47 protein-coding genes and 1 tRNA gene (2 of these 48 cut by a window edge) are annotated in these 57671 nt (G+C 49.3%); 27 read left to right on the plus strand and 21 right to left on the minus strand.

Annotated features, from left to right (window positions below):
• Positions 1–2084, plus strand: partial view of an alpha-mannosidase gene (locus AWQ22_RS06425; RefSeq protein ID WP_065710536.1) — the 3' portion only. 1054 nt of this gene lie to the left of the window's left edge; 2084 of the gene's 3138 nt are visible here — the last part of the coding sequence; its start codon lies off the left edge, out of view; the stop codon is at positions 2082–2084.
• 1 nt (position 2085) lies between these two features.
• Here the strand turns inward: AWQ22_RS06425 and AWQ22_RS06430 are convergent, their stop codons facing one another.
• Entirely contained in the window at positions 2086–2658 is a 573-nt protein-coding gene (locus tag AWQ22_RS06430; RefSeq protein WP_065710537.1) for a hypothetical protein, read from the minus strand.
• A 101-nt stretch (positions 2659–2759) separates the two neighbouring features.
• Between AWQ22_RS06430 and thiL the strand changes: the two genes are divergently transcribed.
• Together thiL and AWQ22_RS06440 are read left to right on the plus strand one after the other, a co-directional pair.
• Complete coding sequence (gene thiL / locus AWQ22_RS06435; protein ID WP_084448968.1) at positions 2760–3752, plus strand: thiamine-phosphate kinase; 993 nt, start codon at positions 2760–2762, stop codon at positions 3750–3752.
• Positions 3753–3823: 71 nt separating this feature from the next.
• Positions 3824–4645 carry a carbohydrate ABC transporter permease gene (locus AWQ22_RS06440; RefSeq protein WP_065710538.1) on the plus strand — a complete coding sequence of 274 codons (822 nt, stop codon included), beginning with the start codon at positions 3824–3826 and terminating at the stop codon, positions 4643–4645.
• Here the strand turns inward: AWQ22_RS06440 and AWQ22_RS06445 are convergent.
• Entirely contained in the window at positions 4635–5588 is a 954-nt protein-coding gene (locus AWQ22_RS06445) for a DNA polymerase III subunit delta' (RefSeq protein WP_065710539.1), read from the minus strand. The genes AWQ22_RS06440 and AWQ22_RS06445 overlap by 11 nt on opposite strands.
• Before the next feature lie 67 nt (positions 5589–5655).
• Between AWQ22_RS06445 and AWQ22_RS06450 the strand changes: the two genes are divergently transcribed.
• From AWQ22_RS06450 to AWQ22_RS06465, 4 genes are all read left to right on the plus strand, one after another.
• Entirely contained in the window at positions 5656–6003 is a 348-nt protein-coding gene (locus tag AWQ22_RS06450; protein WP_012306878.1) for a hypothetical protein, read from the plus strand.
• Between the two features lie 122 nt (positions 6004–6125).
• Positions 6126–6461, plus strand: a complete 336-nt coding sequence (psb28, locus tag AWQ22_RS06455; RefSeq protein ID WP_012306879.1) for a photosystem II reaction center protein Psb28 — start codon at positions 6126–6128, stop codon at positions 6459–6461.
• A gap of 346 nt (positions 6462–6807) precedes the next feature.
• Positions 6808–9624, plus strand: a complete 2817-nt coding sequence (secA, locus tag AWQ22_RS06460; protein ID WP_012306880.1) for a preprotein translocase subunit SecA — start codon at positions 6808–6810, stop codon at positions 9622–9624.
• A gap of 88 nt (positions 9625–9712) precedes the next feature.
• Positions 9713–10024 carry a hypothetical protein gene (locus AWQ22_RS06465; protein ID WP_030006482.1) on the plus strand — a complete coding sequence of 104 codons (312 nt, stop codon included), beginning with the start codon at positions 9713–9715 and terminating at the stop codon, positions 10022–10024.
• 20 nt (positions 10025–10044) lie between these two features.
• On the opposite strand, the gene AWQ22_RS06470 is transcribed toward AWQ22_RS06465, so the two are convergent.
• Positions 10045–13737: a response regulator gene (locus AWQ22_RS06470; protein ID WP_065710540.1), complete on the minus strand. Its 3693-nt coding sequence runs from the start codon at positions 13735–13737 to the stop codon at positions 10045–10047.
• 551 nt (positions 13738–14288) lie between these two features.
• Between AWQ22_RS06470 and AWQ22_RS06475 the strand changes: the two genes are divergently transcribed.
• Complete coding sequence (locus AWQ22_RS06475) at positions 14289–15476, plus strand: serine hydrolase (protein WP_232321517.1); 1188 nt, start codon at positions 14289–14291, stop codon at positions 15474–15476.
• On the opposite strand, the gene dnaN is transcribed toward AWQ22_RS06475, so the two are convergent.
• Positions 15473–16657, minus strand: coding sequence for a DNA polymerase III subunit beta (gene dnaN, locus AWQ22_RS06480; RefSeq protein WP_030006485.1), 1185 nt, complete (start codon positions 16655–16657; stop codon positions 15473–15475). The genes AWQ22_RS06475 and dnaN overlap by 4 nt on opposite strands.
• Positions 16658–17002: 345 nt before the next feature.
• On the opposite strand from dnaN, the gene AWQ22_RS06485 reads away from it, so the two are divergent.
• The 3 genes from AWQ22_RS06485 (at position 17003) to AWQ22_RS06495 (ending at position 18187) form a co-directional block, all read left to right on the plus strand.
• A complete protein-coding gene (locus AWQ22_RS06485; RefSeq protein ID WP_012306885.1) occupies positions 17003–17224 on the plus strand; it encodes a Calvin cycle protein CP12 in 222 nt (73 codons plus the stop codon).
• A gap of 198 nt (positions 17225–17422) precedes the next feature.
• Positions 17423–18016, plus strand: coding sequence for a DUF3177 family protein (locus tag AWQ22_RS06490; RefSeq protein WP_030006486.1), 594 nt, complete (start codon positions 17423–17425; stop codon positions 18014–18016).
• A 98-nt stretch (positions 18017–18114) separates the two neighbouring features.
• Positions 18115–18187 (plus strand) — tRNA-Phe (locus tag AWQ22_RS06495).
• 211 nt (positions 18188–18398) lie between these two features.
• Here the strand turns inward: AWQ22_RS06495 and AWQ22_RS06500 are convergent.
• The gene (locus tag AWQ22_RS06500) at positions 18399–20213 is read right to left on the minus strand and encodes an aspartate kinase (RefSeq protein WP_065710541.1); all 1815 of its coding nucleotides are present in this window, start codon (positions 20211–20213) and stop codon (positions 18399–18401) included.
• A gap of 594 nt (positions 20214–20807) precedes the next feature.
• Between AWQ22_RS06500 and AWQ22_RS06505 the strand changes: the two genes are divergently transcribed.
• A complete protein-coding gene (locus AWQ22_RS06505) occupies positions 20808–21242 on the plus strand; it encodes an RNA-binding protein (protein WP_065710542.1) in 435 nt (144 codons plus the stop codon).
• A 116-nt stretch (positions 21243–21358) separates the two neighbouring features.
• Positions 21359–22060: a ribose-5-phosphate isomerase RpiA gene (rpiA, locus tag AWQ22_RS06510; protein ID WP_065710543.1), complete on the plus strand. Its 702-nt coding sequence runs from the start codon at positions 21359–21361 to the stop codon at positions 22058–22060.
• Between the two features lie 58 nt (positions 22061–22118).
• Here rpiA and ruvA read toward each other — a convergent pair whose 3' ends face one another.
• A complete protein-coding gene (ruvA, locus tag AWQ22_RS06515) occupies positions 22119–22748 on the minus strand; it encodes a Holliday junction branch migration protein RuvA (protein WP_065710544.1) in 630 nt (209 codons plus the stop codon).
• Positions 22749–22893: 145 nt separating this feature from the next.
• Between ruvA and dnaB the strand changes: the two genes are divergently transcribed.
• Together dnaB and AWQ22_RS06525 are read left to right on the plus strand one after the other, a co-directional pair.
• Complete coding sequence (gene dnaB, locus AWQ22_RS06520) at positions 22894–24270, plus strand: replicative DNA helicase (RefSeq protein WP_065710545.1); 1377 nt, start codon at positions 22894–22896, stop codon at positions 24268–24270.
• Between the two features lie 371 nt (positions 24271–24641).
• Positions 24642–25082, plus strand: coding sequence for a hypothetical protein (locus tag AWQ22_RS06525; protein ID WP_232321519.1), 441 nt, complete (start codon positions 24642–24644; stop codon positions 25080–25082).
• A 162-nt stretch (positions 25083–25244) separates the two neighbouring features.
• Here AWQ22_RS06525 and AWQ22_RS06530 read toward each other — a convergent pair whose 3' ends face one another.
• The 3 genes from AWQ22_RS06530 to AWQ22_RS06540 form a co-directional block, all read right to left on the minus strand.
• The gene (locus AWQ22_RS06530) at positions 25245–27071 is read right to left on the minus strand and encodes a ribonuclease J (protein ID WP_012306893.1); all 1827 of its coding nucleotides are present in this window, start codon (positions 27069–27071) and stop codon (positions 25245–25247) included.
• A gap of 182 nt (positions 27072–27253) precedes the next feature.
• Positions 27254–28144 (minus strand): 4-hydroxy-tetrahydrodipicolinate synthase, encoded by an 891-nt coding sequence (gene dapA, locus AWQ22_RS06535; protein ID WP_030006494.1) that lies wholly within the window; start codon positions 28142–28144, stop codon positions 27254–27256.
• 36 nt (positions 28145–28180) lie between these two features.
• On the minus strand, positions 28181–29224 hold the full coding sequence (locus tag AWQ22_RS06540) for an aspartate-semialdehyde dehydrogenase (RefSeq protein ID WP_012306895.1): 1044 nt from the start codon (positions 29222–29224) through the stop codon (positions 28181–28183).
• Between the two features lie 413 nt (positions 29225–29637).
• On the opposite strand from AWQ22_RS06540, the gene tig reads away from it, so the two are divergent.
• Positions 29638–31002, plus strand: coding sequence for a trigger factor (gene tig, locus AWQ22_RS06545; RefSeq protein WP_065710547.1), 1365 nt, complete (start codon positions 29638–29640; stop codon positions 31000–31002).
• 105 nt (positions 31003–31107) lie between these two features.
• Here the strand turns inward: tig and map are convergent, their stop codons facing one another.
• Entirely contained in the window at positions 31108–31878 is a 771-nt protein-coding gene (map, locus tag AWQ22_RS06550) for a type I methionyl aminopeptidase (RefSeq protein ID WP_065710548.1), read from the minus strand.
• A 327-nt stretch (positions 31879–32205) separates the two neighbouring features.
• On the opposite strand from map, the gene ilvC reads away from it, so the two are divergent.
• Positions 32206–33201, plus strand: a complete 996-nt coding sequence (gene ilvC / locus AWQ22_RS06555; protein WP_012306898.1) for a ketol-acid reductoisomerase — start codon at positions 32206–32208, stop codon at positions 33199–33201.
• Positions 33202–33285: 84 nt separating this feature from the next.
• Here the strand turns inward: ilvC and AWQ22_RS06560 are convergent, their stop codons facing one another.
• Positions 33286–34110 (minus strand): bifunctional 2-polyprenyl-6-hydroxyphenol methylase/3-demethylubiquinol 3-O-methyltransferase UbiG, encoded by an 825-nt coding sequence (locus AWQ22_RS06560; RefSeq protein ID WP_065710549.1) that lies wholly within the window; start codon positions 34108–34110, stop codon positions 33286–33288.
• 188 nt (positions 34111–34298) lie between these two features.
• On the opposite strand from AWQ22_RS06560, the gene polA reads away from it, so the two are divergent.
• The gene (gene polA / locus AWQ22_RS06565) at positions 34299–37220 is read left to right on the plus strand and encodes a DNA polymerase I (protein ID WP_065710550.1); all 2922 of its coding nucleotides are present in this window, start codon (positions 34299–34301) and stop codon (positions 37218–37220) included.
• Between the two features lie 2 nt (positions 37221–37222).
• Positions 37223–38410: an 8-amino-7-oxononanoate synthase gene (bioF, locus tag AWQ22_RS06570; protein ID WP_065710551.1), complete on the plus strand. Its 1188-nt coding sequence runs from the start codon at positions 37223–37225 to the stop codon at positions 38408–38410.
• Here bioF and AWQ22_RS06575 read toward each other — a convergent pair.
• Together AWQ22_RS06575 and AWQ22_RS06580 are read right to left on the minus strand one after the other, a co-directional pair.
• The gene (locus AWQ22_RS06575; protein WP_065710552.1) at positions 38407–39246 is read right to left on the minus strand and encodes a hypothetical protein; all 840 of its coding nucleotides are present in this window, start codon (positions 39244–39246) and stop codon (positions 38407–38409) included. The genes bioF and AWQ22_RS06575 overlap by 4 nt on opposite strands.
• A 102-nt stretch (positions 39247–39348) precedes the next feature.
• A complete protein-coding gene (locus tag AWQ22_RS06580; RefSeq protein WP_157094591.1) occupies positions 39349–40572 on the minus strand; it encodes a hypothetical protein in 1224 nt (407 codons plus the stop codon).
• Between the two features lie 52 nt (positions 40573–40624).
• Between AWQ22_RS06580 and AWQ22_RS06585 the strand changes: the two genes are divergently transcribed.
• Positions 40625–41065, plus strand: a complete 441-nt coding sequence (locus AWQ22_RS06585; RefSeq protein ID WP_065710554.1) for a thioesterase family protein — start codon at positions 40625–40627, stop codon at positions 41063–41065.
• A 123-nt stretch (positions 41066–41188) separates the two neighbouring features.
• On the plus strand, positions 41189–41527 hold the full coding sequence (locus tag AWQ22_RS06590; protein ID WP_012306905.1) for a P-II family nitrogen regulator: 339 nt from the start codon (positions 41189–41191) through the stop codon (positions 41525–41527).
• Positions 41528–41611: 84 nt separating this feature from the next.
• On the opposite strand, the gene AWQ22_RS06595 is transcribed toward AWQ22_RS06590, so the two are convergent.
• The 3 genes from AWQ22_RS06595 to AWQ22_RS06605 all read right to left on the minus strand — a co-directional run bounded on the left by AWQ22_RS06595 (position 41612) and on the right by AWQ22_RS06605 (position 46073).
• Positions 41612–42076 (minus strand): plastocyanin/azurin family copper-binding protein, encoded by a 465-nt coding sequence (locus tag AWQ22_RS06595; RefSeq protein WP_065710555.1) that lies wholly within the window; start codon positions 42074–42076, stop codon positions 41612–41614.
• Positions 42077–42124: 48 nt separating this feature from the next.
• A complete protein-coding gene (mfd, locus tag AWQ22_RS06600; RefSeq protein WP_065710556.1) occupies positions 42125–45613 on the minus strand; it encodes a transcription-repair coupling factor in 3489 nt (1162 codons plus the stop codon).
• 130 nt (positions 45614–45743) lie between these two features.
• A complete protein-coding gene (locus tag AWQ22_RS06605; RefSeq protein WP_062433658.1) occupies positions 45744–46073 on the minus strand; it encodes an STAS domain-containing protein in 330 nt (109 codons plus the stop codon).
• A 351-nt stretch (positions 46074–46424) separates the two neighbouring features.
• Here AWQ22_RS06605 and AWQ22_RS06610 point away from each other — a divergent pair, with 351 nt between their 5' ends.
• Positions 46425–47516, plus strand: a complete 1092-nt coding sequence (locus tag AWQ22_RS06610; RefSeq protein WP_065710557.1) for a saccharopine dehydrogenase family protein — start codon at positions 46425–46427, stop codon at positions 47514–47516.
• A 43-nt stretch (positions 47517–47559) separates the two neighbouring features.
• On the opposite strand, the gene AWQ22_RS06615 is transcribed toward AWQ22_RS06610, so the two are convergent.
• From AWQ22_RS06615 to AWQ22_RS06625, 3 genes are all read right to left on the minus strand, one after another.
• A complete protein-coding gene (locus AWQ22_RS06615) occupies positions 47560–48285 on the minus strand; it encodes an alpha/beta fold hydrolase (RefSeq protein ID WP_065710558.1) in 726 nt (241 codons plus the stop codon).
• A gap of 140 nt (positions 48286–48425) precedes the next feature.
• The gene (gene fldA / locus AWQ22_RS06620) at positions 48426–48938 is read right to left on the minus strand and encodes a flavodoxin FldA (protein ID WP_062433665.1); all 513 of its coding nucleotides are present in this window, start codon (positions 48936–48938) and stop codon (positions 48426–48428) included.
• A gap of 167 nt (positions 48939–49105) precedes the next feature.
• The gene (locus AWQ22_RS06625) at positions 49106–50134 is read right to left on the minus strand and encodes a chlorophyll a/b binding light-harvesting protein (RefSeq protein ID WP_030006509.1); all 1029 of its coding nucleotides are present in this window, start codon (positions 50132–50134) and stop codon (positions 49106–49108) included.
• A gap of 401 nt (positions 50135–50535) precedes the next feature.
• On the opposite strand from AWQ22_RS06625, the gene xth reads away from it, so the two are divergent.
• A complete protein-coding gene (gene xth, locus AWQ22_RS06630; RefSeq protein ID WP_065710559.1) occupies positions 50536–51318 on the plus strand; it encodes an exodeoxyribonuclease III in 783 nt (260 codons plus the stop codon).
• Positions 51319–51322: 4 nt separating this feature from the next.
• Positions 51323–52180, plus strand: a complete 858-nt coding sequence (folP, locus tag AWQ22_RS06635) for a dihydropteroate synthase (protein WP_065710560.1) — start codon at positions 51323–51325, stop codon at positions 52178–52180.
• On the opposite strand, the gene AWQ22_RS06640 is transcribed toward folP, so the two are convergent.
• Positions 52158–53594, minus strand: coding sequence for an NAD(P)/FAD-dependent oxidoreductase (locus AWQ22_RS06640; RefSeq protein ID WP_065710561.1), 1437 nt, complete (start codon positions 53592–53594; stop codon positions 52158–52160). The two genes, folP and AWQ22_RS06640, sit on opposite strands and share 23 nt — an antisense overlap.
• A gap of 215 nt (positions 53595–53809) precedes the next feature.
• Here AWQ22_RS06640 and AWQ22_RS06645 point away from each other — a divergent pair, with 215 nt between their 5' ends.
• A complete protein-coding gene (locus AWQ22_RS06645; protein WP_065710562.1) occupies positions 53810–54574 on the plus strand; it encodes a dienelactone hydrolase family protein in 765 nt (254 codons plus the stop codon).
• Positions 54575–54796: 222 nt separating this feature from the next.
• A complete protein-coding gene (locus AWQ22_RS06650) occupies positions 54797–55390 on the plus strand; it encodes a hypothetical protein (protein WP_065710563.1) in 594 nt (197 codons plus the stop codon).
• Positions 55391–55404: 14 nt separating this feature from the next.
• Here AWQ22_RS06650 and AWQ22_RS06655 read toward each other — a convergent pair whose 3' ends face one another.
• The gene (locus AWQ22_RS06655) at positions 55405–56334 is read right to left on the minus strand and encodes an FTR1 family protein (RefSeq protein ID WP_065710564.1); all 930 of its coding nucleotides are present in this window, start codon (positions 56332–56334) and stop codon (positions 55405–55407) included.
• A gap of 445 nt (positions 56335–56779) precedes the next feature.
• Here AWQ22_RS06655 and AWQ22_RS06660 point away from each other — a divergent pair, with 445 nt between their 5' ends.
• Positions 56780–57671 carry the 5' portion of an NB-ARC domain-containing protein gene (locus tag AWQ22_RS06660; RefSeq protein WP_030006515.1) on the plus strand. Its footprint extends 737 nt past the window's final position, so 892 of the gene's 1629 nt are visible here — the first part of the coding sequence; its start codon is at positions 56780–56782; the stop codon falls past the right edge of the window.

Genomic DNA, 57671 nt, shown 5'->3' on the forward strand with positions numbered 1-57671 from the left:
TACCGGATTCCTTTGGGTTTCCCAATCAATTTCCTCAACTGGCCCAGCATTGCGATATTAAAGCGTTTGGCACTGGAAAACTCCACTGGAATGATACGGCTCCTTTTCCCCATGGTTTATTTTGGTGGCGATCGCCCGATGGCACGGAACTATTAACCTTCATGACGCCTCCCAATGTCACCGGAATTATGGATACCAATCCGCTGACGATGGCCACTTATGCCCAAAAATGGGAAGCACAAACCCATTTAAAAGATATTTTTTGGTTGCCGGGCGTGGGTGATCATGGCGGTGGCCCCACAAAGGATATGTTACAGGTGGCCCGCAAGTGGCAACAGTCGCCATTTTTTCCTAAATTAGAATTTTCCACCGCAGAAAGTTACCTCAATCATGTTAAAGAAACCCCCAATTTACCAGTTTGGCAGGATGAACTTTATTTAGAATTGCATCGTGGTTACTATAGCGTGCACCGGGATCAAAAAATTTTTAATAATCACTGTGAAACTCTACTACGCCAGGTCGAAATTTGGTCGGCGATCGCCAACAATTTACCTCACACAGATCCCTTTAGATCAGAAATATCTCACAACCAATTAAAAGACCTCTGGAAAAAAGTTTTATTTAACCAATTTCACGATATTTTGCCTGGTACTTCGATTCCTGAAGTCTTTACAGAAGCCAACCAACAATGGCAGGAAGTGATTAATACTGGGGAAGCGATGTTGTCCCAAAGTTTTAAGGCGATCGCCTCGCAAATCACCTATGATTGCCCCTTAGAAAAAGCGGCTAAACCACTACTTTTATTTAATGACTTCAACTGGGAGCGTACAGAGGTTGTTAGTTTAAGTATTCCAGATTTAGTGACGGTTTACGACTGGAACGGCCACAAAGTCGAGCCACAAATTATTGTTGAAGATTTACAGGCAGATCACAACGACAAAAAATATTTATCTTTTCTCGCAACAGTGCCATCCGTCGGTTATTCCCTCTACTGGTTGTGTCCCGATTCGCAAGCACCAACCCAAAGAGAAAACGATTTACAGAATGAACCAGACTTTATTTTAGAGAATGATTTTCTTCGTATTGAAATCGACTCAGAAACGGGAAATATAGCTCAATGTTTTGACAAAATAAATGAAAAAAATATCTTTTTTGATGCGGGCAATCAACTGCAAGTCTTTGAAGATAAAGGCCAATACTGGGACGCCTGGGATATTGCCCCTGATTATGAAAGCAAACCTCTCCATTCCCCTGAAGTAGTTTCAATTCGCTGGCGAGAAAAAAATGCTGTGCGTTCAATTATCCGCGTAAAAAAGCAATTAAATCAATCCACTTTTAGCCAGGACTATCAACTCGATTGCCAGGGAAAAATGCTTAAAATTCATAGCACTGTGGATTGGCAAGAAGAACAAGTGGTTTTAAAAGTTGCGTTCCCCTTTGCCATTAACGGGGCTACTTGCACCTATGAAACTCCCTGTGGTGCCATTGAACGAAAACCAGAAATTGATCCCGCAAAATGGGAAGTGCCAGCCTTACGCTGGGCTGATTTTCATAATGAGAAGTATGGCGTCAGTATTCTCACCAAAAATCACCATGGCTACGATGCAAAATCCAGTCAATTGCGCCTAACGTTACTCAAAAGTCCCCTTTGGCCTGACCCTCAAGCCGATCGAGGTAGGCATTATTTAGCCTACGCCCTATATCCCCATAGTGGCCCATGGCAAAGGGCGAGAACCGTTAATTTAGCACGGAATTTCAATTCACCTTTACGGGCAGTGGTTCCTGACATTATTGCCAACCAGAACTGTTTACAACCCCACCATTCTTTTTTGACATTAGGCTCAGATAATTTGATTTTATTGGCATTGAAACAGGCGGAATCAAATCAAGATTATATTCTCCGTTTCTATGAAGCTTGTGGCCAAACAACCAAATTAAATTATAGTAATACTTTGGGGTTAACCATCACAGAGCAAGTAAATGGTTTAGAAGATACGATTTCACAAACAATTGACATCCCGATTCAACCTTGGAGAGTCCAAAGTTATCGCTTAGAAAAACATCAAAACGCGAAAGACACCTAGTTCAAAGCTCGATTGTTTCATACATTTTGCTATTTTCTTCGACGCCACGGTATTGCCAGGCGACAGATTCGGGATCTTTGGCCTTCGACCACTGGGCAAAATGTTGGCCCCCTTTTTGATTGTGGCGACTCAGGGTCGAGGGATTGGAGCGGAGGCGGCGGGCTAGATCAGCTTGTTTCAGGACAAGAGGACTTTTTTTTTCGGGGCTGGGTTGGATTTCGGTGGTTTGGGCCGGGCTGTTTAATTCGGACTTGAGCAGGGCGATCGCCTGTTGAATTTCCGTTTGTACCCATTCCTGGGTTGGTACATTACTGGGGAGGGTTTTAGAGACAATGGCCTGGAGTTCATCTTTGTCTAAAACAGGGGTAGGGGTGTTGCCATTGAGGTCAGCACTAAAAAAGATCCGCAGCACTTCGATAATGCCTGTGCCCAGGGCGGGCTTCTCTTTGCCGCTTTTTTTGCCTTGGCGGGACAGACCATTTTCCAAACAAAAAGCGGTCAGACGTGCTTCAATTTCTTCGGGGAGATAGGCGGTGACGGCTTTATTTTTGGTACCCATGTTGTCATAGTCCATTACTCTTTCCTCGATTTTACAGAACAAGTAATGGATTTAGTCAATTACTATACTTTTTCGAGGTGTAAACGGTTCATGATGAAGGGCTTGGCTAAAGAACCATGGCAGAAATGAAATGTCTCAAGGATTTTGGGGAAGCAGAGATTCTCCAGCGGTTGCAGCGGTTTTGTCCGGCAGAAATTATCGGCGATGATGGAGCGGTTTTAGGGTTTCCCCCTGGTCAGAATTTGGTCGTGACGACGGATGTGCTGGTGGATGGGGTGCACTTTGGCGATCGCACGATGCCTCCAGAGAAAGTGGGCTGGCGCGCAGTGGCGGCGAATTTATCGGATCTAGCGGCAATGGGGGCCACGCCAATCGGCATTACTGTGGGTTTATCTCTGCCGCCGGAAACACTAATCTTTTGGCTTGATCAGCTCTATCAAGGACTGGCCGCCTGTTTGGGTCGTTATGGTACGCCTCTGGTCGGTGGAGATTTGACGCGATCGCCCATCAAAACCATTGGCATTACGGCCTTTGGGGTCGTGTCGCCGCACCGCGCAATTCAACGTAGTACCGCAAAAGTGGGCGATGTGATTCTTGTCACGGGTTACCACGGGGATTCCCGTGCGGGTCTGGAATTGCTGCTCCATAATGATTCTCGCGCCCAAACTTTATCGACAGGCGATCGCCAAGCTTTGATCCGCGCTCACCAAACGCCCAAACCCCGCCTGGATGTGCTGGCGTATTTAAACCCCTCAGATTCGCCCCCAGCGGGGATGGATAGTAGCGATGGCTTAGCCGATGCCGTGCTGCAAATTTGTCAATGCAGTGGTGTCGGTGCCGTAGTGGAAGCAGAGAAAATTCCCCTGTCCCCGGCCCTCCGGCGTTATCAAAATCCAGAAACGGCTTTGCGGTGGGCTTTGTATGGTGGCGAGGATTTTGAACTGGTGCTTTGTCTCCCCCCGACGGCGGCGGAACAGCTCCTGGCCAAGCTTTCAGGTCAAGGGGCGATTATCGGCCAGATTACCGCCGAGCAAACGGTGGCGATCGCCAATGGTGCAGGCCAAACCATGCCATTAAGCCAAACCCAAACCTTTCAGCACTTTGCCTAACGTTTTCCTTGCCGAGATCCCCAGCCGAATGTGACAAAATAAGGCTGCAATCTTCTCCATGTCGGCCCTCCATGAATCGCCTGAAAACCGCTGCCACTTATCTCCTTCTGGGGGCGATCGCCCTAGTGATGCTTTTTCCCCTGCTCTGGTTGTTGAGCACTGCCCTCAAATCCCCCACCGAAAACGTCTTTAGCTTTCCACCCCAACTCATTCCCCAAGCGCCGACCCTGAATAATTTCATCACAGTCTGGCAACAACATCCCTTTGGCCGCTACCTCTTCAATAGCACCCTCGTTGCAGTCCTCACCGTGGGCTTCAATCTTCTGTTTTGCGCCTTGGCAGCCTATCCCCTAGCACGTCTGGACTTCCGGGGCCGGGATGCTATTTTTGCCACCATCGTCTCGACGATCATGATCCCCTTTCAGATCGTGATGATTCCCCTGTATGTCCTGACCGTGCAGCTTGGTCTGCGTAATACTTACTTGGGGATTATTTTTCCCAGTCTGGCCTCTGCCTTTGGGATTTTTTTGCTGCGACAGGCGTTTCAAGGGGTGCCCAAAGAATTAGAAGAAGCGGGCCGCATTGATGGCTGTTCGGAACTGGGCATTTGGTGGCACATTATGGTGCCTGCCGTGCGTCCGGCTTTGATTACCCTGGCAATTTTTGTCTTTATCGGTGCCTGGAGCGATTTCCTCTGGCCGCTGATCGTCATTGACCGTCCGGAATTTTATACTTTGCCCCTGGGGGTGGCGACCTTGGCGGGCCAGTTTTCCCTCGATTGGCGCTTGATCGCGGCGGGTTCGATTATCTCTATCCTGCCGGTGATGATCCTGTTTGTTTTCCTCCAGCGTTACATCATCCCCAGTGACAGCAGCAGTGGTGTTAAGGGTTAGCTTGGCAAAATTCTAAGAAAAAAGTTTCCCACACGAGACGGGGCTGAACATAATTACGGAGGTATTTTCGGGTGGTTTCGAGGCGCTGGATCAGTTGATCATTGTGAAACCGTTGCCAGTACTGATATTGGAGGTAGTCAATGAGTTGCAATTGCACTTCTATGTCAAGGGCATTGTGAATTTCCTTCGCGAGGCTAAAAGCGCCAAGGGGGTTTTGGGGGAGTTGCTGGAGGCTTTGTAATAAATCTTGGGGGACATTACTCAGTAGCTCGTAAATTTGAATTGCGGCACCGGGACTCCCCTGGGCGATCGCCAAAATCGTTTCATCGGCCAAAATGTGTCGATAACCTTGGGCCGTTAAAATTTGCGCCACATCGTCCTGGGAAAGGCGATAAAAGGGGATCTTTTGGCAGCGGGAAACGAGGGTCGGCAACAAACTATCGCCGCTGGGGGCTAACAAAATTAACGTCGCGTTGCCGGGTTCCTCTAGGGTTTTTAAAAGAGCATTAGCCGGAGCCTCTGCCATGGTCTGGGCCGCCTCGATCACCACCACACAACGAGGAGCTTCCAGGGCAGGACGACTGAGAAATTCCCCCAATTGGCGGATCTGTTCAATGCGAATCTGGGGCGGTGCCTTCCGTTTTAAGCCAGCTTCCTGGGCCTGGGCTGGGGTGTAGAGTTTGCCTTGGTGCTGGTAGGTGGGTTCTACCCACAGCAAATCGGGGTGATTATTTTTTAGGAGCTTATAACGAATCAGACGTTGGGCTGCTTCTGGTACTTCCTGGGTCATAAGGGCCGTCGTAAAACCCCTGGCTGTCAAACTGCGACCAATGCCCTCTGGCCCCGCAAATAGGTAGGCAGGAGCCAGACGATCCTGGGCGATCGCCTGACGCAAGAGTGAGACGGCTTGGGGTTGACCAAGAACCTGATCGAGAGAAATCATTCGGTTAGGGGCCTCCCGTTCGGTAATATAAAAAAGAATGCTTCAGCATGGTTGAAAGATATTTTTTATGGCGCGTTATACTTGCTCCTACTTCGTTGGACTCTCCGAACCAGAGATGCTCGCTTCCCTCAGGGATATCATCCAGGAATGCGACCTCAACCTCACCTATGAGACGGGAGGTTACATCATGGCCAAAGAAAAACCCGGCAACGTCTCTTTCACCAAACTTGTGGAGCTTGAAGTCTTATTTGACCGCAACAAAGTTCAAGATGGCAAACTGCAAGTGGATTTTGTGGCGAAAAACCAAGAACTCCCCCTCCATACCGATAACCATTGTCGGTCGATCTTTGAACAGATTTTGAAAACCGTGAACGCCCAACAGCCCTGGGAATTAGAAACAAATAACCTCGATTAATCCCTGATTTTCCCCCAGGCTTTTGTCAAAAAAGTCCCGCTTTTCCCGACCCAGGCCATCAACAAACCGATGGGAGTATGAGAAGATAGGGGCACAAATATATGAAGAAAAATTAAATTATTATGGCCGTTATTCAGTTTTCCCAAGGCGTTAATGAACCCGAAGTTCCCGGTATCCGCTTAACCCGTTCCCCCGATGGTAGTACCGGCACCGCTGTATTTTCCTTTGAAGATCCCGCCGCCCTCGCCCAAGAAAGTACCGATGAAATTACGGGTATGTACCTCATCGACGAAGAAGGCGAAATTGTCACCCGCGAAGTCAAAGCAAAATTTTATGATGGGAAACCACGCATTATTGAAGCGCGCTTGGTGATGCGCTCGACCGCTGAATGGGATCGTTTTATGCGGTTTATGGAACGTTATGCGGCGGAAAACGGCCTCGAATTCACTAAAGCTTAGGCCCGGCCAAACGTCTCTCCGTCCTTGGTATTCGGTTGCCTGCTCCAGGAATATTGCCTGTCACGGTTGCGCAAATTATGATGCGTCAGATTGTGGCTTGCTTTGGTATTCACGAGCCAAATGCCAGGGGCGATCGCCTTTTGATCGCCGATAGAATTCTATGGCCTGGCGTATTTTCCCCACTCTCTCACCGAAAACGGGAGTGATAACATAATTAAAAAAAGTTATTAAATTAATATTTGCGATCGCCCAACGCCAAAACCCAAAATTGGGAAAATAGCGTTCAGTTAGTGCCAGCGCAATGCATATTTTTCTCCCCTAATCCTCCGTTTGTAATCAAAATCCTATGTTTAAAAAGCTATTTGGTGACCCCAACGCCCGCAAACTCAAAAGGTTTCAGCCCCTCGTCGCTGAGATCAACCTGCTCGCAGAGGATTTTGCCAACCTTACAGACGAAGCCTTAGCCCAGAAAACCGTAGAATTTCGCGCCAAGCTCGACAAAGCCAATAGCGACGAAGAAACCGAAGAAATTTTAGACGAAATCCTCCCCGAAGCCTTTGCCGTTGTTCGCGAAGCCGCTTGGCGAGTACTCCAGATGCGCCACTACGATGTCCAGCTTTTGGGGGGGATCGTGCTCCACAAAGGGCAAATCGCCGAGATGAGGACTGGGGAAGGAAAAACCCTCGTTGCCACCCTGCCCGCCTATCTCAACGGTCTCACGGGGAAAGGGGTTCATGTGGTCACCGTGAACGATTACCTCGCCCGCCGGGACGCCGAATGGATGGGGCAGGTACACCGTTTCTTGGGCCTTACTGTGGGGCTAATCCAGTCCAGCATGGGGCCAGCCGAAAAGATTGAAAACTACCGCTGCGATATTACCTACACCACCAACTCTGAATTAGGGTTTGATTATTTGCGGGACAATATGGCCACCACAATCCAAGAGGTCGTGCAGCGTCCCTTTAACTACTGCATCATTGACGAAGTCGATTCGATCCTCGTTGATGAGGCCAGAACGCCTCTGATTATTTCTGGTCAAATCGAACGCCCCACTGAAAAATACCTCCAAGCGGCGGAAATTGCGAAACAGTTGGTGCCCCAAGTCGAAGAAGACGGCCCCGGTGACTACGAAGTCGATGAAAAAGCGCGCAACGTTTTGATGACCGACGAAGGGTTTGCCAAAGCAGAACAATTGCTAGGAGTGACGGATTTATACGACGAGCAAAATCCTTGGGCCCACTATATTTTCAATGCCGTTAAAGCCAAGGAACTATTTAAGAAAGATGTGAACTACATCGTACGCGGCGATGAGGTAGTAATCGTCGATGAATTTACGGGCCGGATTATGCCAGGACGACGCTGGAGCGACGGCCTCCACCAGGCGATCGAAGCCCAAGAAGGGGTCACGATCCAAAAAGAAACCCAGACCCTCGCCAATATTACCTACCAAAACTTTTTCTTGCTCTATCCCAAACTTTCTGGGATGACGGGGACAGCCAAAACCGAAGAAACAGAATTTGAAAAGGTCTATAACCTTGAGGTGACGATCATCCCCACTAATCGTCCCACCAAGCGGCAAGATCTGGCGGATGTGGTTTACAAAAATGAGAAAGCGAAGTGGCGGGCCGTTGCCGAAGAATGTGCCCAGATGCACGAAACAGGTCGGCCGGTGCTAGTCGGGACCACCAGTGTAGAAAAGTCAGAGATTATTTCAGCCTATCTCCATGAGTTGGGTATTCCCCATAATCTCTTGAATGCGCGACCTGAAAATGTCGAGAAGGAATCGGAAATTGTCGCCCAGGCGGGTCGTAAAGGGGCTGTGACGATCGCCACAAATATGGCGGGTCGTGGTACAGATATCATCCTCGGCGGGAACTCGGAATATATGGCTCGCCTGAAGATGCGCGAATATTTTATGCCCCAGATCGTTAAACCAGAGGATGAGGGCAATTTTGCGATCGCCGGTAGTGGTAAAAACAGCGGCGGCCAGGGTTTTGATACCAACAATAAACAGAAGAAAAAAACCTGGAAAACCACCCTCGACATTTATCCAACGGAACTGCCCACAGACCTAGAACAGCAGCTTAAGGAAGCGGTAAAATTCGCGGTTGATCAATATGGCAACCAAAGTTTGACGGAACTAGAGGCCGAAGAAAAGTTGGCGATCGCCTCGGAAAATGCCCCCACCGCCGATCCTGTGGTGCAAAAATTGCGGACGGTATACCATGCCATCGAAAAAACCTACCATGACCTCACCAGCGTGGAGCATGACGAGGTGATTCAAAATGGCGGTCTTCACGTCATTGGGACGGAACGCCACGAATCCCGCCGGATCGATAACCAACTGCGGGGCCGGGCCGGTCGTCAAGGGGACCCCGGTTCAACGCGATTTTTCCTCAGTCTCGAAGATAACCTCCTGCGAATTTTCGGGGGCGATCGCGTCGCTGGTTTGATGAATGCCTTCCGGGTTGAAGAAGACATGCCCATCGAATCAAAAATGCTTACCAACTCCCTCGAAGGTGCCCAGAAGAAAGTCGAAACCTTCTACTACGACGCCCGGAAACAGGTATTTGAATACGACGAAGTAATGAACAATCAACGGCGGGCCATTTATGCTGAACGCCGTCGGGTCTTAGAGGGGCAAGATCTCAAAGAGCAGGTCATCCAATACGCCGAAAAGACCATGAGCGAAATTGTCGAGGCCTACGTTAACCCCGAACTGCCCCCCGAAGAGTGGAAACTCGATAAGCTCCTCGATAAAGCGAAGGAATTTATCTACCTCCTCGAAGATCTAGAACCCAAGGATATTGAGGATATGACCGTTCCAGAAATTAAAACCTTCCTCCATGAAGAAGTGCGTAAAGCCTACGACCTCAAGGAAGCCCAGGTGGAGAAAAGTCAACCCGGTTTGATGCGCCAGGCAGAACGGTTCTTTATCCTCCAGCAGATCGATACCCTCTGGCGGGAACACCTCCAGGCCATTGATGCCCTACGGGAATCTGTCGGTTTACGGGGCTATGGTCAAAAAGATCCTTTGATTGAATACAAACAAGAGGGTTACGAAATGTTCCTGGAAATGATGATCGACATCCGCCGGAATGTGGTTTACTCCCTGTTCCAATTCCAGCCCCAACGGCAACCCCAACAACCCCAAGCGGTATAAATATCTCTTTAAATACCGAATGGCTCCCCCTCCTTGGGGGATTTTTTGTTTTATGTTTTTCTTTGGATCAATTTAAGTATGGGCAGCAATGTTGGAGTTTTCACAATTTGAGGCGGGCTATATTATTTCCCAAAAAGACCTGGAGCAGGCAGTGGGCTATCGGCAACGGGATCAGCCAGAGGCCTTTGATTATTTTTTAGCGGATGTCTATGGCCTTGTGTTGCAAGCTCTGGAGGAATGTTTACCCCATTTAAAGGTTTATCCGGCGTTAAATTTCCATGGGTTGATTATCCTGGATCCGACCCAGATGACCCCAGAGGAAACGAAGCTCTACCATAGCCGCCGCGATCGCCTTTTGAGAAAGCAAGCCGAGCAAGATATTCGCCGCTCAGAACTCTGAGATCAAGGGTTGTTCGGCCATCAGTCGGGGGATTCGAGGTAGGTCTGGATAAACTGGTGGGCCGCCTGGAAATGGGTTTCGATCTGCTGGGAAAGCGTCTGGATCGTGGCGTAGTTTTCGGTGGCGAGGGCGAATTCGATGGCAATGCACCAGTCTGGAATTTTACGAACACTCACGCTACTGGCGGCTCCCTTGAGGCGATGGGCTTCGTAGGAAATTTTTTTGGCATCCCGATTGGCGATCGCCCCTTGGAGTGCTTCGATGTAGCTGGCGGCAAAGTCTAAAAATTGCTTGAATACTTCCCGGTGAAAATTGGGATTATCGCCATAAAAATGCACCAACTGTGTTAGATCTACAGGCGCGTCAGGATCTGCGACCATTTCTGGGTTTTCCTGGATCGTTGGCGCGGCGATCGCCCCTATGGATCGACTTTTTTCGGACTTTTGTAAACACTTATCAATGACCTGACGGAGAGTCTTAATACTGGTAGGTTTGGCAATGTAGCCATCCATCCCCGCCGCTAGACATTTTTCGCGATCGCCTTTCATCGCATTGGCTGTCATCGCGATAATCAATTGGTGGGTATCCTCCTGTTCTTGTTGACGGATCATTTCCGTGGTCGTATAGCCATCTAGTTCCGGCATCAGACAATCCATCAAAATCAGGTCATAGGTCCGCTGTTGGAGCTGGGCGAGGGCTTCGCGGCCATTACTCACACAATCGATGCTGCGAAAACCAATAATTTCAAGCTGATTGAGAATAACCGTTTGGTTAATGGGCGTATCTTCGACCACGAGGATTTGAATATCTGGCGATCGCTCCCCCTGATCACCCAAAATTTCTGCTAAAGTCCAATCCAAATCTGGGTCATCTGCCATTGTCTGATCCAGCCTTTTTTCCGCTTGGAGGCAACGTAAAAGCGCTTCCTGTTGGAGGGGGCGGAGAAGATAACGGAGTCCTTGGGGCTGCAGCCAATTTTTTAAGCGAGGATAATCCACCGCCGATAGCAGCAGCACTAAATTTTCCCGGGGGAGGAGCGTTTTTACTTTATCTAAAACCGTTTCGATGCCTGCCTGATTACCAACAATGGGTAAAGCCAAGAGCATCAGATCAAAACTATCCTGCTGTTCGAGGGCGAGGATTCCCCCCATAAAATCCCCATAGGCCGTGACACTGACCCCGTAGTGACTGAGCTGCCGACGCGTCGCTTCTAAAGACAAGGGCTGGGAGTCAATGAGCAGAACGCGGTAGGGAGCCAGTTGGGGCAGGGGAGAGGGCGTTTCTAACCGTTGGAAACGGGCCGTAAACCAAAAGGTTGAACCTTGGCCAGGACTACTTTCTAAACCAATATCTCCGGCCATGAGACTGACCAAATGTTTGGCGATCGCCAAGCCGAGACCTGTTCCCCCATATTCCCTTGTCGTAGACGGATCAACCTGGGAAAAAGACCGGAATAATTTTGCTTGATCTGCTTTATCAATGCCAATCCCAGTATCAATGACCTCAAACTTCACCAAAACAGAAGCCTCATCTTCGGCCATGGGTAGAGCGCGGATCACCACAGAACCCCGATGGGTAAATTTAATCGCATTACCAACTAAATTCGTCAATATCTGCCGCAACCGCATTGAATCTCCCGTGACTGTCCCTCCCAGTTGTGGATCAATGGTGGTGATCAATTCCACCTGTTTCGTTTGGGCCTGAATAGCCAGTAGCTCTGCCACCGACTCCACACAGTCAATAATCTGTAGAGGCACGGATTCGAGGCGCATTTCCCCGGCTTCTAACTTAGAAAAGTCCAGGATATCGTTGATCACATAAAGTAAATGGTTCGCGCTTTGGCTGAGGGTTTTTATAAAATCCTGTTGCTGGGGATTCAGTTGAGTCGTTTGTAAAAGCTCCGCAATGCCAAGAATGCCGTTCATGGGAGTGCGAATTTCGTGGCTCATATTCGCCAAAAAGCTCGATTTAAGGCGGGATGCAGCGAGGGCAGCCTCACGACCTTCGACAAGATCATTGATATTTTGGGTGACAATCACTACCCCACCCACTTGATTTTCCCGGTGATACCAGGGTTGGACTGTCCATTTGAGATACTGTTTTTTGCCATCATGCTGGACGTAGCAATCTTCTTCGCAGGTAATTACTTGACCGCCTAGGGCTGTTTGGAGGTGCTGTTGGTAGTCTTCCTGGAGATTGCCAAAAACTTCACGGTGCGATCGCCCCACGAGGGTTTCTTCCCCAAGTTGATAGTCAACAAGCCACTGATGACTATGGGCCACGTAACATAGCTTTTTGTCTAACATCGCCATCGCCACGGGCATATTTTGGATCAGTTGCCGCAGTTGCCGCCGCTCTTGATCAAGGGCTTGGCTAGCCAGTTTGCGGTCAGTGACTTCGATCATCACCCCTTCTAGGCGAATTAAATGACCGGTTTCATCAAAAATTCCCCGTCCCTGTTCAAAGACCCAACAAATGTTTTGGTCAACGCGCACAAGACGGTATTCATCGGTATAGGTGGGATTATCGGGGGTGAGTGTGCCCAAAGAGGCAAGAACCCGTGGGTAATCTTCGGGGTGGATAATGTCTCCGAAGGCACGAATTTGATTATGTAAAAAATCCGTTGCCGGGTAGCCAGTAATTGGTTCAATACCATTGGAAAGAAACTGCATTGTCCATTGTGCGTCGGGGAGACAACGGTACACAGCACCGGGGATATTGAGCACTAAACTACGGTAACGGGCTTCACTGCTCCGGAGCGTTTCGTTCACTGTTTTGAGCGCTTGGGTGCGGGCGGCGACCTTTTCTTCGAGTTGGTTATTAATGGTTTCGAGTTGATTATTGGCCCAGGCAAGTTCGTCTAGGGCGCGTTTCCGCTCAATTTCTGCGGCGGCCCGGGCGGCAAAAATACGGGTTAATTTTGTGGCTAGCTCTTGGTCAATGGTGGGTTGATAGTGCTGCACATGGAGGGTACCGATGGTGCGAGAATTGCGGTCTTTGATCGGGAACTGGAGCGTTTGACTGGTGTCGGATTCCGTAGCAGGGGAGGCGATCGCCACTGCTGGGATCGAGGGAAATTTAGGATTTTTCCAGGTGGCAAGGGTTTGTGGCGAATGAGTGTCATTGTCGAGGATTTCACGAATGGCGACATAACAAACATCAAGGGCGATCGCCAAATTTTCCGCTAGGGCCGAGAAAAAATCACGTCCTGTAACCGCAGCCGTGCCCGCCACAATACGACTCAAAATGCTTTCTGCTTTTTGGCGTTCCTGCACTTCGAGTTGTAATTTTTGGTTGATAATTGCCAACTCTTCCGGGCTTTTGAGCGCTAAAAATTTTGGTAAAAGAGTATACAGTTCTATGGCGGTATAGCAGGAAATCAAAGCCGTAAAACTGCCTTCGATCCCATCAATCCAATAAATGGGAAACCAGAGGGTCAACATATCTAAAAAGTGACCAATTCCACAGGCAGTAATGAAAGTACTAAATAGGATAAACACTCGTGAAAAAGGCATATCCTGCCGCTTTTTGACAAAATAAACCAGCATAATCGGGATCGAAAAATAGGCGATCGCCGTAAGCAAATTCGCCATCAGATGTAGCCCAACTAGAGGGGTTTGCCATAGATAGCAGCTTCCGTGGGGCATATACATCCGCCCCGTCAAAAAGCCCCGCAGACTTTCCCAGGTCAAAGCACCAGAAAAACTCACCATACACAACACCCCGAATTATTTTTGTAGCATTGTTGTCAGTTATTTTGGAGGGGAGAATTGCCTTAATTATTTCCCCTAAATTGGCTTGAGTATTTAAGCAAATTTTAACAGCCCTTTTACTGACCTAAAGTGAAATTCAGCATAAAGCGATCATTTTTTAACCTTGATTTTTAAGCATGAAAGTTATGTTTTCTCGCAAAAAGGCGATCGCCAAATTACTAAATCAATTTAGATTCTCCCCAAAGCTCAAAAATTTATCCTGATTGAAAAATAGGATACAAATTTAATTTAAATCGCCTTGTCCAAGACGCAACACCACGAGCTGTTCCTGCTTTTGGCTCAATGGCGTTACAGAGGCTGGCCATGATTCTCTAAATTTTCCCTTGGGCTGCAGCGAGCTGACAAAATTTTGAGAAAGGGGAAGCGATCGCCAAAGTCTTCAGGCATAATGAAAAAAATCTATTTCAGTTACCCAAAAGTCAAGGTAGGAGTCGTCAGTGGTTGGTAAGTCCCGTCGTTCTAAACGCAGAAAATCCCCAGCGCCACGATCATTGAATGCTGCGACCAATACTAAGGTGATCGCCTTTGAAGCCCGTCATCGGCAAGGAAATTCCCCCCAGGCGATCGCGCTCCAGGCCCCCCCCAACTCCCCAAGGACAAATCGCCGTTCTCGCCGCCCAGTCCGCCAAGCACGCCTCAAATTACCCCGGCCCTTCCTGTATCCTCTCCGTTTACTCATCGTGGGTGTGGGCGTTAGTGCTTGTATTGGCACCATTCTCAGCGCGGCGAACCTACGCTCCGTCCCCACGGTTACTCCCCCCGACAACGTAACGAGCCAACAGCTCCTCTCTGAACAGGTTTCTCCTCCCCCGGCCCCGGCGCCACTCCCCCTAAAAAAGCCCCTCACCCAACTGGCAGAAACCACCCAAGCGGCGATCGCCGCTGACTCTACCCTCGATGCGTCTTTGCTCTTTGTGGATTTAGACACCGGGGAATATTTAGATGTGGCTGGCGATCGCCCCCTCTCCGCCGCCAGTACGATCAAAATTCCCATTCTTGTGGCCTTCTTTGAAGCCGTTGACAGTGGCAAAGTCAACCTCGATGATTCCCTCACCCTCACTCAAGAGGTCATCGGGGGTGGATCTGGCGGCATGCAGTACAAAACCCCAGGCAGCACCTACACCGCCCTCTACACCGCCACGGAAATGAGCGTCAACAGTGACAACACCGCCACCAACATGATCACCGAGTTGTTGGGGGGGGATGCCGTCCTCAACGCCAAATTTCAGCAGTGGGGCATGACCCAAACCCAATTAAACAACCCCCTGCCGGATCTCGAAGGCACAAACCTCACCAGCGCTAAGGATCTTGCCCATCTCCTGGCCCGCGTTAACCAAGGCGAAATCTTGTCTGTCCGCTCCCGCGATCGCCTGTTTCGGATCATGGGAGCCACGAGTAATGATCGCCTTTTACCCCAGAGTTTGGGCCAGGGAGCCGACATCGTCCATAAAACCGGAGACATCGGCAGTATCATCGGCGATGCGGGAATTGTTGATCTGCCCAATGGCAAGCGTTACGTTGCCGCAATTTTTGTCGAGCGTCCCTACAACGACCCTAAAGGAAAAGAGCTACTCCACAAAATCAGCCGTCAATTCTATGACCACATGGCTAAAAAAGAGATTATCCAAGCGCCTAGCCAACCAGTCGCCCCAGAGACAGCCCCAGCCCCAACGCCTTAACTGCGGATCTGCACGGGCATAATCAAATAAGTCATTTGCACTGCACCCAGGGGCGTAAAAATGACTGGCTGGTTATTCTCATTCAACTGCATCTTGATCTCATTACTCGGTAAAGCCTTCAAACCATCGATGAGATACCTCACGTTAAAGGCGATCTCTAGGTCTGTCCCTGAAACCTGGGCGGGCAACGCTTCTTCACCACTGCCCACATCCTGGGCTTCCACAGCGAGGTGAAGTTTTTGTTCGGCGCTGTTGAGGCGGAATTTGACAATATTATTTTTTTGATCGGCCAGAACCGCCACCCGTTCAATGCTGCTAATCAAAGCCCGCCGCTCTAGGGTGACATCGCGGCTAAACTGGCGGGGAATTAACTGATGGTAAGCGGGGTAGGCACCGTCTAGTTTGCGGCTGGTGAGGCGCTGGTGGTTGACTTCAAAAATGACTTGGCTATCGTCTAAATGCAGGGCAATCAAATCCGCTTCATTGGCGGTGGTCAACATTCGTTCTAGTTCCCGGAGCGCCCGTGCAGGAATGGTTAAAGCAAAATCTTCCAGGGTTGAGGTGGGAAGTTTACCGGTTTCGCTGGATTCTGGCTCTGGACTGACCTGATCACTGGTTTCAACGAGGGCAAGGCGGTGGCCATCGGTCGCGGCAAACTCAAGGCAATCCTGGTGATGGGTGAGATGGACGCCCGTGAGAACTTGCTTGGTTTCATCGGGGCTTGCGGCGAATAGTACACCTCCTAGGCCTTCACTCAAGGCGATCGCCGGCAACATTAATTTTTTACCGTCCTGGATCGTTGGTAATTCTGGGAATTCCTCGGCCCCCATCCCTCGAATCTGAAACCGTCCCGTAGCAGCAGTTAGGGTCGCCTGGGCATCGCCTTTCATCAAAGTATCCGACGGACAACTCAAGGTCACTTCCCCCTCAGGCAGACGCGACACAATATCATTGAGCAACTTCGCTGGCAGGGTTAGGGTGCCCCCTTCGATGACTTGGGCCGGAAAACTCGTGCGAATGCCGAGGCTGAGATCAAAAGCGGTGAGTTGAATCTGGTGGCGGTTCGCATCCGCAGTCAACAGCACATTTCCCAAAATAGGGTGGGTAGGCCGCGAGGGCACCGCCCGACCGACGAGGGACAGTTGGCTATTTAGATCACTTTGACTGCAAACAAACTTCATGGCTTTTTCTGGAGATCTCCAAGCAGAGCAGATAGATTCTACTACAACATCCCCTAGCCGGCGGGATTTTTTCTGGGGCGGCGATGGCGCAATACCCGATCTAAAATAAACCGACCCACCAGGTTTCCTACGGTACAATGGGGAGCAGTAGGGACTTTTTATTTTTCGAATTTAATCCTGCGCTAATCTCCATCGGTGAATGCCAATCACTGCCAAGAAAAGCAAAGAGTTTCGTTCCTACGCCAGTGGCTGTTGTCTTTTCTTTTTGCTGAGCTTAAGCAAACATTGCAACATTCGTCACTGGAGCCCTTAATTAAAAAAGATAGCAAGATAAAACGAGGATTCATGACAAATATTCATCAAAAAATTGAACAAGAACGTGATGCGGCTCGGGAAGCTTGTAGTACTGACTCCACTTCCGCTGAATGTGCAGCTGCTTGGGACGCCGTTGAAGAACTCCAGGCGGAAGCCGCCCACCAACGGGAAAAAGAGCCGGAAAAAAGTCCCCTAGAAAAGTTTTGTGATGATAACCCCGACGCGGATGAATGCCGTCTTTATGAAGACTAATTTTGTCGGCGATCGCCTTTATTTCTGTTAAAAAAATTAATTGATGCGCTTTTGGTCATTGATCTTGGCTTCGGTAAGGTCAAAAAACGTGCTAAAGGCTAACCCCCAAAGCAGTGGTTTCTCTCCGTAGTGCCACTGCTTTGACTTGTGTATACTGTGAAAAATCAATCTTAATTTGTCTCAAACCCCACATAAACCATGGATGAAACGTTACTACAGCAATTGGCCTGGATGGACTACCGTTTGGCGGTCATTTTTACGGTGATGGTGCCGATTGCACTGTTGATCTGGAGTTTCGTCGCGAAGGTGGAATCGATGCAGCGGCTCCTGGGCATTTACTGGAAAGTGGCCAGCTTGTTAATGGTGACGGTGTATCTGTTGATTCCCAGTTGGTCAGTGGGCTATCTGACAGGGCTGTTGTCACGGATTTTGATCCCCATTGGGTTATGGTTTTGGATTGATCTCAATGAAGAAATTCGCGATCAGCCGGGTAGTCGTCTAAAACTCGCGTTTACGGCTTGGCGTTGGGCGGTGACAGTTTACTGTGCGCTCGGGGCGATCGCCAATCTACCATTTTTGGGCTGTGCCTTTTCGACGGCGATGCGCCAAGGAACCTATTGCCAAGTGTGGCTAGAAGCACCCAGCCGTTACCAACAAATTTTGCACGCCAACTCGACACCCGGTTTTCTCGGCTTCTTAGGAATTGTCGGCTTGGTGATTTATGTCGTGTATTTACTGACGTTTTTGGTGTTCCGTTTGGGACGTCAGGGCCGCATTGCCATCGAAGAATAATGGAAAAAACCCCGTAAAAAACTTTTTTTGAGAAAAATCTAGGCTTAGGGGTTGCCAATTTAAAATTGCTTTGCTAAATTAGAACTTGTGCGCAAAACGCCAGGATAGCTCAGTTGGTAGAGCAGAGGACTGAAAATCCTCGTGTCGGCGGTTCAATTCCGCCTCCCGGCACTGCATAAAGAGAGTTCACCTCGGTGGGCTCTTTTTTTGTTTGAAAAATATTTTTAGAATCAAGTTGTTTCCGCTACAAAGAAACCCAACCGGGCTAGGCTGGGTTTGAACGCAGATTGTATTTTTAGGGAATTTGTATGGGCGTACTCATGATCCTGGGGCTTTTGCTCCTAATTCTCCTCGGCGGGCTAATCCTGGGTTTGGGCAATGATTAGGCGGGGACTTCCACCTTTGCTTCACCACCGAGGGCAAAGGCTTCATGGACGAGTTTCAGGGCGGCCTGGCCTTGGGTTTCTGGGACGACGCAACTAATTTTAATCTCAGAAGTGGTGATCATCTGAATGTTAATTTTTGCCGTGGCGAGGGCTTGGAAGAAACGAGCCGCAACCCCTGGTGCGCCAATCATCCCAGAACCGACAATACTGACTTTGGCGATCGCCGGATCTACTTCGATTTCCCCAAAGTTTAGCTGTTCCGCCATGCTAGAGAGGGCGAGGCGAGCCGCTTCAGCATCCCCCTGGGCGACGGTAAAGGCAATGTCACGGGTTTTGATCCCATTGAGCACACGGCACCGTTGGGATTGAATAATCATATCGACGCTGATGTTTTGGTGGGCCAACAGCGAAAAAATTTGGGCAGCCATACCAGGACTATCCGGCACGTGACGAATGGCCAGTTGCGCTTGTTTGAGGTCAAGGGCGACACCCCGGACGGGGGGGTGATCTTCGGGATTGAGAGCCGCCGGGGTCGCATTCATCGGGGAAGAGGCAATGTCAAAAACATCGCAGAGGGTGGCGATCGCCCGGTCACAATCCGTCTGCTGGATAACGCAACTCACCTTCACTTCCGAGGTAGAAATCATCTCGATATTAATCCCTGCATCAGCTAGGCTTTGGAACATGGTGGCGGCAATTCCGGGACGGCCAATCATCCCAGCCCCAGAGATGGTGATTTTGGCAATGTCATTGGCGCTCATCACTGCAACGTCGCTTAAATCTTGGTCTGTACCAGCGCAGAGGGTAGGGGCAATGGCTTCGGCGATCGCCTGGGCCTGGGTGGCGGCATTTTCGGTCACGGTAAAGGCAATATCATTACTGTTGCCATCGTGGATCGACTGGATAATTAAATCCACATCGACATTGTGGGTGGCGATTTCCCCAAATAATTTGGCGGCGACGCCGGGGCGATCAGGGATGTGCAGCATCGCAATACGGGCCTGGTTGGTATCAAACTCCACCGCATCGACGGCCTTGGCAATTTCGAGGTTAATCAAGGGGCGATCGCTCACCGGGGCAGAGGTCACCCAAGTCCCCGGATCCTCCGTCCAACTGGAACGCACCACCAAAGGCACCCCATAATTTTTCGCAATTTCGACAGCACGGGGATGGAGCACCTTCGCCCCTAAACTGGCAAGCTCTAGCATTTCATCGGATGTGACTTCGGCCATCAGTTGCGCTTCAGGGACGATACGCGGGTCGGTGGTTAAAATTCCTGGCACATCGGTATAAATTTCACAGCAGGAGGCCTTGAGGGCGGCGGCGATCGCCACCGCAGAAGTATCCGATCCGCCCCGACCCAGGGTAGTAATTTCTAGATCTTCGGTTTTGGAAATGCCCTGGAAACCCGCCACGACGATTACCTCTCCCTTTTGCAGGTGCCGCTGGAGACGGTCGGTTTTAATTTCGAGGATGCGGGCACGGCTATGTTCAGCTTCGGTGACGATCCCGACTTGGGCACCAGTAAGGGAAATTGCCGGTTGTCCCAGTTCCTGGAGGGCCATACTGAGTAAAGAAATCGAGACCTGTTCCCCCGTAGAGAGAAGCATATCCATTTCCCGCCGGTTGGGATTACCACTAATTTCGTGGGCTAATTTCACCAAACCATCAGTGGTTTTTCCCATGGCAGAGACCACCACGACAATTTGATTGCCCGCTTGGGCCCGTTGCTGTACCCGCTTGGCCACCGCTTGGATTCTTTCCACCGAGCCGACGGAGGTACCGCCATATTTTTGAACGATCATTGCCATGGAACCTGCCTCACTCTCCCGAACTTAAAACACAATTCGCTTTCCATAGATGTTTTGGAAAATCGGTGATCCACTCTAGCAAATCCTACCGACTTTTCTGATCGATCTTTCACATTCTGTTGTGTGGTGCCGTCATCTCTGTTACGTTCAGGGGCAATTTTTTCACCCAAGGTTTACGATGGATTATCGTTCACCAAAGCCACGGCATCGAGAAAATTTCAGGCGATCGCCATAGCATAAATTCCCTGGGGAAAACGGAAAAAAACGTTAAGTGACTTGTCTTTCCGCACCATTTACCCCATAATGGGTCACTCGATGGTGCTATACATTCTGTAACGTTCACGGTAAAGTAAAAATTCCAGAGCAACCGCACGATGTGAAGTATGCCACCACTGCTCCTGTGACAGACAAACCGATCAGTTTTCACCGAAGGCCCTAGGGCACAACAACACTGGATGATCAGTCTTTTTACAGTTAAATTTTTTTGTATGCAAGGTCAAAGGCGATCGCCACATTATCAGCACTTGATCCCTGGACGAGTTTGTCCCCAAACCAGTTTTTCATCTAACCCAACCAACATCTAGGAGGTTCCCTATGTCCGTACGTTTGTATGTCGGCAATCTGCCCAAAGACGTCGTCGAAAAACAAGCCCTGGTTGATTTCTTTGCTGAAGCAGGCGAAAACGCAACCACCAAAGTGATCAAAGACCGGAAAACAGGCAAATGCCGTGGTTTCGCCTTCGTTACCGTCCCCACCGACGAAGAAGCCGATGCTTTCATCGAAAAGTACAATGGCCAATCCTTCATGGACAGTCCCCTCAAAATTGAGAAGGCTCTCCCCCGTAGCAAAGGCGATGACAAACCCGCCGAAGCCAGTAACGCCAAAGGCGGCAAGCGCAAGCGCAGTGGTGGCAGCAGCAAAAAGCAATCCAGCTACGGCGATGCAACTTCCGCTCAACCCGACCCCCGCTGGGCCAGTGAACTGGAGAAGCTCAAAGATATGCTCCAACAGCAAACCGCTAACGTTTAGGCCTTGGGTCATTGATTTTCCTGCTGCAGATCGTGTGGCAGGATTTGTTTTGTTTACGCCAAAAAATTTTTCAGCATTAATTTTTTTATTCAACTTTTTTCTCGGAGGGATACACAATGGATGCCGTCACGGTCATGAAACAGGAAGTGGGCAAAGCCGCCGCCGCCCTAGTCCAGTCCAACTCAGTGGTTGGTTTAGGCACTGGGTCAACAACGGCCTATGCAATTCAATACATTGGTGAGCGTTTAGCCGCAGGTGAACTGGAGAATATTGTCGGGATTCCCACCTCCTTCCAGGCAGAAGTTCTCGCAAAACAGTACAACATTCCCCTAAGCAGTTTGGATGCCGTCGATCACATTGATGTGGCCATTGATGGGGCCGATGAGGTCGATCCCCAGAAAAATTTAATTAAAGGGGGCGGTGCGGCCCACACCCGGGAAAAAGTTGTGGATGCCCTCGCCAACAAATTTATCGTCGTGGTAGATAGCGGCAAGCTGGTTGATCGTTTGGGTTCAACCTTTTTATTACCCGTGGAAGTTATTCCCATGGCCATTACGCCAGTGATGCGTCAACTAGAAGCATTGGGTGGTAAACCAGAACTCCGGATGGGGGTAAAAAAGGCTGGCCCCGTGGTGACCGATGAAGGAAATTTAGTCGTGGATCTTAAATTTGCTGGCATCGACGACCCGGCAACCCTAGAGCAAAAGATTAATAATATCCCTGGCGTCCTGGAAAACGGTCTGTTTGTTGGGGTGGCTGATGTGATTTTGGTCGGCGAAATTATTGACGGACAACCCCGCGTCCGGGAAATTCAATAGCGTTTTTTTGTTGAACAGGTGAGTCTAGGCCTCCTCATTGCAGGGGGTTTTTGTCTTGTTATGTCTGGCTTAGGAGAGTGATGGCCTGCCGGATCCATTCGTCGGCATTGTCATTTTGCAACAGAATCGAGTCTTGACTGAGGGTGGCGATCGCCCCACGGATCTCAGTTTCCTGGTATCCCAAGGCCAACAAGGTTAACTCCAAATCTTCGTGGACGGCAGCATTGGGTTGAGCGGCTGTGTCGGGAAGCGAAAACTGATCCCGCCATTGGCTGAGTTTGCTGCGCAGTTCGAGGGCAAGCCGTTCGGCGGTTTTTTTGCCAATGCCCGGCGCTTTGGCTAGCTGGCGATGATCGGCGGTGACAATGGCCTGTACCAATTCCGGCAAGGTTAGGGTATCGAGGAGGGCGATCGCCCCTTGGGCACCAATGCCACTGACACTGATGAGCTGACGGAACAAATCCCGCGTGGCACCATTGGCAAAGCCGTAGAGATAGGTGCCGTCCTCCCGTTGCTGGCTGTGGACAAAAATGTGTTGGGGCTGGCCGATTGCGGCTGCCAACTCCTGGGCGAGGCGTCCTGGCACTTGGATCTCGTAGCCAATGTCCCTTACTTCGAGAATTAGAAAAAAACGCCCCTGCAAATTCCGGTGGATGGCGATCGCCTCTCCCTTAAGATAACTAAACATGAAATCCCCTCTGCCTAATGCCTGCGATCTTCCCATTGCCTCTGACATTCCAGCAAGTCCCGGTGGCGATCGCTATTTTCATTTTCAATCAGTACGTTTAGACTATTAAGAAAGCGTTTCCTTACGCCCCACATCCTCCCCAACCATGGCCGATTCAACTCCCGCTTTTCCCGGTAACGCCCTTCCGCCCCAAAATATCGAAGCCGAAGAATTTATTCTGGGGGGGATTTTAATGGACCCAGAGGCTATGGGGCGGGTAGTGGATGTCCTGGTGATCAATGCTTTTTATGTCCAGGCCCACCGGGATATTTATCAAGGTTTGTTGGTGCTCCATAACCAAGGCAAACCGACGGATTTATTGGCCCTGAGTACCTGGCTCCAGGACAACGAACGTCTCGAAAAAGTCGGCGGTATTCCCAAGCTTTCCCAATTGGTGGATCGCACCGTCTCCGCTGTGAATATTGACCACTATGCGGAACTGGTCATGGATAAATACGTGCGGCGACAACTCATTGCTGGGGGTCATGAAATTATTGATCTAGGCTATGACACCGTTAAAACTCTGCCCGATGTCCTAGATGAATCCGAGCAAAAAATCTTTCGGCTCACCCAGACCCGTCCCCAGGATGGCCTAACCGCCATTGCCGAAACCATTGCCGAAGCCTTTAGCAATATCGAAGAACGCCAGACCAAACAGCAGGAAAAAGAAATGCTGTCGGGGCTTTCGAGTGGGTTTTATGATCTCGATGCGATGACCAATGGCTTCCAACGCTCTGATCTGGTGATTATTGCCGGACGTCCCGCCATGGGGAAAACCAGTTTTTCGCTAAATGTGGCCACTAATATCGCTAAAAAGGAACGGCTTCCCGTGGCAATTTTTAGTTTAGAAATGTCTAAGGAGCAATTGGTGCAGCGCCTTTTGGCTGGGGAGGCTCAGATTGAAAGTAATCGTCTCCGGGCCGGACGCCTTGATGAGGTTGATATGCGCCCTCTCCTCAAGGCGGTGGAATTTTTGTCGGATGTGCCTTTATTTATCGATGATACGGCAAATATCACAGTGGGTCAGATGCGATCGCAAGCTCGGAAACTCCAGGCAGAACAGGGGGGAAAGTTAGGATTAATCCTCATTGACTATCTGCAACTCATGGAAGGTGGTGGCGATAATCGTGTCCAAGAACTCTCAAAAATCACGCGATCGCTCAAAGGGCTCGCCCGGGAATTAGACGTGCCCATTTTTGCCTTATCCCAGTTAAGTCGAGGGGTTGAGGCCCGCAACAGCAAACGCCCGATGATGTCCGACCTGCGCGAATCAGGTTCCATCGAGCAGGATGCCGACCTGGTTTTGATGCTCTACCGCGACAGTTATTACAATCCAGATACCCCGGAGCGAGATATTGCCGAGGTGATTATTGCGAAACACCGTAATGGCCCCACCGGGACGGTTAAGCTGATTTTCCAGCCGGAGCTAACAAAGTTTTTGAATCTGGCCCAGAGTCCCAGCCCCTATGCAGAAACCTATTAGAATTCAACAAAATCTGCGTGGCTATGATTTGTTTTATTTATCAAGAGCGGTCATATTTGCCTGAATTTTGGGGATCAGAGCTTCTTTTTGAAGAGATTCTAATTTTTTAAAACGCAAATGCTAAGATGCTGCTAGCATCAAGGCCAAAGCTTGATCAAAATTCTCCAAAAAATTGTGGTGAATTTCGGTCTTGAAATTTTTTACATCTTAATGATTTGGGCGATCGCCTCGATCCATTCTCAGCGCATCTACTGTCATTTAAACATCGGCAAAATTATCGATCATTTTTTCTAAAAAGGCTTGTTATAAGCATTATCAATCAAAGAAAAATGCTTCGATAACTTCAGGTTACGCGATTTCTTGTTTTTTTAGTGTTGGATCCTGTGTTCATGTACGGCTTCTCCCCTCCACAATCACCCCGGCAACAGACCCCCATTTCTCTCCAGAAACGTCGCCATAAGCAAGATCAAAAAAGCGCTGGCCCATCAACAGCAGCAAATAAGCAGCATCGGTTCGCTTGCTGGGAATTGGCAGCGCAGATTTCTGTAAATTGTCTCCTCGGTGGGGTGGCGATCGCCTCCATTGCCCAATTGTTACCAGCCCAACTATCCCAACAGCAGCAGTTATCTGTTCTCAAGGGCGAAGTCACCGAAGCAGAACAACGGGTCGCCAAACTACGCCAAGAATTTAACCGTCACTTCGATGCCTACGGGAGCCATCGACTAATGCAGGAGTACACCATAAAAGTCGATCCCAAACAACAGCGCATTATCTGGGTAGATCCGGCCCAGGCTCAAAATAGCGAAAATTAATTTTTCTAAGAGCTTGGCTATCAGCTAAGCATTTTCTCGAATTTTTTTAAGGCTCTAAATCCGTAAACACGAAAGGGAGTCATTATGGCTCCCTTTCGTGTATTTCTCTGAATTCAAATGCTTACAAGAGACTTAGAGCAAATCCCAAATCCTTTTCCTTTATTAGGAAGCAAGGGATGCTGTGGGACGACGACGACGGCGCTGGGTTCTAACGGCAGTCTGTTCGCTGACCTGCATCAAAAAGACCACGAGGGGTTCCCCTTGTAATTCTCGACGGGCAAGGCGTTGCAGGGATGCTTCGATCTCTAGGCGAATGTCAGTCCAGTCAATGTCTTCGTTGCTGCGCTTGCCATGTTCTTTGTACTCTGCGAGGCGATCCTCCAACACATTTTCGACATTCCGCTGGATTAACTGGTGGAGTAACTTATTGTTCGCTGCGGTAACCACACCCCGGAGATGAATTTCTGGCGGCGCAATTAGATTACCGTCCTGGGCGATCGCCACGGCCACCGTAATCACCCCTTCCTCGGCCAACTGTTGCCGTTCCTGGAGTACCGAATCATGGACAATACCAGAACGGTCTACTAATTCAATTCCCGAAGGCACTTTCCCGGTAACACCAATGGAATTTTCTGTGAGTTCTACAATGTCACCGTTATCGATAATCACAATATTTTCTTCCGGTACCCCCATCGATTGGGCCGTTTGGGCGTGCTTCACCAACATCCGGTGTTCCCCGTGGAACGGAATGAAAAACTTCGGCTTCGTCAAGGCCAACATCAACTTGTGATCATCTTGGGCGCCGTGACCAGAAACGTGGATTCCTTCCCCTTTACCGTAGATGACTTTCGCGCCGCGCATCATCAAACGATCAATGGTATTGACCACGGCGATCGTATTGCCAGGGATTGGATTGGCCGAAAAGACCACCGTATCCCCTTCCTTAATTTTGATGTGGCGGTGGGCATCGTGGGAGATCCGGGTCATGGCCGATAGGGTTTCACCTTGGGAACCCGTTGTCAGGATCAAAACATCCTCATCCTTCATACTTTTGAGTTGTCGCAGAGGAATGAACAGCTCATCCAAACATTTCATGTAGCCTAAATTGCGGGCATGGGAAATGACGTTTAGCATGGAACGGCCCACCACAGCCACCTTACGATTGTGTTTTTGCGCCAGTTCTAAAATAATGCTGACCCGGTGGACAGAAGAGGCAAAGGTCGTCACAAAGAGTCGTCCTTGGGCCTGACCAAAGATTCTGTCTAAATTCGGCTTCACTGAGGCTTCTGAAGGGGTGCGACCGGGAACTTCGGCGTTCGTCGAATCACTTAAAAGACAGAGAACGCCTTTTTCGCCATGCTCAGCGAGCCGTTGGAAATCAAACTGTTCACCGTCAACGGGGGTAAAGTCTACTTTGAAGTCCCCTGTGTGAATAATCACGCCGATGGGGGTATGGATCGCCACGGTAAAGCTATCGGCAATGGAGTGGGTATTGCGAATGTATTCTACGAGGAAATTTTTACCAATGCGCACCATGTCCCGTGGCATGACGCTGTGGAGTTTGGTGCGATCGCTTACGCCTGCTTCATCTAGTTTGTCGGACAGCAGAGACATGGCTAGGCGGGGGCCATAGATGACGGGAATATCAAACTGCTTGAGGTGATGGGAAATACCACCAATGTGATCTTCGTGGCCGTGGGTGACAATCATCCCCTTAATTTTGTGGCGGTTTTCCCGGAGATAGGTTGTATCTGGCAGAACAATGTTGACCCCGTGCATCCCATCCGTCGGAAAGGCTAGTCCCGCATCAAGCAGCACGATTTCATCGTCATATTCAAAAACACAGGTGTTTTTACCAATTTCGTGGAGACCACCCAGGGGAATAATTTTAATACTGTCCTGGGGGTTGAGATTTTCTGGCTTGGTCGTTTGTTTTTGGCTGGTGCGGGTTCTTCTACGGGTTGTGGGTTGGGGTTTGCTCTTGTTCATAAAACTCCTTAGATTTGCTTGTGGTTAAAACTAGAGAAAAGGTTGAAATAGAAAACTTTTAGGCTGGTATTTAAAGACCAACGGCTAGATATGACCAGCGATCAATCGGGTGCTGGTAATTGGCGCAATACTGTTCAGTTGTCAAAAGCCATGGCAGTGGACTGTTCGTCCCATGCTCTGTTTTAGAGGAGGGACAGATCCTTCAATACCTGGGTGAGTTGTTTTGTGCGATCAGGGCTGAGGGGACAGAGGGGCGGACGAAAGCTACCTAAACGCCATCCCTGAAGAATGAGAGCGGTTTTCACGGGGAGGGGGTTGGTATCACAGAATAGGACACGGAATAGGGGGAAAAGCTTTAGGTGGAGGGCGATCGCCTCCTGGGTACGGCCAGCAAGAAAGGCTTGGATCATCGCCTGCATCTGCGGCCCGACAAGGTGACTGGCCACGCTCACAACGCCCTGGGCTCCTACACTCATCAAAGGTAGAGTTAGACTATCATCCCCTGAGTAAATTTCAAAGGTAGAATCTACACCACAACGAATTTGGGCGGCCTGGTCGAGGTTCCCGCTGGCTTCTTTGATGGCCACGATGTTGTCCACTGTGGCGAGGCGAATCACGGTTTCGGGCAACAGATTACAACTAGTGCGCCCCGGCACGTTGTAAAGCATCAATGGGATATCAGGGCAGGCCTCGGCGATCGCCTTGAAATGCTGATAAAGTCCTTCTTGGGGAGGCTTATTGTAATAAGGAACAACTTGCAGCGAACCGTCTAAGTTCAGTTTAGCGGCTTTTTGGGTGGCGGCGATCGCCTCACTGGTGGAATTAGAACCCGTACCCGCGATTACCTTAGCCCGTCCAGTGGCAGCATTTTGCACAGCCCGGAATAGCTCATACTCCTCATCCCAAGTCAGGGTGGGTGATTCTCCGGTGGTGCCGCAGACAACAAGGGCGTCACTCCCCTGGTCAATGAGATGGGCCGCTAATTTTTCCGCCATCGCGTAATCCACCTGCCCCTCTTCCGTAAAGGGGGTCACCATTGCGGTGATCACTCGACCAAATCTTGTACTTGTCATAAACGAATCGACACAACACACATAAATCTTACTGGACTAGACCGCCGTTGCGATCGCCGCTGGTTGGAGCCAATCTTTTTCCCAAAGCAGTTCCGCAATCTGGACGGCATTAAGGGCTGCTCCTTTCCGAATCTGATCGCCACAGAGCCACAATTCCAGGCCATTATCTTGGGAAATATCCCGACGAATACGACCCACCAGCACCGGATCTTTCCCCGTTGCATCCATGGGCATCGGGAAATAATTGTTTTCCCAATCCTCTACTACGGTAACACCAGGGGCCGTGGTGAGGATGTCTTTGGCTTGGGCTGGCTCGAAGGGCTGCGCAAACTCTAGGTTAACCGCTTCAGAATGGGCCCGCAGCACCGGCACCCGGACACAGGTGGCACTAATCCGCAGGTCAGGCGTCCCAAAGATCTTCCGGGTTTCGTTCACCATTTTCATCTCCTCTTGGCAATAGCCCGCGTCATCGATGGGGGTATTGTGGGGAAAAAGATTAAAGGCGAGGGGATAGGGGAAAGATTCTGTGGGGGGTTCTTCGCCCGCCAAGATCGCCTGGGTTTGCTGCTTGACTTCTTCCATGGCCCTAGCCCCAGCACCACTGGCAGATTGATAGGTAGAAACCACAATCCGCTGGATGGGTTGCACTTGATGGAGGGGATAAATTGCCACCCCCATGAGAATGGTTGTGCAGTTGGGGTTCGCGATAATACCCTGGTGTTGTTGGGCTGCCGCTGGGTTAATTTCTGGCACCACGAGGGGCACATCAGGATCCATGCGGAAGGCGCTGGAGTTGTCGATCATCACAGCACCGGCTTCGACGATCGCCTTGGCCCATTTTTTCGAAGTGCTTCCCCCGGCGGAGGCGAGGACAATATCGATCCCTTCAAAGGCTTCTGGGCTGACGGCTTCGACGGTAATGGGTTGGCCTTTAAAGGTGAGGGTTTTCCCGGCAGAACGGGGCGAGGCCAAAAGTTTTAGGTTGTTGAGGGGAAAATCCCGCTCTTCTAACAACTGTAAGAGTTCTGCGCCAACGGCTCCGGTAGCACCAAGAATGGCGACATTGACTAATTTTGACAAAGAATAAACCTCCTAATGACTTTGGGTTAAGGGTAATGAAATTAAAAAGTAAAAATCTGGTTGGGGCGATCGCCTAGGGGGAATTTTTCACTGTGGCGGGGCTGACTTGATCACCCCAGAGGCGAGGATTTGGCGAGGATAAGCAGGGCCGCTTTTGTCGTTCTGTGCTGGGGCATCCCTTTCGCAAGACTTTGTATATCGAAGCTCTAATTATACTATTATCAGATAGGTTAACCCCTCGTAAAAACGCAATAGACCGACCCAAACATATTCTGGGTAATCCTGCGTTTGGGTTACTGACCTTAGGATATCATGGAGCGCTCAATTCAGACCCCTAAAGGGGCGATCGCCAACGAACAGAACTATCCTAAGACCCTTAGTTGTAACTTATATATTAGAACCTTTAAACATCGATGAAAGTTATCCAGGAAAAGCTTCCTGCCAGCCAAGTTGGGCTAGAAATCGAAGTCCCCGCTGACGTCACCCAAAAAGCCTATGATGACACAGTGCGGAAACTCGCCCGTACCGTGAACCTCCCTGGTTTCCGGAAAGGGAAAGTTCCCAAGCAGATTTTGATCCAACGGTTAGGCCCCAATCGCATTAAGGCGTCTGTCCTTGAGGATTTGATCGACGATAGCTTAAAAGCGGCGATCGCCCAAGAAAACATTGAGGCCCTAGGAAATTTCCAACTCAAATCTTCCTTCGATGACCTGATCAGCGCCTACAAACCCGGTGAAGCCTTCACTTTCAAGGCCGCCGTGGATGTCCCCGCCACCGTCACCCTCAACAGCTACAAAGGCCTCAACTTCAAGGCCGAAAAGAGTGAATATGACCCGGCGGATCTCGATGAATTTCTCACCCAAAAACAACGCGAGCTTGCTACCCTTGTCCCCGTCGAAGACCGGGCCGCCCAAATGGGAGATGTGGCGATCGCCGATTACGAAGGTCGCTATGTAAACGACGCTGGTGAAGAAGAAGCAGACATTATCCCCGGCACCCAAGCCGAAGACTTTTCCCTCGACCTCGAAGAAGGCAAATTTATCCCAGGCTTTGTGGATGGTTTTGTCGGCATGAAACCCGAAGAAACCAAGAAATTCACCGTTACCTTCCCCGAAGACTACGGCAACGAAGAAATGGCGGGGAAACAAGTCTCCTTCACCGTCACCCTCAAGGAACTCAAGAGCCGCGAACTACCAGAACTCGATGATGAGTTTGCCAGCGAAGCCACCAACGAAGAATTTGAAACCCTCGCGGCTTGGCAAGAAAGTCTAGAAGCCCAGCTAAAAGAAAACGCTGAAATCAGCACCAAAAACAGCGTGCGTCGTTATCTGCTAGAACAACTCGCTGCCAATAACAGCGCCGAACTGCCAGAAGTGAGCGTCAACGAAGAAATTACCGCAGTCCTCACCCAGCAGATGATGGAATTCAGCCGCATGGGCATCGATGTGAATCGGATCTTTACTAAAGATATGATTCCTAAACTGCGAGAAACGGCTCGCCCAGAAGCAGAACAACGGCTCAGCAACTCCTTGATTCTCACGGAAATTGCCAAGGTCGAGAAGATCGAAATTGATACCGACAAATTTAACGAGCGCCTAGAGGAAGCCAAGGCAGAACTTCAGGAAGGCTTTGATGAAGAGCGTCTCCAGGAAGCCATCAAAGAAGAGTTGACCATTGATGCAACCCTCGATTGGCTCGAAGAGCAGTCTGAGATCGAATTTGTCCCTGCCGGAACTCTCGAAGCAGAAGAGGCTGAAGCAGCAGACGGAGAAGAATAGAGCTTTAGACGCTTACGTTTAAACTCTAAAACTAATTGTGAAAAGACCCCAAGTGGGGTCTTTTTTGTTGGTATCTCAGGTTTTCAAGCTATCCCATCACACCCTTTATGCCGACAGGGTTAAAATTTCTGGCCCTTCTGGGGTGATCGCAATCGTATGTTCAAACTGGGCCGAAAGCTTACCGTCCTTAGTTACCGCTGTCCAACCATCACCGAGTAGCTGGCTCTCATAGGTGCCTTCATTGATCATTGGTTCGATGGTAAAAACCATCCCCGGACGAATTTTGGTGCCCTTGCCGCGTTTGCCATAGTGGGGAACCTGGGGCTCTGTGTGGAAGACATTACTAATGCCATGGCCGACAAAATCACGCACGACTGAATAGCCTTGGGATTCGGCATATTCTTGGATCGCCGCCCCAATATCACCAATGCGACCGTTGGGTTGAGCCGCTTCAATGCCGATGTACAGACATTTTTCCGTTACTTCGACTAATTTTTTAACCCTGGGTGCTGGGGTGCCCACAAAAAAAGTCCGGGACGTATCACCATGGTAGCCATCGAGAATGGGGGTCACATCGATATTGATGATGTCGCCGTCTTTGAGCACTTTTTTCTTACTGGGAATGCCGTGACAAATTACTTCATTGACACTGGTGCAGATAGACTTTGGGTAAGGATTACTCTTGCCATAACCGAGGGGGGCACTTTTTGCACCGTGTTTTTGGGTCCATTCCTCCGCCGCATCGTTCAATTCGAGGGTCGTCACTCCCGGCTTAACTAGAGGCCCTAGATAATCAAGGAGTTGCGCCGCTAGCCGTCCCGCATTGCGCATTTTTTCAATTTCTCGTTTTGATAGCAGAACGATGCCTTTACCCATGGGAGTTTATTGCTTGTAAGACCAACAGAATTATCAGAGGTTTATTGTAACAGCCCCAAAAGCCTTCGGCGAATCATTGTTGCGCCTGTCAAGTCCCCAGGGAGGGCGACTGAGATCCTCGGCGATCGCCAAAATTTCGACACAATGATCAGCAGAGTTTGCCGAAATCAAAGATGTCGGTTGGCTGTTTTTCCTATAAGTTATTAAAAATTTCTGAGGAGCCTGCCCAGCAAAAGTTCAGTTGACAACAATCTCCTATAATACGAAGTCTGCAGTATGCATTAACACATATTCTTAACTTTGTAATTTCCGTCGGAGAATTGTCCTATGGCTCGCATGTATTATGATGCGGACGCAAACTTAGATCTGTTAAACGGCAAAACCGTTGCCATCATCGGCTATGGTTCCCAGGGCCATGCCCATGCCCTCAACCTCAAAGACAGTGGGATTAACGTCGTTATCGGCCTGTATGCCGGAAGTAAGTCCACAGCCAAAGCCGAAGCAGAAGGTCTAAAGGTTTTACCTGTTGCGGAAGCAGCAAAAGTGGCGGACTGGATCATGATTTTGTTACCCGACGATGTCCAAAAATCTGTCTACACCAAAGATATTCTCCCCAACCTCCAAGCGGGCAATGTACTTTCCTTTGCCCACGGCTTTAATATCAACTTCGGCCAAATCGTTCCTCCCGCTGATGTAGACGTTGTAATGGTTGCCCCTAAAGGCCCTGGTCACCTCGTGCGCCGTACCTATGAACAAGGTCAAGGGGTGCCAGCATTATTCGCAGTTTACCAAGACGCCACAGGTCAAGCCCGTGATTTGGCGATGGCCTACGCAAAAGGCATCGGCGGTACTCGCGGTGGCATCCTTGAAACCACATTCCGAGAAGAAACTGAAACGGATCTATTCGGTGAACAGGCGGTTCTCTGCGGTGGTCTGAGCGCTCTGATTAAAGCTGGTTTTGAAACCCTCGTCGAAGCGGGTTACCAGCCGGAGTTGGCTTACTTTGAGTGTCTCCATGAAGTGAAGCTCATTGTTGACCTCGTTGTGGAAGGTGGTCTGGCGAAAATGCGGGATAGCATTTCTACCACCGCTGAGTATGGTGATTATGTCAGCGGGCCACGGGTGATCACTGCTGAAACGAAAGCAGCGATGAAGGAAATTCTGACGGAAATTCAAACGGGTGAGTTTGCACGGAATTTCATCCTCGAAAATCAGTCGGGTCAAGCGCAATTTACGGCAATTCGTCGCCGTGAAGCAGAACATCCCATTGAAGTTGTGGGTAAGGATCTGCGGGCAATGTTTAGCTGGTTGAAGGAAAGCTAATCGAGAAATTAGATTGATTTAATATCTAACAACAATATTAAGTTAAACCGATTAGGTGAGAGTCAGTGATTCTCACCTTTTTTCTTAATTGGGCGGTTTCACTTGGGCAATGTGGGCAGCGCAAATATATTGGGTGGGAATCGTCTGAATTTTTCGAGCTTGAAAAACAGCCTTTAGTTCATCGAAGAGTTGCCTGCGAACAGTGGAATCTAGGGCAATGTAGGGAGAAAGAGTTGTGAGTAATTTGAGGTAATCGTTGGGGGAATAATCTTTGGTTTCAATGACCTGGGTTAGTTCTAGGTTTTGAAAACAATTTGAATCAAGCAAACCCTGGCTGATGTTCTTGAGATTTTGTTCTTGGACAGCGATATTTTCAAAGCTGGCAAAGCTGGGCATATATTTTTCATAGAGAGGCAAGAGATCCTGAAAAATGCTGGGATCCGGTTGGGGCACGGTATTCCAAAGCAGAACTATGTTCCCCTGGGGCTTGAGTAAACTGGCGATCGCCTGGCATCTGGTGTCTGGTTGTAGCCAGTGAAAAGAAGTACTGGCAAGGATAGTATCGAATTTTTCTGGGGTCGGTTGCCATTCCTCAAAGGTGGTATTAATAATTTGAATTGGGTAATTTTGAAAACGTTGGGCGGCAAATTCACAGGCTCGTGGGTTCGGCTCTAGACAGATTAATGAAAAACCCCGTTGGGCAAAATGTTGCGTTGCATTGCCTGGGCCGCTGCCAATTTCTAGAATGACACTTTCCGGCTTGATTTTTTCGCAGATTAAATCAATAATTTTCGGCACATAGGGGGCACGATATTGGTCATAGGCTTGGGTTGCCTCTGCGTACCAATGTTGACGAGCTTCGATGGGTTGAGCATAAATTTTTTGAAAAAAGGCGTCAAAATTTTTCATGTTTTAGAAGTTTAAAAGGGCAATATTTTTGAATCATTCAAGATCAGTTATTTTTTTGATGATTAAAATTGAGCAAGCAAAAAAGAATCTCCTTTTTACAATAAAACAAATCCCTGGGGTGATGAAATGGCGGGATTATGGGAAGATCATCATAGTCGATTGCTCCTTGAATTGTTCCGTAAGTATTAATGACAACGCCGCTGCTGCTCCTAATTGATGGTCACTCCCTCGCCTTTCGCTGCTACTACGCCTTTGCCAAGTCTAGACAAGGGGCGCTGCGGACTTCAACGGGAATTCCGACGAGTATTTGCTTTGGCTTTCTCAATGCCCTTGTGCAGGTGATCGAACGCCAAAAACCCGATGCGGTGGCGATCGCCTTTGACCGACCTGAACCCACCTTTCGCCACACCGCCGACGAGAACTACAAGGCCCAACGTAAGCCCGCCCCAGACGATTTCCGGCCCGATTTTGAAAATCTCCTCGACCTGCTCGATAGCTTAAATGTGTCCCGGGTGACTGCCGTGGGTTACGAAGCCGATGATGTGCTTGCGACCCTCGCCCGACAAGCCAGTGAAGCGGGCCAACAGGTAAAAATTTTGACCGGCGATCGCGATCTTTTTCAGTTGGTAGACCCTGACAAAAAAATCAGCATTCTTTACCTCGATACCAAGGGCGTCAAAAGCGGTAGCTATGAAGAATTCACCCCAGAGCTTGTCGAAGCAAAATTAGGTGTGAAACCAGAGCAAGTCGTAGACTTCAAAGCCCTTGCGGGTGATTCCTCCGATAATTACAAAGGTGTCCAGGGCATTGGTGAGAAAACTGCCATTAAGCTCATCCATGAATTTGGCAGTTTAGATAATATTTATGCCAACCTCGATAATATTAAAGGCGCCACTAAAAAACGCCTAGAAGCCGACAAAGACGCCGCCTATCATTGTCAAAAATTAGCAAAAATTGCCCAGGATGCGCCCCTTGATATTCTCTTAAATGAGCTTCATTTAACTGGCTTTAATCTAGAGCAAGCAATCGGGATTTTAACGAAATTAGAACTCAAAAAATTTATTCAAGATATTGGTAGAATCCAGCAAATTTTTGGCGCAGAAACGATTGAAATTCCCACCCTAGAATCTGTCCAGTCCAATAATACAATCGTTGACGAAGCAGGGAACGCACAATTATCTATTTTTGCCCCCTCAGATCCCGACCAAAATCAAGCCCAGACGCCTCCAACTGCGACTATCTCGCCGATCCAGCCCCTGATTATTGACACGACAGAAAAGCTCACCCAGTTGGTTGATCAACTCAAAACCCAAACCGATGTCAATCACCCCGTGGCCTGGGATACAGAAACCACTGGTTTAGATCCCCGGGAAGTTGATCTCGTCGGTATTGGGTGCTGTTGGGGGAGAGACCCAGGCAATATTGCCTACATTCCCATTGCTCACCATAACGGAAACCAACTAGAAAAAACGCAAATTTTTCAGGCCCTAAAACCGATTTTGGAAGCAAAAAAATATCCAAAAGTTTTTCAAAATGCGAAGTTTGACCGTGCCATTTTTGCCCACCAGGGAATCAGCCTAGCTGGGGTAGTGTTCGATACGATGTTAGCAAGTTATGTTTTACATCCAGAGATGAAACACAATTTAACGGATCTAAGCCTACGTTATCTGGGAAATATCATTGCTAAAAGCTATAAAGATTTAGGGTTAACCAAAAAACAAACCATTGCAGATTTAGAGATCTCCGTTGCGACAGAATACTGTGGCTTAGATGTTTATACAACTTATTTAGTCTGCCAAAAATTAAAAGTCGAGCTTAAAGATTACCCCGATTTAGAAAAACTTCTAGAAGAAGTTGAAACGCCCCTAGAACCAGTACTCTGTGCCATGGAGAATACAGGTATTCGCATTGATCAAGACTATCTTCAGCAATTAGCCGAAGAATTGGGGGCTGATTTAACAGACCTAGAAACCAAAGCTTACAACGCAGCAGATGAACGATTTAATCTTAATTCCCCCAAGCAATTAGGAGAAATCCTTTTTGAAAAGTTGGGGTTAAACACAAAGAAAACACGAAAAACCAAAACAGGCTATTCAACAAACCACGCTGTCCTCGAAAAATTACAAGGGGATCACCCAATCATTGATTACATTCTTGAATATCGTACCCTTGCAAAATTAAAATCCACCTATATTGATGCTTTGCCGACCCTCGTTAGCCCAAAAACGAACAGAATCCATACAGATTTCAATCAAACTTTAACCAGTACAGGGCGACTTTCTTCATCGAACCCCAATTTGCAAAATATTCCGGTACGCACTGAATTTTCCCAACGGATTCGGCGGGCATTTATCCCTAAAGAAAACTGGGTACTTGTCGCGGCAGATTATTCACAAATTGAACTCAGAATCCTGACCCACTTAAGTCAAGAACCGATTTTATTACAGGCCTACCAAGCCGGAGAAGATGTCCACCGGGTCACGGCACAGATGATTTTTGATCGGGACTCGCCCCAGGCCGTCACTGCTGCAGAACGACGGATTGGTAAGATTATCAATTTTGGGGTGATCTATGGGATGGGTGCCCAGCGGTTTGCCCGGGAAGCGGGCGTTTCTAAGGAAGAAGGACGGGCTTTTATTGACCGCTACCATGAACGCTATGCTAAGGTTTTTGAGTATTTAGAACTGGTTAAAAAGCAGGCGATCGCCCAGGGTTATGTGAGTACGATTTTGCAGCGACGGCGCAACTTTGACTTTATCAGTAACTGTTTAATTGAACTAAAAGGCAGCGACCCCAAAGCAATTGATTTAGATAGCCTCGATTATGCCTACAACGATGCCCAATTATTACGGGCAGCGGCTAATGCACCAATCCAAGGATCCAGTGCTGATATTATCAAAGTGGCGATGATCCAAATTCACGAATTATTAAAGGATTATCAGGCTCGTTTGTTACTCCAAGTTCACGATGAATTGGTTTTTGAAATGCCCCCAGAAGAATGGGAAGAATTAGGCCCTAAAATTAAAACCACAATGGAGCAAGCGATACCTTTATCTATTCCTTTAGTGGTTGATATTCACTGCGGTAAAAATTGGCTCGACGCGAAGTAATCATGGCGAATTCTGATCCTATTTATGGCTGGCTAGAGACCGCTTTGGCCACTATCAAAAAAGCAAATTGGTATCGACAACCGAAAACAATCACCAGTCAATCGGGGGCGACGGTCACCTTAAATGGTCAATCGGTGGTTAATTTTGCCAGCAATGACTATCTGGGTTTAGCGGGCGATCGCCGCTTAATTGATGCTGCCATAGCGGCCACCAAGACGCTGGGGACGGGGAGTACAGGCTCTCGGCTCACCAGTGGCCACCGACAACTCCACCGGGATTTGGAGCAGGCGATCGCCGATCTCAAACAAACCGAAGATGCCCTAGTATTTAGCTCTGGTTACCTAGCCAACCTCGGCACCATTAGCGCCATTACCAACAAAAAAGACCTGATTTTAGGGGATCAGTACAACCATTCGAGTTTAAAAAATGGGGCAAAATTAAGCGGCGCGACGGTGCTGGAATATGACCACAATGATTTAGACGCATTACGTCAGCTCCTCGAAACCCATCAACAAAACTACCGCCGTTGCCTGATCACCACCGATAGCGTTTTTAGTATGGATGGCGATCTCTGTTTACTGCCCGAATTGTTGGCGATCGCCAAGGAATTTTCCGCCATGCTACTTGTGGATGAGGCCCACGGGACTGGGGTTTTGGGCCAAAAAGGTGCCGGAGTCGTAGAACATTTTCACTGTACCCAGCAACCGCTTATCCAAGTGGGCACCCTCAGCAAAGCCCTGGGCAGTCTCGGCGGCTATGTAGCGGGCAGCAAAGCTCTGATTGATTTTCTCCGTAACCGTGCTTCGACTTGGATTTACACCACCGGACTCTCCCCAGCGGATACGGCGGCCGCCCTCGCCGCGATTCATATTTTGCAGGCAGAACCCCAACGACGCCAGCAACTCTGGGACAATATTTGTCAGTTAAAAAGCGCCCTTGGGAACCATGAATTGGTGCCTTCTGAGTCGGCGGTGCTTTGTTTTGGTCTCGCTAATCCCCAGCAAGCACTAGCCATGGGCGATCGCCTTTTAGCCGCAGGTTTTTTTGCTCCCGCCATTCGCCCGCCAACAGTCCCTACCAGCCGCATTCGCGTGTCGGTGATGGCGACCCACAGCCCCCAACAGATCCAAGGATTTATCGAAATATTCCAGCGGTGCTTTGCGGAATTTTCTGGGTCATCGAATCTTTAATTTTCCTCAATTTGGAAAGCCTCTTTTTCCGCCTCTAGGATCTCCGGCGGCACCTGAAAGCGGGGTCTGCCATTTTCATCAATGCGAACAATGACCCCCATCGCCTCTAGCTCGGCGATCGCCCGTCTCTGGGTTTCCACATCCCGCGCCTGCCCCAAAATCGACGACCAAGCCGTTACCCGCGCCATAATACTGCGGGGATCCCGTTCCAAAAAGGCAACACTGGCTTCAGAGCGTTGTTGGGCATTTTGACTTTCGGGGTCATCATAGTAGGCCGCCCAGGCCGCCGCCGTTTTGTAGGATTGAATGGCGGCGGGGATATCACCGAGGAAAAGATGCTCGTCAATGGCTTTCATGCGCCAGAGATAAAAACTTTGATCCGGGACAGTAGGGGTCATCTCGGCCAGGCCACGATTTAACAACTCGACGGTGCGGTCTGGGGTACCAGCGTAGAGGGAACTGCTCCCCGATAGATAGTAATAGCCTTCCTTAAACCAAGGGTCTAAATCAACGATGACCTCAAAATAATCCGCACTGAGGCGATAATCCCCCAATTTTCGCGCCTCATCATCCCCAAAGTATTGTAAAAATCGCAGAAAAATCCAATCAGAAATTAAATTGTCGTAACCGTAGGTGGGCAGTTGTTGCCACAGGTCTAAACTAGCCGCTTCCGTTTGTGCCTGACGCTCGACAATTTCTGGGGTTAAGTCGGTGGCTTGCTTCAAATTATTGAGACGGAACTGTTGCAGGGTAATAATTGCGGCTCCAGAAGCCAATGCTAACGCGCCTAGCCCTAGACTTTTTAGTCCTTTACCCACAAGTGCGATCGCCACCATAATCCGAGAGTGCTAAGGTTTTTGAAAACACTCCAATTTTAGCTTGCTGGGCTACCGATCCTGATGACATTTACTTGTCGCAGCGCTATTGACTGGTTTTGTTTATTTCCTAAGCTGATTTAGTTTTTTAAAGAGTTGACTGGCCGTATGTTCAACCCAAGCCAAAAGGTGATCCACCGCCTTTAAAAGCCGCTCCAAAAAATGTTGCTCGTAACCAACGCTGAGGGCCTCCGCTTCTATCCACTCCGGTTTCGCCTCGATCTCCGTCGCATTGGGGGGGGCATCCGGCTGGGTGAGGCTCTGGGTCTGGGATTCAACTGTGGCGATCGCCCCCGATTCAGGGCGAGAAATTGGTTGGTCTAAAGTTGTGATCAATGGCGGCAGTGGACTCAGTTGAGCCTGAGGCGAATTAAGATTAGCTTGATCAATGGCCTCGGCAGATTTTGTTTTGGCTTGGAAGAGGTCGGCCCAGGTCAGCCAAGGCTTGGGGGTAACAACGGGGTCAGGGGTCGTAATGGCACTGGTGGCGGGTTGAATCTTAAACCAGTTGCGAAAAAAACGTTGCAGGGGTGGTAAGGCTTCGACGGGAACCGTGGGCGCCAGAACCCGCTGTTCTAACTGGGCTAGCCGTTGATCTAAGGGCTTAAGCACTGGGGCGAGGGGCAATGGGGGTAAAAGCTGGGGCGAATAAATTTCGGGGGGAACCACCGCCGTGTGCCAATGGGATTCACCGAAGAGATCAATGGCGATCGCCACCGGACTTTGTTCAAGCCAACTTAAACCCTGCATCAACCAACGTACCGGAGCGAGAAGCCGGGGATTGTGGTGATGCACGGGCGGGAGAATCCGAGGATTTGGGGTTTGGCTCGCGAGATCCTGCTGTCTTTTTTGATAGTTAACGCTGCCGAGGTGAAAACTGATTTGTCGCTGTAGCTCCGTTTGGGATTGCTGGGGTTCAACGGTGTGATTGTCTTGATCGACAAATAAAATGTCCTGGGTTTTGAGGTCGCAGGCAATGCCTTGGAGGGGGGGCTGAGTTGTACCGTCACCTCCAGAAATGCTGATGGGAAAATCCGATGTTTGGGTCGCTGCCTCCGCGAGGGCAAGGCGTTTGCGTTCTGTTTGGGCGGCGGCAATTTGACGCACCGCAACGCGGCTGGTTTGCACCAGTAGATACAGCGGATACAGAGCGATTTGGCTACCCCACTCCACCGTAATTTTGAGGCGGCGGGCGGCCTGGGTCAGTCGGCTTCCCCACTGGATCGATTGACGATTGAGAAAGTTAAAGAGTTTACTTTGGTAGGGGCCTGGAGCAGACATCGTCATTTTTGCGGCACAACGCTTTTATTGTCCCATAGAGATTTCGGAATCGAAGTTTATGGCTTACGCTTATCGACGAACCATCCATTTGGCGGATACCGATGCCGCCGGGGTGGTCTATTTTGCCCAGCTTCTCCATATTTGCCACGAGGCTTATGAAATATGTCTCACAGAAAACGGTATGGATTGGTCTGGGTTACTCCGGGAGGGAACCGTTGCCCTGCCCATTGTCCATAGTGCCATCGATTTTTTGCGGCCAATTACCTGGGGCGATCGCCTAGACATTCAGCTTTACCCAGAACTTGAAAATTTTCGCCAATTTAAGATTTCTTACCGGATTTTTAAGGAAAATCAAGACTCCCCCCCAGAATCGCCCCTGGCCACAGCCCTTACCCGCCACGTGGCGATCAATCCTAGAACTCGTCAGCGTTGTAGCCTACCTCCGGTAGTCGAAACATGGTTAAGGAATGCACCGAAAATCGAGGACAGCAAAATTTAGCCTGTACAATTGTCTTGAATCTAACGATATCTTTTTACCTGTGATGCTAAAACAAGGTAGCTCACGCACTTAATTCATTATTTTTCATTATTTTCAGACTATTTAAGAGGAGTCATCACTTCAATGAAAAAAGTAGAAGCCATTATTCGCCCCTTCAAACTCGATGAAGTCAAAATCGCCCTCGTCAATGCAGGCATCGTCGGCATGACCGTTTCTGAAGTTCGCGGTTTCGGTCGCCAAAAAGGACAAACAGAAAGATATCGCGGTTCTGAGTACACCGTTGAATTCCTCCAAAAGCTCAAGATTGAGATTGTCATCGATGATGATCAAGTAGATGCAGTCGTTGACAAAATTGTTGCGGCGGCCCGGACTGGGGAAATCGGCGACGGGAAAATCTTTATTTCTCCTGTGGATCAAATTGTGCGGATCCGGACTGGCGAAAAAGACCTCGAAGCTGTCTAAAATCGCCCCTGGTGCTCAGTTAAGTTTTTTTAAAATTGTCCACAACTATCCCCCACAGCTCCCTCTTGATTTGAGGGAGTTTTTTTACGAATCAGCAATGACTTGAATGGTGCCAACCATCCCTGCTGCGGCATGGCCAGGGACAGAACAATGCAGTTCAAATTTGCCTGTCTTTTGGGGAATCAGGATCCATTCGGCGATCGCCCCTGGTTTGAGTTCGAGTTCGTGAATCGCTCCTTTTACTTCCACCTTGCCCGCTTCGACTTTTTGAGTCCAACTGGTATCGGCAAAATCCTTGGCCGTGAAGTAGTGTTTTTGATTGCTGGGATTGTCGAGGAGTAATTTGTAGCGTTGGCCAGCGACAAATTCTAACTGATCAGGGACAAATCGTAGGGCGCCACTGGTTGTACCCAGATGGATCTGCATTTCCTGGAGGGGCTGTTGGGCAGGAACGGGTAAGGCGATCGCCGCTGGGGTCAGACAAAACCAGATTAATCCGAGTAAAACCAGCGCTCTACAGCCATGGACGAAGCATGTATGAAATACCATTGATTTTCTCCATTGCGCTTGAAAATTTAGCTTTCTTCGATGGTTCTGTTATACCCTGGCTTCCTCTAACACCCCCTGCATTCTGCCGAGCCACTCGATAAGATTATCCAACTGTTGCTGAGGTTTCATCGCCCCTAAACCCCGCACCGTCACTTTTTTAGAGGTGTACACAAAGCGGGACTGGAGATGGGACGGTAACTTTTCGGCGAAGCGCTGCCAGGCGGGTTCCTCCATGGGCGTTTCTAGGACGATATTTTGTTTGCCTTCGGGTTTGATGCGCGCAAAACCAAGGGATTTGGCAATCATTTTTAACTCAATGACCTGGAGCAGTTGCTCGACCGAGGGGGGTAATTTACCGTAGCGATCGCCCCAATCAGCAGCAATTTGCATCAGTTCCGGTTTGGAGTTGGCCTGGGTAATCAGACGATAGGCATCAAGTTTTTGGTCGGCATCGGTGATGTAGTTGCTCGGAATAAAGGCCGTGAGCCGTAGATCCACCTGGCAATCATCCACCTGGGGAATTTCCTGGCTGCGAATTTCACTGATGCAATCCTGGAGCATCTCCATGTACAGATCGAAACCAATGGCCTCCATTTGCCCGGACTGCTCTGCCCCAAGGAGATTCCCCACGCCGCGAATTTCCATATCCCGCATCGCCAATTGATAACCAGACCCCAGTTGACTAAATTCCTGCAAGGCGCGCAATCGTTTCCGGGCTTTTTCGGTCAGTTCCCCTTTGCTCGGATAAAGGAGCCACGCGTGGGCCTGGATCCCGGAGCGTCCCACCCGACCCCGCAGTTGATAGAGCTGGGAGAGGCCAAATTTTTGGGCATCTTCGACGATAATCGTGTTCACCCTGGGAATATCTAAGCCAGACTCCACAATGGTCGTACAGAGAAGAATATCCGCCTCGCCATTATTAAAGGTCAACATTGTCGTTTCGAGGTCGGCTTCGTTCATCTGACCGTGGGCGATCGCCACCCGCGCCGAGGGAATCATTTCTTGTAATTGGGTGGCAATGGTTTCGATTCCTTCAACGCGAGGCACCACATAGAAAATTTGTCCGCCCCGATCTAATTCATTGCGAATGGCAGTGCGAATAATTTCAGGGTTATGGCGGGACACATGGGTTTGGATCGGGCGACGGGAAGGCGGTGGCGTGGTGATCAGGCTCATTTCCCGAATGCCGGACAGGGACATATACAGGGTGCGCGGAATCGGGGTGGCGGACAACGTCAAAACATCAACCTTCGTTTTGAGGGCCTTAATTTTTTCCTTTTGATTCACCCCAAAGCGTTGTTCTTCATCGACCACGAGTAAACCCAAATCCTTAAATTGCACGTCTTTGCCAAGGAGTTGTTGGGTGCCGACCACAATGTCTAATTCGCCCTTGTGGAGCCGCTCCAAAATGTCCTTGCGTTCGGAGGCGGTGCGGAAGCGGTTTAAAAGGCCAATATTGATCGGATAGGGAGAAAAGCGTTCTTTTAAAGTGTGGTAATGCTGTTGGGTCAAAATTGTGGTCGGTGCCAAGAGAGCCACCTGTTTATGGCCGCCAGTCACCACCTTAAAAATGGCCCGGATCGCCACCTCTGTTTTCCCAAATCCCACATCGCCACAGACGAGCCGATCCATTGGGCGATCGCTTTCGAGATCCCGCTTAATATCCTGGACGGCCTTCAGTTGGTCTGGGGTTGCTTGGTACGGGAAAGAATCCTCCATTTCCTGTTGCCAGGGGGTATCGCTTGGGTAGGTTGTGCCCTTCATTTCCGCCCGCTGGGCATAGATTTTCAACAGATCAACGGCCAGCTTTTTAACGGACTTTCTGACCTTGGCCTTGGTTTTTTCCCAGGTTTTGCCGCCCATGCGGTGGAGTTCCGGGCGTCCCTTGGCGGTGTGGCGATAGCGGGACAGGGTATCTAAAGAATCTGCGGGAATTCTCAAAATTCCATCGGCATATTTGAGAACTAAATATTCTCGACTTTGGAGGGTTTCAATTTTAATAAAGCGACCAATACCGTGGCTTTTGTGGACAATATAATCACCGGGATTGAGCTTATTAACGTCAACGGTTTTTGAGGCGGCCCGCCGACGTTTTCTGATGTAACCAAAGGTGGTGAGGGCGTGTTGGCCATAGAATTCTCGGTCGGTAACAACGGCAATTCTAAAGGTGGGTAGAATAAAACCTTCGAGTTCTGCTTGGCCTTTATACTTAAGGGCGATCGCCGTGCCTTGGCGTTGGTGCTTTTCGATGGCGGGATAATCCCTGGGGTTGGGGATGAACTGGGCGGCGCAGTCATGTTCCTGGAGTAGGGACACAGAGCGTGAGGGTTGGGCCGAGACCAGCCAAGCATTGTATTTATCGAGGGTAATGGTGCTGTAGATTTCCCGTTTACCCCGCAAAATTTCTGCTAATTTACCAAACTGGTGCGGTGTAATGGGCACCGGGCGACTGGACAGGTTGACACTGGCTTCACTGACATCATCAAGTTCTGTCAGAGTGATTTTTTGATACCGTTGGCTGACTTGGTCGAAATTTTCTTGCACCCTGCGGTGAATTTTCGGCAAGGGAAAGTCGCCATTGAGTAACTGCCACTGGGCCTCGCTGGTTTCGTAGGTGCGATCGCCATGGGCCAGACATTGGGAGAGTTCATCGATGGCCACCAAGGTATTTTCGGGTAAATATGCCAGAATCGAGGCCACCTGATCCGCAAAGGCGATCCCTAAAAAGCGTTGCATTCCCTCCGGGTAAACACCATCCGCCCATTGTTCTTTTTCCTCTGGGGTTAAAGGGAGATCCGCCGGATCAAGGATCTGTTGACCAATTAAAGGAGCCCAGGCCGTGGGGGTCAAAACCAGTTGGTCTACTTTATCGAGGGAACGCTGGCTGTTGGGGTCAAACTCCCGGATGCTTTCGAGCTGATCACCGAAAAAATCTAAGCGGATCGGTAACTCCCCCGACACCGGAAAAATATCAACAATATCCCCCCGACGAGTCCATTGGCCTTCGGTTTCGACGATGTTCACCCGCTCATAACCCAGGCGCGTTAACTGAGTGGCGATCGCCCCGGCGTGATCGAGTTCTTCTCCCGGCGTTAAGGTCAAACAATAATCTTGGAAAACCGTTTGGGGTGGCAGATGGGGCTGGAGAGCGCGCTCCGTTGTCACCACGACCATGCCCTTACCAGCATTAGACGACTGACCCTGGGCGATCGCCCCTAGGGTTTGCATCTGCCCCCAGATCATTTCTGACTCTGGATCAAAGGCCTCGTAGGGGGACGCTTCCGAGGTGGGATAAAACAAGACCTGCCCCCAGCCCATGGCCTCTAATTGGGCCGCCCAACGTCCGGCTTCCTCTAGGGTGGCACAAACTACTAATAAATTTTTCTCCTGCAACTGCGCCAAACTTGAGGCCAGCAGCCCTTTGGGGAGTCTTGGCAGGCCACTTAATGCGAGTTCCCCTTGGGTCTGGAGCTTTTGGTTTAATTCTGCGGTGAGGGCAGCGCGGCTCAAAAAACGGACAACCGAGGAAAAAGTCATAGGTAATGGCGACGGTGACAGGAAGCATTTAGGGGTTCATTCAATGTATTACAGTTCTTTACAGGGCCGCAAAATCAATAAAAAAATCAATAAAAGATTACGGCGATCACTTCGGCTTTTTGAGGCTTGTTTAGGATTGCGCTGCCTGCTGTTCAAAGAAGTCTGCTTGGGTCGCAAAAATTTCAAACACACGGTTCATATTGGTCAACTCAAACAGCATTTGTACCTGTTCATTGACGTTGCATAAAATCATTTTCGCCCCGTGGGAGCGCACCGTTTTTAATAATAAAACCAATGATCCGAGGCCGGCACTGTCCATAAATGTGATTCCAGCAAAATCAAGGACAACAACTTCTTTTTTTTCCTCGGTAATACTTTTGAGTAAATCATCTTTAAACTCAAGGGATTTAATATTATCAAAAATGCCCGTGGGGTGAAAGACTGCAATTTTGTTATCCATAATGAACGCAGAATCGTTAAAAAAGAATCAAAAACTAGGTAAAAATTTTAAATCAATCTTGATGGTCAAGAAGGTGAGGCGTTGTCCTCAAGCGCAGTGACCCAGGGAGACTGTTTTAGCTTAGTCTACATTGTCGTCCTTTGAACCAGACCTATTCTTTTCAATCCATGGGCTTGGCAACAAATGGCGTTTCTACCTTAAATATTATCCGAGCCTAGGGGCAACCTGGCGGGGAAAATTGGATTTTTTAGGCTCAGGCTTGCGGTGGCGTGGTGGGTCGTTGTCTACTGTCTCAGGGAGCAGCCTGATAAAATGCCCAGGGTGTGGCAGCCAGAGTACAGGATAGCGCCGATGGTAAGGAAGATTTTGATTTTGGGGGGCACGGGCCGCATCGGTCAACGGGTGGCAGCGGCGATCGCCCCCCTGGGTTCAGTGACAGTTACAGGGCGTTCTGGGCGGACAGCAAAGGCGCTCCAGGGAACATTTCTGCGCCTTGATTTAGAAGATTTAGCAGCTTTAGAAAAGGCGATCGCCAACCATGATCTGGTGATTCACTGTGCGGGGCCATTTCACCGCCGGGATGGGCGAGTGCTACAAACCTGCATCCACCAAGGCAAAAATTACATTGACGTTAGTGATCACCGTTGCCTGTACCAAAAGCTCAAACCCCTGACCCAAGCCGCTACGGAAGCCGGAATTATTGCGGTGTGTAATGCAGGGGTCTTTCCGGGGATTTCTAACAGTATGGTGCGCCTCGGTGTAGAGCAGCTCGACGAACCTCACAAAATTGAGCTTTATTATGGTGTCGCAGGTTCCGGAGGCGCTGGAGAAACGGTGCTGACCACGACTTTTCTGGGGTTAGGAGAACCTTTTCTGGTGTTCCAAGGGGGCACTTGGCAAGCCAAACAACCCTATTCCAAGCCGACGATTATCGATTTTCCGGCACCCATTGGCAAAACAACGGTGTATTGGTTTGATGTGGCGGAAACTTTTACCTTTGCTGAGTCTTTTCCGGTAGAAACGGTGGTCACAAAATTTGGTTCTCTGCCCAATTTTTATAATCAGCTGACGCGGGCCATGACCCTATTGCCGGAATCATTACGCCAACATCCCCGCATCATTCAAGGTCTCAGCAAAATTGGCTACGGTATGACCAAGCTCACGGATTCCTTTACGGGGGTTGGGGTGGCGATGCGAGCGATTGTTAGCGGCATAAAAGATGCTACGCCCCAGCAGGTTACGGTGGATTTTGTTCATGAACACACGGCGATCGCCGCTGGCTTAGGGGTTGTTCTGGTGGCGGAGTTAGTTTTGAGTGAGCAAATTAACCAGCCTGGTCTCTATCCCGTCGAGCAGATTATTCCCAGTGATTTGTTTTTGGCCTGGGCACGCCAGCATCAACTCCAACTTTCTTGGAACATTCAACCTTCTGAAAAGAATTAGGCGATCGCCAATTGAACATTCACTAGAAATCTGGTCACTATTTTTAAACTGTCGCTGTTAGGGCCGATTGCTTGAGTTGCAGGAAAGTCGAAATTTTATGGGCCACTTTTTCAGGATAAAAATAATGGAAAAAGTATCGACCTTGGGGGCATTGCCACAGGGTATCCTCCGGCTTGAGCCAAGGCTGCCAATCTGTTTGAAGTTTCTGATCAATCACCACATCATCACTGCTCCCACAAACCAACAAAGGCATTGAGACCGAGCGGGGCGGCAAAGATTGATTCCGACAAAGGGTGTGGAGAGGCAGGGCCGTTTTGAGGTCGCTTTCGAGCACGTCCCGCAGTTGATAAACGGTGGCTGGCGGTTGAATCCCAAATAGGTTGTAAACGGTCTGCTTTAGGAGAATACTTCTCGGACAAGGTAACAGGCGCAACTGGGCATAATAATGGGCCTGCCAATCCACCGCCGGATAAGCCCCTACCGACAGCAAGGTCAGGGATTTCACCCGTTCTGGGTGGCGATCGCCGTAGAGCAATGCCACTAATCCGCCAGTGCCATGGCCCAGCAAATGGACGGGGCGATCGCACTGCTTGAGGTAATCATGAAGCAAGACTAAAACATCATCAAGGGAACGGGCTTCGTCCATCGATTGCTGATATTCCCAATAGTGAACTGAGTGTTTTTTTGCTAATACCTTCAGGAGAGGTATATCAAAGGATTTAAAAGCGGGATTAACGTTTAACCACAGCACATCATTGGTTTGGTACATTTTTATTTTTAGAATAATTTTTTATTGTTGTTATTGATTAAAAAAATTTATTTGGAAAAATCCCTTTACCGAATTCCTTTTGATTCCACCAGAGGAAGAGTACAACAAGCTCCTCCCCTGAATGACATTAATCAAGCGTTCTACAGACCAAAGGCTGGTTTAAGTTGGGCAACCCAAGCTTGAATACGTTCTGCCGTCAATTCCGGTTGATTATCTTCATCGATCGCCAAACCGATAAATTTACCGTCCCGTTCCGCTTTGGATTCGCTGTGGTCATAACCAGCGGTGGGCCATTGGCCTACGGTTTTCCCGCCAAGGCTGGTAATTTTTTCTTCTAAAATGCCCATGGCATCCTGAAAATTGTCGGCATAGCCCACTTGATCCCCAGCCCCAAAATAGGCAATGGTTTTTCCTGAAAAGTCTACGTCATCGAGATCATCATAGAGGGCTTCCCAGTCTGACTGTAGTTCTCCCACATTCCAGGTTGGACAACCAATGATCAGCTGATCAAAATCCCGTAGTGCTTCGATATCAACCTCAGCCACATCAAAAAGTTCGACAATGTCTGAACCACCAAAGGCCGCTTGGATCGCTTGGGCAAGTTCTTCTGTGTTGCCTGTTTGTGTGCCGAAAAATAAACCAATTTTTGACATGATTAAAACCGTAATCTTGCTTTAGAAAGTTGTTTGAATTGAAAAATCAATTACTCTAAAAAGAGTCGCGTTAGGAGAAAGAAAAAAGGTTCCAAATCACTGCATGGAACCCGATTGTCTATGAGAGGAAAACTTTTACTAAGTTGATGTGTAGCGGTTAAAAAAACCTAGGCATCCAGTGGATCGCTAAGGACTTTTTCGACTCGACGGAAATCAAAGCCCATGGCGCGGAGGGCGTGCCAGAGGTGCCCCTGGAGGAAGAAAAAGGCAAAGAAAAAATGGGCATTGGCTAACCAGGCACGGGAAGTGTGTTCGTTCATGGGGAGCTCGATGGTGTCGGCAAAGTAAGGCACAATGCTGAGTTTGACATCGAGAACAGGCCCATAAAATTCAACGGGATAGGCCGTGGTATTCACTGCGCAGAAGTAGGCGGCCACAAATCCCGCCAAGGCGATCGCCCCCAGGGAATAGGACAAAATCGCTTCCCCAGAGAACAGGAGCACCTTTTTTGCCCACTGGAGTGGCGGCACGAGAATGTGCCAAATTCCCCCAGCCACAAGCAGCACACCCACATAAATATGGCCACCAACGATATCTTCGAGATTATCAACGGTGGCGAAGTGGGTTTGATACCCGTAGATCACCGCCGGATCGAGGGTCGGCTCTGTAACCAAGCGCACGGTTTGGGTCGCTGTGTCGTACAAACCGCCAAAGTACATCGCTTTCACTACGAGCAAGAAAGCACCCAGTCCCAGCAACAGTAAGTGATGGCCCAAAATTAAACCCAATTGCTTCGGGTCTTCCCAATCAAAATGGAAACGACGGGCTGGGCCGGTGGCTGTTTTGAGATCTTGGGGGCCACGCAACACATGGAACAATCCCCCTGCCGCCAGTACCGCTGAAGAAATTAGGTGAATTGCACCAATGACAAAATAAGGCTCTGTATTGATCGCACCGTTTCCTTCGATGCCCAGGCCAAGGGTGGCTAAATGGGGCAAGAGGATTAAATTTTGCTCGCCCATGGGTAGGGTCGGGTCAAAGTAAGAAATTTCGAACAACGTGAAGGCCCCTGCCCAGAAAACAATTAAGGCAGCATGGGCCACGTGGGCACCAATAAACTGACCGGAAAGGTCAGCAAACCGGGCATTGCCTGCCCACCATTCGTATTTAACGTCTGGATTATCGTAGGTTTGCATCGTGATTTTAAAAAGAGTGGTCGTTAAAACTAATCAGGCTAATCACTTATCGCATATATTTAGCAATAAAGGATTGGCTTTATCCTACAATTATTCTCAGTAAAGTCAAGTTAACTTTTGTAAAAAGTTGCCCTGGCCAATCACTCCATGAGACCAAAAATCTTATCCCTGCAAAGAAAATAGGAGTTTTTACGAATTTCTCGCTCCACTTCTCGCCGCAACGATCACGTCTTTTTTGCTAATTAGTTTTGATATGAAGAAACCCAATAATTATTTCAGACAAGTTTTATCACTATTAATTATCAGTTGGTGTTCATGCAATAAAAGGCGATCGCCTAGGTATCAGTCGGATTCCTGGCCGCAAACTACGCTAAATTAACTAAGTCCAATTCTCGAAGCCCATGGAAATCGCAACCTGGAACGTGAACTCGGTGCGTTCTCGCCAAACCCACATCTGCCAATGGTTAGAACAAACGGGGGTTGATCTGCTCTGTCTCCAAGAAACAAAGGTGGTAGATCCGGACTTTCCCCGGCAGCCCTTTGAAGCCCTGGGGTATCACACCTCGATCTCTGGCCAAAAATCCTACAATGGCGTTGCTCTCCTCAGTCGGGAACCGCTCCAGGACGTGATTATTGGTTTTACGCCTGTGGTCGGGGCGGCGATCGCCCAGGATTTTGACGCGCAGAAACGGGTGATTTCTGGGGTGATTGGCGATGTGCGGGTGGTGAATCTCTATGTGCCTAATGGTTCCGCCGTCGGTAGCGAAAAATATGACTACAAGCTGGGCTGGTTTGAGGTTCTCAAGGCCTATTTAAAAGAATTGTGCAAAGACGATCGAGAGATTTTAATGTGCGGTGATTTTAATATTGCCCTCGAAGACCGCGATATTTATATGCCGAAAAAACCCGATCACATTATGGCTTCCCCCGCAGAACGGAAAACTTTAACAGACGTTTTGAACCTTGGTTTTCAGGATGTCTTCCGCAAATTCAACCAAGAGGCAGATCAATTTAGCTGGTGGGATTATCGGACGCGGGGTTTTAGTCGGAATCGTGGCTGGCGCATTGACCACATTTACCTCACAGAACAACTTTACGGCCAGGCGAAACGCTGTTGGATCGACCGGGAGCCGCGCGGTTGGGAAAAACCCAGTGACCATACCCCCGTGATTGTGGAGCTTTAAACCGATGGAACCGCTTACCCTCCGGAATCAAACTTTTACCTGGGGCGATCGCACCTATGTGATGGGAATTCTCAACGTTACCCCCGACAGTTTTAGTGATGGCGGCCAGTTCAATTCCGTTGCTTCGGCCTTGGCCCAAGCGGACAAAATGGTGGCCGCAGGCATTGATATCCTTGACATTGGTGGTCAATCGACCCGACCTGGTGCGGCACAAATTTCCCTCGCGGAAGAGTTAGACCGGACAATTCCTGTGATTCGAGCGCTTCGAGAAAAATTTCAAACGGTGATTTCCATCGACACCACCCGTGCAACCGTGGCAAAAGAGGCGATCGCCGCTGGGGCCGATATTGTTAATGATATTTCTGGGGCGACCTTTGACGCGCAAATGCTGACGGTGGTGCGGGATTTAAACGTGCCAATTATTTTGATGCACATCCGGGGCACACCCGAAACCATGCAAAGTCTAACGGACTACCAAGATCTGATTGCCGATCTGAAAACTTTTTTCCAAGGGCGCATCGCTGCTGCCCTAGAATTGGGCATCCCGAAAAATCACCTGATCCTCGATCCGGGCATTGGTTTTGCGAAAACAGCCCTGCAAAATTACGATCTCATTCGCCAGCTCCAGGACTTTCGCGATCTGGGTTATCCGCTCCTGGTGGGGCCTTCCCGTAAAAGCTTTATTGGCCATATCCTCAACGAACCAGATCCCACGCAACGGGTGTGGGGGACAGCGGCGGCCTGTACTGGGGCGATCGCCTTTGGGGCCGATATCCTCCGGGTGCATGATGGCCCAGAAATGATCGATGTGGCGAAAATTGCCGATGCGATTTGGCGGCCTACAAAGAGCGCAGAAACTTAAAGAATTCAGTCAAGAAATTTTGAAGTTTTTCGTTATCGGCGTATTTTTTCTTGGAGAGTAACAGCGCCGTTTTACTATTAATTTCGCTCAGGGTCGGGTAAACATGAATCCCCGTTAAGGCCGAAACCGGTAAACGATAGGTCATCGCCAGAACAATTTCATGGATCAGCTCCCCTGCCATTGGCCCTACTAGATGTGCCCCCAGGATTTCGCCGTTATGACGCACAATCAATTTATTAAAGCCCACGGTAGAATCCTCCGCCTGGGCCCGATCCACTGACGCAAAGGGCACTTTCAAAATCAACACATCACCGTAGCGTTTTCGGGCTTGTTCCTCGGTCATGCCAACCCGTGCCACTTCCGGATCAGTAAAAGTCGCCCAGGGAATCACCCGATAATTGACGCTTTTGAGAAATAGCTGCAGCGGATTCAGGGCATTTTGGAGCACAACAACGGCTTCGTAACCCGCCACATGGGTAAACTGATAGCCCCCAATCACATCGCCGCAAGCATAGATCCGACCATTGGTCGTTTGGAGTTTCTCATTCACATGGATGCCTTGACTGTCGTAGTCCACTCCAGCGGCTTCTAGGTTGAGGGATTTGATATTGGGAGTGCGGCCCGTAGCCAAGAGAATTTCATCGGCGATCGCCGCCACCTGGGAATCATCCTCGGTGTAGAGGTGTTTTTTGCCCTTGACCACTGCTACCCGTTTTAACCGGGCATTTTTCAGAATGGTGATTCCTTCTTGGTTAAATTGTTGCTCCAGGACGGCGGCGGCGTCGGGGTCTTCTTTGGGCAAAAGGCGATCGCGGCTCGCAAACAGAGTCACTTCTGTCCCCAAACGGTGGAAGGCTTGCCCCAACTCACAACCAATCGGCCCCGACCCAATCACCGCAAGGGATGCTGGCTGCTCCGTGAGGGAAAACACCTGTTCATTGGTAATAAAGCCCGCTTCCTGGAGCCCTTCGACGGGGGGGACAGCAGGCCGTGACCCGGTGGCAATCACAAAGGCGCGGGCCGTTAGCTTGCGACCATTGACGAGAAAAGTTTTGCCGTCGAGAAACTGGCCATCGCCAAAAATCACCTCGACCCCAAGCCCCTCAAATCGTTCTGGAGAATCATGGGGTTCAATGGTGGCGATCGCCTTTTGTACATGGCCCATTGCTTCTGAAAAATTAATTTCTGGCGCTTTCGTATGAACGCCGACCCGTCCTGCGTGGCGCACTTGGTGGGCAACTTTTGCCGCATGGAGAAAAGATTTACTGGGAACGCAACCATACCAGAGGCAATCTCCCCCAAGGCGATTCTTTTCCACCAGAGCCACCTTTGCCTTTAACTGGGCCGCTGCACTGGCCACCACGAGGCCTCCAGAACCACCGCCGATGATGACAATATCGTAATCCACAGCCACAGTTAAGTTTCTCCATTGGTGCAGTCAAGTGATTTTATTTTGCGCGAAAATTTCCCCTTTGTATCGCTAACGTTGGGATTTTCAGGAAATTTTTAACTCTTTTTCTGCTTAGCTTCAGTTTTGTCGCCCGCTTTCCCCAGGCCAAGGGGTGATTGTCTGAAACCACTACAATACGAGTTAATTAGTTGATTTACTCGATGGGAACTCCTTTGAAAATGTTACGAAAACTCTTGTTTGGCCTAACGCTCATGGTGGGTGCTGGCTTCAGTATGCCGGCCCAGGCGGATGTTGTTGCCTATCCTTTGGTTTATAACATCGATGACCAACCCTTTGAGGGGTATGTTGCCCGCAACGAAGGCTTTGGGGATGATCAGCCGATTGTTTTACTCGTGCACGACTGGGATGGCCTCAATCGCTACGAGAAAATGCGCGCGAATATGCTCTCGACCCAAGGTTATACGGTACTTGCCCTTGATCTGTATGGTCAGGGGGTACGACCCGAAAATGTCGCTGAATCCCAAGCAGAAAGTGGCAAACTCTATGGCGATCGCCAACTGATGCGCGAAAGATTACAAGCAGGCTTAGAAGTCGCCAAGCAACTCGAAGGGGTTGACCCAGAAAAAGTTGCCATCATGGGCTACTGCTTTGGCGGTTCGGCAGTGCTAGAAATGGCCCGGTCAGGGGCAGATCTCGACGGCTTCATTTCCTTCCACGGCGGCTTAGCCCTACCAGAAGGCCAAGATTACAGTGAAACCACAGGTTCCGTTTTAGTGCTCCATGGATCGGCTGATCCAGTCTCTCCCATCGCTGAAGTGGCCGCCCTCGCCACAGATTTAAACGAAGCGGGCGTGACCTACGACATGGAAATCTATGGGGGCGGCTTACACTCTTTTACCAAGTGGGATTCTAGCGATTATGACCCCCAAGCGGATCTCAAATCCTGGGATGAACTACTCGAATTTTTAAAAACAGTTTTTTAAACCAGATCAATTTTTCATTTCAGAAAAATTACAGTTCATTATCGGCAAGTTTTGGAAAAATATCATTCCAGGCTTGCTTTTTTGATGTTTTTCGCCACGGTAAAACAGCAATTAGTACAAATTTTTACATCATTAATTTCACGCCCATTGGGAAACTTTTCCGTGGCTTAACCTGTCATGGATTTTTACACAAGGATTGAGTTAAGCAGGATATTTAGCACCATGAAACCCTTCACACGCCAATGGGTACTGCTGGGCCTTATTCCCCTCCTGACTTTGGGGTCACTACTGCCCATATTGCCCGCCGCCGCTGACCCCAGAAGAAACAACACCCCCGAAAATTCCTACGAATACTATAGATATCGTTGGGATTATGATGACGATGATGACTGGGATGATTATGACGATGACGACGATGATCGCTATCGATATCAATACCGTCGATACGACTGGCGAGATGAAATTTCTTCCTGGGATAGAATTTTTAATGACATTGATCGCAATTACAACAATCGTATTCCCCGCGAGCTTTTTTACTTTCTAAGACGCGACCAAAATCTGCGGCGGAGCCTGTTTCAAACCTTCGGTCTGCCTAGGGGAAATGACAATTTGATCCGTGACATTATTCTGGGTGTTCTTTTCGATCGTAACTACAACAATTACAATAACTACCGTTATCAGCGCGGGTTTGACTACGGCATCGATGCTAGTTGCTTACCAGCCCGGTGGCGACAGGAATATTATCGCGGCAACCCAGTGCCTCCCTATTTGTTACGGCAATGTGGTCGCGTGCGTTCGTATGATTACGATGATTAGCTAAAACGATTTCCCTAGGGTTGTTTCACTGAGGGGACATCGGGTCTACGGAACAAACCGAGGCTATAAAGATAGAGCGTCCCGACGGAACTGAGAAAGAGCACATAGGCGATCGCCTGGGCCAGGTAAATTTTTTGGCGATAACCCAACAAAGATTTCAGCAGAATCCCCGGAAACTGCTTGTCGGGTAAAGTTTCTGACAAATCCCAAAGCTGAATCCCTAGAACGCAGGCTGGGGCAGGGGAAATGCAGAGGGCTTGATATTGGGTTTGGATCTGGGCAAAAAGGGCGATCGCCGCATCGATGTGCTTTAAAACACCGACCACCAGCCCCGCAATAATCAGCAGCAGAAAGATTCCCATCACCTGAAAAAATAACTTGATATTCAGCCGTACCCCCAGGGCAAAGAGGAGAAACCCTAGCACCGTTGCCACAGTCAAGCCAGCCATCGCCCCAAGACTCGGCGGCAGCCATCCCCCTTGGAATTGGGCCACAATAAAAATCACCGTTTCAAATCCCTCCCGGAGTACCGCAATAAAAATCAGGGAAAATACCGCCCAGGCCGCCGTTTCTCTGTCCTGGAGTGCCGCTTGCAATGCCCCTTCGACATCGGACTTTAAAGATTTGGCCTGGCGGGTCATCCAAATGAGCATCCAACTCAACATGGCGATCGCCACAACCCCAAAACTCCCTTCGAGGATTTGTTTAAAAACTGGCGCATAGGCTCCATCCGTCGTCGCCACCTGTAACAGCAGCCCCCACAGACCCCAGCCCACCAGGACACTCGCCCCCAACCCGGCACCAATGCCACCATAGACCCACTTTTGTAGGGACATCTGCTGCGCTTTCGCCAGACAAGCCAAGACAATGCCCACCACCAGGGCCGCTTCAAAGCCCTCCCGCAACGTAATCACAAAGGCGGGTAATGCTGCACTAATTTCCATAACTGATCCCATCAATTTCGGTGACGTTTTTCGCTTGCGCAATGCTTTTTTGATCCTAAAGGATTTTCCTTAAGACCTAGGTGATCGCCAAAAGTCCCTTACTCTCACCATCGCTGCGATGAATATTTTGCATCCAAATTTTGCATAAAAGCGACAGCCAATCACGATTAATACTTAACGGCTCTGACAAGGCATTTTTTATCTTGACTGAACGGTCAAAAATAAAGCAACCCAAAAATGCTCACAATGCATTTTCTGCAACATTTTGCTCTCTATTGGTAACCACAGAAAGTCATTTTATTCACAAAGTCATATTATTCACAACTTTTGGTCAAGGACACCAGGAAGGAAAGGAATACAGATAAACTCTTAGATAGTTGCCTTAGTGTGTGGCAGAGCATTGTCCATTGCAGCCGTCACCTAACATTTCATCGAATAACGCCACATGACCAACCTTACGCTTCTTCAGCTTTGTATTTGGCTTAGTCACAAACACGGGGACCCCCTGGATGGACTGCGTCAAGAGCTATTATTGCGGGCGTTAGAAGGGTACAAATTAAAAGATATTCAGATCGATGGCTATTCCCACAGCTATGTAAAACGGGTTATTGCTCCGGATCTTTGGAAACGCCTCGGACGTTATTGTAACCAACGGGTGGGGATTCGTTCACTCCAGTTGGCTTTGACTACTAAATATGAGCAGCTCTCGGAACAAGAAAAGGCAGCGGTCGATAAAATTGTACCCAACGGTATGGCCGCAACGACGGAGTCCCAAGTGCCAGCCCCAACACCACCCCAGTACCAAGGGATTCCGAGAAACAAGAATCATTTTTATAACCAAGAGTCAACCCTGCGCACCCTAGGGCAACGGCTCCAACAAAGGGATATTTCATTAATCTTCGTGCTAGGGGGTGGCGGCCTGGGAAAGACCACCCTTGTCAGCGAAGTGCTCCGGCACCACCCACCACTCCAGGAAAACACGCTCTGGTGTAACCTCAGCGATCGCCTCATGTTTGATCACAATTGGGCTTTGATTCAGCAGGAATGGGCTTTAGAAGAACACCCTGACGGGGCGATCGCCCAACTCCAGAATCATTTGCAACAGCAGCCGAAGATTTTAGTCTTTGACCACTGGGAACTGCTCTTTGCCACCGCTTGTCTGTCGGGGAACTATCAACCGCAACACGTAATGTATGTGGAATTTTTAGAGGCGATCGCCCACCAGAGTCTAGCTGGCACCGTTGTCGTGATTTCCCGGGAACATTCCCCCGCCATCGAAGCCTTAGCCACGGATAACCCCAGGGTCACATTGATCACCGTCGAAGGCCTCAGTAATT

The sequence above is a fragment of the Picosynechococcus sp. PCC 7117 genome, from assembly GCF_001693275.1.
Classification (GTDB): domain Bacteria; phylum Cyanobacteriota; class Cyanobacteriia; order Cyanobacteriales; family MRBY01; genus MRBY01.

Excerpts from the sequence above, each read along its gene's own strand:
- AWQ22_RS06430 (WP_065710537.1), bottom strand. The coding sequence starts at position 2,658 with ATGGACTATGACAACATGGGTACCAAAAATAAAGCCGTCACCGCCTAT.
- thiL (WP_084448968.1), top strand. The coding sequence starts at position 2,760 with ATGGCAGAAATGAAATGTCTCAAGGATTTTGGGGAAGCAGAGATTCTC.
- AWQ22_RS06440 (WP_065710538.1), top strand. The coding sequence starts at position 3,824 with ATGAATCGCCTGAAAACCGCTGCCACTTATCTCCTTCTGGGGGCGATC.
- AWQ22_RS06445 (WP_065710539.1), bottom strand. The coding sequence starts at position 5,588 with ATGATTTCTCTCGATCAGGTTCTTGGTCAACCCCAAGCCGTCTCACTC.
- AWQ22_RS06450 (WP_012306878.1), top strand. The coding sequence starts at position 5,656 with ATGGCGCGTTATACTTGCTCCTACTTCGTTGGACTCTCCGAACCAGAG.
- psb28 (WP_012306879.1), top strand. The coding sequence starts at position 6,126 with ATGGCCGTTATTCAGTTTTCCCAAGGCGTTAATGAACCCGAAGTTCCC.
- secA (WP_012306880.1), top strand. The coding sequence starts at position 6,808 with ATGTTTAAAAAGCTATTTGGTGACCCCAACGCCCGCAAACTCAAAAGG.
- AWQ22_RS06465 (WP_030006482.1), top strand. The coding sequence starts at position 9,713 with ATGTTGGAGTTTTCACAATTTGAGGCGGGCTATATTATTTCCCAAAAA.
- AWQ22_RS06470 (WP_065710540.1), bottom strand. The coding sequence starts at position 13,737 with ATGGTGAGTTTTTCTGGTGCTTTGACCTGGGAAAGTCTGCGGGGCTTT.
- dnaN (WP_030006485.1), bottom strand. The coding sequence starts at position 16,657 with ATGAAGTTTGTTTGCAGTCAAAGTGATCTAAATAGCCAACTGTCCCTC.
- AWQ22_RS06485 (WP_012306885.1), top strand. The coding sequence starts at position 17,003 with ATGACAAATATTCATCAAAAAATTGAACAAGAACGTGATGCGGCTCGG.
- AWQ22_RS06490 (WP_030006486.1), top strand. The coding sequence starts at position 17,423 with ATGGATGAAACGTTACTACAGCAATTGGCCTGGATGGACTACCGTTTG.
- AWQ22_RS06500 (WP_065710541.1), bottom strand. The coding sequence starts at position 20,213 with ATGGCAATGATCGTTCAAAAATATGGCGGTACCTCCGTCGGCTCGGTG.
- AWQ22_RS06505 (WP_065710542.1), top strand. The coding sequence starts at position 20,808 with ATGTCCGTACGTTTGTATGTCGGCAATCTGCCCAAAGACGTCGTCGAA.
- rpiA (WP_065710543.1), top strand. The coding sequence starts at position 21,359 with ATGGATGCCGTCACGGTCATGAAACAGGAAGTGGGCAAAGCCGCCGCC.
- ruvA (WP_065710544.1), bottom strand. The coding sequence starts at position 22,748 with ATGTTTAGTTATCTTAAGGGAGAGGCGATCGCCATCCACCGGAATTTG.
- dnaB (WP_065710545.1), top strand. The coding sequence starts at position 22,894 with ATGGCCGATTCAACTCCCGCTTTTCCCGGTAACGCCCTTCCGCCCCAA.
- AWQ22_RS06530 (WP_012306893.1), bottom strand. The coding sequence starts at position 27,071 with ATGAACAAGAGCAAACCCCAACCCACAACCCGTAGAAGAACCCGCACC.
- dapA (WP_030006494.1), bottom strand. The coding sequence starts at position 28,144 with ATGACAAGTACAAGATTTGGTCGAGTGATCACCGCAATGGTGACCCCC.
- tig (WP_065710547.1), top strand. The coding sequence starts at position 29,638 with ATGAAAGTTATCCAGGAAAAGCTTCCTGCCAGCCAAGTTGGGCTAGAA.
- map (WP_065710548.1), bottom strand. The coding sequence starts at position 31,878 with ATGGGTAAAGGCATCGTTCTGCTATCAAAACGAGAAATTGAAAAAATG.
- ilvC (WP_012306898.1), top strand. The coding sequence starts at position 32,206 with ATGGCTCGCATGTATTATGATGCGGACGCAAACTTAGATCTGTTAAAC.
- AWQ22_RS06560 (WP_065710549.1), bottom strand. The coding sequence starts at position 34,110 with ATGAAAAATTTTGACGCCTTTTTTCAAAAAATTTATGCTCAACCCATC.
- polA (WP_065710550.1), top strand. The coding sequence starts at position 34,299 with ATGACAACGCCGCTGCTGCTCCTAATTGATGGTCACTCCCTCGCCTTT.
- bioF (WP_065710551.1), top strand. The coding sequence starts at position 37,223 with ATGGCGAATTCTGATCCTATTTATGGCTGGCTAGAGACCGCTTTGGCC.
- AWQ22_RS06575 (WP_065710552.1), bottom strand. The coding sequence starts at position 39,246 with ATGGTGGCGATCGCACTTGTGGGTAAAGGACTAAAAAGTCTAGGGCTA.
- AWQ22_RS06580 (WP_157094591.1), bottom strand. The coding sequence starts at position 40,572 with ATGACGATGTCTGCTCCAGGCCCCTACCAAAGTAAACTCTTTAACTTT.
- AWQ22_RS06585 (WP_065710554.1), top strand. The coding sequence starts at position 40,625 with ATGGCTTACGCTTATCGACGAACCATCCATTTGGCGGATACCGATGCC.
- AWQ22_RS06590 (WP_012306905.1), top strand. The coding sequence starts at position 41,189 with ATGAAAAAAGTAGAAGCCATTATTCGCCCCTTCAAACTCGATGAAGTC.
- AWQ22_RS06595 (WP_065710555.1), bottom strand. The coding sequence starts at position 42,076 with ATGGTATTTCATACATGCTTCGTCCATGGCTGTAGAGCGCTGGTTTTA.
- mfd (WP_065710556.1), bottom strand. The coding sequence starts at position 45,613 with ATGACTTTTTCCTCGGTTGTCCGTTTTTTGAGCCGCGCTGCCCTCACC.
- AWQ22_RS06605 (WP_062433658.1), bottom strand. The coding sequence starts at position 46,073 with ATGGATAACAAAATTGCAGTCTTTCACCCCACGGGCATTTTTGATAAT.
- AWQ22_RS06610 (WP_065710557.1), top strand. The coding sequence starts at position 46,425 with ATGGTAAGGAAGATTTTGATTTTGGGGGGCACGGGCCGCATCGGTCAA.
- AWQ22_RS06615 (WP_065710558.1), bottom strand. The coding sequence starts at position 48,285 with ATGTACCAAACCAATGATGTGCTGTGGTTAAACGTTAATCCCGCTTTT.
- fldA (WP_062433665.1), bottom strand. The coding sequence starts at position 48,938 with ATGTCAAAAATTGGTTTATTTTTCGGCACACAAACAGGCAACACAGAA.
- AWQ22_RS06625 (WP_030006509.1), bottom strand. The coding sequence starts at position 50,134 with ATGCAAACCTACGATAATCCAGACGTTAAATACGAATGGTGGGCAGGC.
- xth (WP_065710559.1), top strand. The coding sequence starts at position 50,536 with ATGGAAATCGCAACCTGGAACGTGAACTCGGTGCGTTCTCGCCAAACC.
- folP (WP_065710560.1), top strand. The coding sequence starts at position 51,323 with ATGGAACCGCTTACCCTCCGGAATCAAACTTTTACCTGGGGCGATCGC.
- AWQ22_RS06645 (WP_065710562.1), top strand. The coding sequence starts at position 53,810 with ATGTTACGAAAACTCTTGTTTGGCCTAACGCTCATGGTGGGTGCTGGC.
- AWQ22_RS06650 (WP_065710563.1), top strand. The coding sequence starts at position 54,797 with ATGAAACCCTTCACACGCCAATGGGTACTGCTGGGCCTTATTCCCCTC.
- AWQ22_RS06655 (WP_065710564.1), bottom strand. The coding sequence starts at position 56,334 with ATGGAAATTAGTGCAGCATTACCCGCCTTTGTGATTACGTTGCGGGAG.